Genomic DNA, 45,393 nt, shown 5'->3' on the forward strand with positions numbered 1-45,393 from the left:
ACTCGCGCCACCCTCGATCATCCTGCAGGCTCGCAGCGCAAGCTGCGGGCCCACAGGTGCTGGCTTCCCGGAACACTGCTGGTGATACCCCCTGCCTTGTCCCGGTCGCCTGCTCCTGCTAACTGACGGCCAACTTCATTCACATCTCGATCAAGCAGGGCTATTTCCGTGTCCCGTCAATTCATCTACCACATGCGTGGCCTCACCAAGACCTATTCGGGCGGCAAGAAGGTCTTGGACAACATCCATCTCTCGTTCTACCCGGATGCCAAGATCGGCGTGCTCGGCGTCAACGGCGCCGGTAAGTCGACCCTCCTGCGCATCATGGCCGGCACCGACACGGACTGGACCGGCGAAGGCTGGGTCGCCGAGGGCGCCCGCGTCGGCTACCTGCCCCAGGAGCCCCAGCTCGACCCGTCCAAGACCGTCCGCGAGAACGTCATGGAGGGCGTGGCCGCCAAGAAGGCGATCCTCGACCGCTACAACGAGCTCGCCATGAACTATTCCGAGGAGACGGCGGACGAGATGACCCGCCTCCAGGACGAGATCGAGGCCAAGGGTTTGTGGGATCTCGATTCCCAAGTCGATCAGGCCATGGACGCCCTGCGCTGCCCGCCGGACGACTGGTCCGTGGACAAGCTCTCGGGCGGCGAGCGCCGCCGCGTGGCGCTCTGCAAGCTGCTCCTCGAACAGCCGGAACTGCTTCTTCTCGACGAGCCGACCAACCACCTGGACGCCGAAACGACCGGTTGGCTGGAAGGGCATCTGCGCAATTACCCGGGCGCGATCCTGATCGTCACTCACGACCGTTACTTCCTGGACAACGTGACGGGCTGGATCCTCGAGCTCGACCGTGGCCGCGGCATCCCCTACGAGGGCAACTACTCGTCCTGGTTGACGCAGAAGCAGAAGCGTCTGGAGCAGGAGGGCCGCGAGGACGAGGCGCACAGGCGCACGATCGAGCGCGAGCGCGAGTGGGTGTCGGCTTCGCCCAAGGCCCGCCAGGCCAAGTCGAAGGCCCGTATCCAGCGCTATGAGGAACTCGTGGCCAAGGCCAACGAGAAGGGGCCGACCACCGCTCAGATCATCATTCCGATCGCGGAGCGCCTGGGCAACAACGTCATCGAGTTCGACAATCTCAAGAAAGCCTTCGGCGACAAGCTCCTCATCGACGGCCTGTCCTTCAAGCTGCCGCCGGGTGGCATCGTCGGCATCATCGGGCCGAACGGCGCTGGCAAGACCACGCTGTTCCGCATGATCACCGGCCAGGAGCAGCCGGACGAGGGCTCGATCAAGATCGGCGAGAGCGTGAAGCTCGGCTACGTGGACCAGAGCCGCGACTCGCTCGATGCCAACAAGACCCTCTACGAGGAGATTTCGGGCGGCAACGAGGTGCTCTATCTCGGCAAGCGCGAGATCAACGCCCGCGCCTATTGCGGCGCCTTCAATTTCAAGGGCTCCGACCAGCAGAAGAAGGTCGGCGTGCTCTCGGGCGGCGAGCGCAACCGCGTGCATCTCGCCAAGATCCTGAAGTCCGGTTCGAACGTCCTGCTCCTCGACGAGCCGACAAACGACCTCGACGTGGATACCCTGAGGGCGCTCGAAGAGGCGCTCGAGGATTACGCGGGCTGCGCCGTGATCATCTCGCACGACCGCTGGTTCCTGGACCGCATCGCAACCCATATCCTGGCCTTCGAGGGCGACAGCCACGTGGAATGGTTCGAGGGCAACTTCGCCGACTACGAGGAGGACAAGAAGCGCCGCCTCGGTACGGATTCCACGATCCCGCACCGGATCAAGTACAAGAAGTTCTCGCGGTAAGCCGTTCGCGCGATCTTCCCCTTATGACGGACCAGAACGCGGGATGGGCAGGAGCCCGCCCGCGTTCTTCTTTTCAAGCTTTCCGACCCCGGGCTCGGGACAGCCGAGTAACCGACAGAAACCCGAACGATACCTTCAGCCGAGGTTCATCAGCGTCAGGCTACACTTCTGACGATCAAAGGGGCGGTAGGCGTTCACCGGATGTGATCTCCGGGTCTCTGCCCCATGGAGGTTCCTATGGCCTGCATGAAGCGAGTTCTGACGGTTGGGACCACCGCTCTGGTCCTGAGCGGTTCCCTCATGGCTGCCGCTCCTGCGACGGCCGGCGAGAGCACGGGCCGTTGGCGCGACGGGTCCTATGCCACGCCTTACGGGGTCGTCCGTCCTTACCGCGACTATGGTTACCGCGACTACGGCTATCGGCCTTACCGTCGCCACGGCTCCAATGTCGGCGGCGCGGTCGCGGCAGGCGTGGTCGGCGGCTTGGCGCTCGGCGCATTGGCGGCGCGTCCCGCCTACTCGTACCCGGCCTATCCCACCTACTACGGCTCGCAGGCCTACGATGCGCCGTCCTGTTATACGGTCCGCCGTCGCTTCGTGGATGACTGGGGCCGCGTCGTCATCCGCCGCGAAGAGGTTTGCGAGTAGCACTTGCCACGAGAGGCGACAGGAATGCCGGCGCAGTTCGGCATTCCGCCTGGCGGCGATTGTCTGTCCTATCAGGGATTTGGGTTATTGACCGAAACGGTGTATGACCCTTGAGGCACGAGACACCAGAAGAGAGTCCACGTGCCAGCCGATCACCTTTCCACCTTTCAATCCGTTGCCACGCCTGAAGAAGCCGTCGAGCGGCTCATCGCGCTTCACGACAGCGCCATCGAGGCCCAACGCCAGGCTCTCGAGCATTTCTTTTCCACCGGAACTTCGCCCACGCCGCTTGAGCGCTCGCGCTTCCGGTATCCTGAGTTGCGCCTCGATTATCGGTCGACCTCCCTGCCGCCGGTCAAGCAGCGCGCCTATGCCAAGTTCCAGGGACCGGGCGTCTACGCCACCACGATCACGCAGCCGGCTTTCTTCCGGAACTACCTGCTGGAGCAGCTGAACTATCTCGTGCGTGATTACGGCGCCACCATCGAGGTCGGCCTCAGCGACCAGGAGATTCCCTATCCATACGTTTTCGAGCGCGGAGACGAGTTGGGTCGGGGCGCGCATTCTGCGTCGGAGCTTGCGCAGCATTTCCCGACACCGCTTCTCGCCAAGGTGGGTGACGAGATCGCCGACGGCACCTGGGTCTTCCATGAGAACGGGCCTCGTCCCCTGGCGCTTTTCGACGCCGCGAGGGTGGATTATTCCCTGCGTCGCCTCGTGCACTATACCGGCAGCGACTGGCGCTGTGTGCAGCCCTGGATCCTGCTCACCAACTATCACCGGTATGTCGACCAGTTCATCCGCTGGGCCGTGAAGGAGATGGCCGATCCGGATGGGCCCTATACCAGGCTTCTGCTGCCTGGCGGCATCAGCATTGAGCGGGGCTTGGACGAGGCCGCGGTCGAGGACCTCATAGGCTCCTCGCCCTGGCACCGGTTTCAGATGCCGGCCTATCACCTGATGCGCAAGGACGGCCACGGCGTGACTCTGGTCAATATCGGCGTTGGTCCATCGAACGCGAAGAACATCACCGACCACCTGGCGGTGCTGCGGCCCCATTGCTGGCTCATGGTCGGCCATTGCGGCGGATTGCGCCAGTCCCAGTCCATCGGCGACTACGTGTTGGCCCACGGCTATCTGAGGCGCGACCACATCCTCGACAGCGCCGTGCCGCCGGAGATTCCGATCCCGGCTCTGGCCGAAATCCAGGTCGCCCTGCAGGATGCTGCGGTCCGGGTCACGGGCGAGCGCGGCGAGGAGCTGAAGCGGCGCCTGCGCACCGGCACGGTCGTGACCTACGACGACCGCAACTGGGAGCTGCGCTGGAGCCAGGAGCGGCGCCAGATCAACCTGTCCCGGGCCATTGCGGTCGACATGGAGAGCGGCACCATCGCGGCGCAGGGCTATCGCCTGCGGGTTCCCTACGGCACGCTGCTCTGCGTCTCGGACAAGCCGCTTCATGGGGAAATCAAGCTGCCCGGCGCGGCCAATGCCTTCTACGAGCGCGCCGTCAGCGAGCACCTCATGATCGGCCTCGCTGCGCTCGACATCCTGAAAGGCCAGCGATCCTCTCTCCATTCCCGCAAGCTGCGCAGTTTCGACGAGCCGCCGTTCCGATAGGCGAGTCCAATTGGGAGCCGAGTGGTACAGGCTCCCAGCTGACTTGGCAGATCCATTCTCCAAAAGGGCCCTAGCGAGCATGGCCCCGCCCGGCCTGTGAAACCAGCCTCAAGAACGTCGGCGGAGTCCTAAACCAGAGACAAGGCTCACGCCGTCGCTTGCCCTCCTCTCAAAATACATATAAATATATCTTTATATGTAAGAGCGAGATTTGGCCGTGCCTGACACCCCGTCTCCGTCCCTGGATCTGACCCTGGATGTCCTTCGGGCCGCCGCCGAGGAGACGCGCCTGCGGATCCTGGCCCTGCTGACCGAAGGGGAGTTGTCCGTTTCCGACCTCACGGACATCCTGGGGCAGTCCCAGCCGCGCATCTCCCGTCATCTCAAGCTTCTCGTCGAGGCGGGTCTCGTGGAACGGCACCGAGAAGGGGCTTGGGCGTTCTTCCGGCTCACCGACCGGGGCGTGGCCCTGCGAATCATCCGCCCGACCCTGGAGAGCCTGGACCGGTCCGACCCGCAGCTCCTGGAGGACCGCACCCGCCTCGAAGCCGTGCGGGCCCAGCGGTCCCAGGCCGCCCAGGCGTTCTTCTCCCGCCTGGCGCCTGACTGGGACCGGATCCGCTCCCTCCACGCTCCCGAAGCGGTGGTCGAGGCATCGGTTCTGGACGCCCTGGGACCGGCCAGGATCCGGAACCTCGTTGACCTCGGCACCGGAACCGGCCGCATGCTCCAACTGCTTGCGCCCCGGGCCAGCCGCACCGTGGGGCTCGATGCCAGCCACGCCATGCTGTCCGTGGCCCGGGCCAATCTCGAGAAGGCCGGCCTCAAGGGCATCGAACTGCGCCAGGGCGACATCTATGCGCCTCCATTCCCGCGCGACACCTTCGATCTCGTCATCATCCATCAGGTGCTGCACTACCTCGACGATCCGGCCCGCGCGATCCGCGAGGCCGCCCGCCTGGTGGCGCCGGGCGGTCGCATCCTCGTGGTCGATTTCGCCCCGCACGATCTCGAATTCCTGCGCGAGGCCCAGGCCCATCGCCGCCTCGGCTTCGCTCCCACCCAGGTCGCCGGCTGGCTCGACGAAGCAGGCCTCGATTGCACCCTGACCCGGGAGATCGCTCCGTCCAGGAAGGGCGACGAGCAGTTGACCGTATCCCTTTGGCTTGGCCAGGATCGCCGCGTGGTGACGGATTGGCCCTTGAGTGAACCCGACAGAGAGGTCGCCTGATGTCCCCGCTCACCCTTCGCCCCAGCCGGCAGGTCTCCCGTCCGATCAAGGTGTCATTCGAGTTCTTCCCGCCGAAGACGCCCGAGATGGAGCAGACCCTCTGGGCGTCGATCCAGCGTCTGGCTCCGCTCAATCCGCAATTCGTCTCCGTGACCTACGGGGCCGGCGGCTCCACCCGCGAGCGCACGCACGCCACCGTGTCCCGCCTCGTGCAGGAGACGCACCTCAAGCCGGCCGCGCATCTCACCTGCGTGGCGGCCACCAGGGAGGAGGTCGACGACGTCGTCCACTCCTACTGGGATGCGGGCGTGCGCCATATCGTGGCGCTGCGCGGCGATCCCGCGTCCGGCATCGGCACGGCCTACGAGCCGCATCCCGGCGGCTATGAACGGACCTGCGATCTCGTCGCCGGCATCAAGGCCATCGGCGATTTCGAAGTCTCCGTATCGGCCTATCCGGAGAAGCACCCCGAGGCGGCGTCCCTCGACGCCGACATCGATGTGCTGAAGGCCAAGGTTGATTGCGGCGCGGACCGCGCCATCACCCAGTTCTTCTTCGACAACGACCATTACTTCCGCTATCTCGACCGCGTCCGCGCGCGCGGCATCGACATTCCGATCGTCCCGGGGATCGTACCGGTTCAGAACTTCAAGCAGACGGCGAACTTCGCGTCGAAGACCGGCGCGAGCGTGCCGGACTGGCTCGCCGCCCGCTTCGAGGGTTTGGAAAGCGACGTGGAGACCCGCAGGCTCGTCGCTGCCGCCGTCGCGGCCGAGCAGGTGATCGATCTCGTCGACCGGGGCGTCAACGAGTTCCACTTCTACACCATGAACCGGGCCGATCTGGTCTATGCCATCTGCCATCTGCTCGGACTGCGCGACCAGAGCGTGAAGGCCGCGGCCTGAATTTCCGGTGCCCGGCTCGGCCGGGCATCCACATCGCACACCATGAAACGAGCATCGTCGGCCGGCGGGACATCGGCCACGATCACGAGAGAACAGATCGAATGACCGCGTATATTCCTCGCCCTGCCGACGGCGCCGACGTGACCAAGGCGCTTCGCGACGCCGCCTCCAGGCGGATTCTCGTGCTCGACGGCGCGATGGGAACGGAACTGCAGCGCTCCCGCTTCTCGGAAGAGGATTTCCGGGGCGAGCGTTTCAAGGACTGGAAACAGGATGTCCGGGGCAACAACGACCTGCTCATCCTCACCCAGCCCGACGCGGTGCGCAACGTGCACCTCGATTATTTCCGCGCGGGCGCCGACATCGTCGAGACCAACACCTTCTCCGGCACCTCCATCGCCCAGGCCGATTACGGCATGGAGGAGATCGTCTACGATCTGAACTTCGACGGCGCGCGGCTCGCGCGCGAGGCCGCGCTGATCGCCGAAAAGGAAGACGGCCGCCGCCGTTTCGTCGCCGGAGCCATCGGTCCGACGAACCGTACGCTGTCGATTTCGCCCGACGTGAACAATCCGGGCTACCGCGCCGTGACCTTCGATCAGGTCCGCGACGCTTACGCCGAGCAGGTGAGGGGGCTCGTCGACGGCGGCGCCGAGATCATCCTCATCGAGACGATCTTCGACACGCTCAACGCCAAGGCGGCCATCGTGGCGACCCATCAGGTCTTCGCCGAGAAGGGCGTGAAGCTGCCGATCATGATCTCGGGCACCATCACGGATCTGTCGGGTCGCACGCTGTCGGGCCAGACTCCGACGGCGTTCTGGCATTCGGTTCGTCACGCGGAGCCGTTCTCCATCGGCCTCAACTGCGCGCTCGGCGCCCGCGAGATGCGCGCCCATATCCAGGAGATCGGCAAGGTCGCCGACACGCTCGTCTGCGCCTATCCGAATGCAGGCCTGCCCAACGAGTTCGGTCTCTACGACGAGCGTCCCGAAGCGACGGCCCGGATGCTGGCGGAGTTTGCCGATGCCGGGCTCGTCAACGTGGTCGGCGGCTGCTGCGGCACGACGCCGGACCACATCCGGGCCATCGCCGAGGCCGTCGCCAGCAAGGCGCCGCGCGCGGTTCCCACGGTGCAGCCGCTCATGCGTCTGTCGGGCCTCGAGCCCTTCAATCTCACCTCCGACATCACGTTCGTGAACGTGGGCGAGCGCACGAACGTCACGGGTTCGGCCAAGTTCCGCAAGCTCGTCACGAACGGCGATTACGCCGCCGCTCTCGACGTGGCGCGCGACCAGGTGGCGAACGGCGCCCAGATCATCGACATCAACATGGACGAGGGCCTGCTCGATTCCGAGAAGGCCATGGTGGAGTTCCTCAACCTCGTGGCGGCCGAGCCCGACATCGCCCGTGTTCCGGTGATGGTGGATTCCTCCAAGTTCCACGTGATCGAGGCCGGCCTCAAGTGCATCCAGGGCAAGGCCATCGTGAACTCGATCTCCATGAAGGAGGGCGTGGAGGCCTTCATCGAGCACGCCAAAATCTGCCGCTCCTACGGGGCAGCCGTCGTCGTGATGGCTTTCGACGAGCAGGGCCAAGCCGATACGCTCGAGCGCAAGGTCGAGATCTGCACCCGCGCCTACCGGATCCTCACCGAGCAGGTCGGCTTCCCGCCGGAGGACATCATCTTCGATCCGAACGTGTTCGCGGTCGCCACCGGTATCGAGGAGCACAACGGCTACGGCGTCGCCTTCATCGAGGCGACCAGGATCATCCGCGAGACCCTGCCGCACGCGCATATCTCGGGCGGCGTATCCAACCTGTCCTTCTCGTTCCGCGGCAACGAGCCGGTGCGCGAGGCCATGCACTCCGTGTTCCTGTTCCACGCCATCAAGGTCGGCATGGACATGGGCATCGTGAATGCCGGCCAGCTCGCGGTCTACGACGAGATCGATCCGGAGCTGCGCGAGCTGTGCGAGGACGTGGTGCTCAACCGCCGTCCTGATGCGACGGAGCGCCTGCTGGAGGCCGCGCCCCGCTTCAAAGGCGATGGTTCCGGCGCCGTAAAGGCGGCCGATCTCGAGTGGCGCTCCTGGCCCGTCGCGAAGCGCATCGAACATGCGCTCGTCAACGGCATCACCGAGTTCATCGAGCAGGACACGGAGGAGGCCCGCCAGGCCGCCGCGCGTCCGCTGCACGTGATCGAAGGCCCGCTCATGGCCGGCATGAACGTGGTGGGCGATCTCTTCGGCGCCGGCAAGATGTTCCTGCCCCAGGTGGTGAAGTCCGCCCGCGTGATGAAGCAGGCCGTGGCCTATCTCATGCCGTTCATGGAGGCCGAGAAGGAAGCCTCCGGCGTCACCGAGCGGTCCGCCGCCGGCAAGGTGCTGATGGCGACGGTCAAGGGCGACGTGCACGACATCGGCAAGAACATCGTGGGCGTCGTGCTGGCCTGCAACAACTACGAGGTCCTCGATCTCGGCGTCATGGTGCCGGCGCAGAAGATCCTGGAGACGGCCCGCAAGGAGAACGTGGACGTGATCGGCCTCTCGGGCCTCATCACCCCGTCCCTCGACGAGATGGTGCATGTGGCGAGCGAGATGGAGCGCGAGGGCTTCGACATTCCGCTGCTCATCGGCGGCGCCACCACGAGCCGCGTGCACACGGCCGTGAAGATCCACCCGAACTACAACAAGGGGCAGGCGGTCTACGTGACCGATGCCAGCCGCGCCGTCGGCATCGTGTCGTCCCTTCTATCGTCCGAGATGAAGGACGGCTACGTGGAGACGCTGCGCTCCGAATACCGCAAGGTGGCCGAGGCCCATGCCCGCTCCGAGGCCGACAAGCAGCGCCTCTCCATCGAAAGGGCCCGCGCCAACAGGCTCGCGCTCGACTGGGCCGCGTATCAGCCGCCGAAGCCCACCTTCACGGGCGCCCGCGTGTTCCGCAGCTACGATGTGGGCGAGCTCGTGCCCTATATCGACTGGACGCCGTTCTTCCAGACCTGGGAGCTGAAGGGCCGCTTCCCGGCGATCCTCGAGGACGAGAAGCAGGGCGAGGCCGCGCGACAGCTCTGGGAGGACGCTCAGGCGATGCTCAAGCAGCTCGTGGACGAGCGCTGGTTCAATCCCAAGGCGGTCATCGGCTTCTGGCCGGCCAACGCGGTCGGCGACGACATCCGTCTCTACACGGGCGAGAGCCGCAGCGAGCCGCTGGCGACCTTCTATGGCCTGCGCCAGCAGCTCTCGAAGCGAGACGGCAAGCCGAACATCTGCCTGTCCGACTTCGTCGCGCCGGTCGAGAGCGGCAAGCCCGACTGGGTCGGCGCCTTCGTGGTGACGTCCGGCATCGAGGAGGTGCGCATCGCGGAGCGCTTCGAGCGCGCCAACGACGATTACCGCTCGATCCTGGTCAAGGCGCTCGCCGACCGTCTGGCGGAAGCCTTCGCCGAGCGCATGCACGAGCGCGTGCGCCGGGAGTTCTGGGGCTATGCGACGGACGAGAGCCTCAGCAACGAGGGCTTGATCGGCGAGGAGTACCAGGGCATCCGCCCGGCACCCGGCTATCCGGCGCAGCCCGACCATACGGAGAAGGCGACCCTGTTCAGCCTGCTCGGGGCCGAGCGCAGCATCGGCGTCACGCTCACGGAATCTTATGCCATGTGGCCGGGCTCGTCCGTGTCGGGCCTCTACCTGTCGCATCCGGACGCCTATTACTTCGGCGTCGCCAAGGTCGAGCGCGATCAGGTGGAGGATTACGCGGCGCGCAAGGACATGAGCGTGGCGGAAGTCGAGCGCTGGCTCGCCCCGATCCTCAACTACGATCCGGCGCGCTACCGGGTGATGGCGGCTGAGTAAGGATCCTACGACCCTGCCACGTCATAGCCGGGTTATGGCCGGACTTGTCCCGGCCATCCCGACCAGGAGAGCGCGGCGTTTCACAGTAGCGGGATCACCGGCACGAGGCCGGTGATGACGTGCAGGTTGATCGTCCGGTCCGTGCCACTCCTCTCCACGTCATGGCCGGCCTCGTGCCGGCCATCTCGATCGGAAAAGCGCGGCGCTTCTCGGATCGAGATCACCGGCACAAAACAGGTGTGACGCAGGAACCGGAGTTCTCACTCCCGCCGCAGCGCCTCGATGGGGTCGAGCCTCGCGGCGCGCTGCGCCGGGTAGAACCCGAAGAAGATGCCCACCAGGGCCGAGAAGCCCACCGCCACGACGATGGCGTTGGTGGACACGAGCGACGGCCAGCCGGCGAGTTGCGCCACCAGATAGGCGGCGCCGGCGCCCAGGCCGATCCCGAGCGCCCCGCCGATGGTGGAGAGCGTCGTCGCCTCGATCAGGAACTGGCTCAGGATGTCGCGCGGCCGCGCGCCGACGGCGAGACGCAGGCCGATCTCGCGGGTGCGCTCGGTGACGGACACCAGCATGATGTTCATGATGCCGATGCCGCCGACGAGCAGCGACACGGCCGCCACGGCGGCGAGCAGCATGGAGAGCGTGTTGGCGGAGGCGGACGCCGTGTTGGCGATCTCCGTCAGGTTGCGGATGGAGAAATCGTCCTCCTGCTCGCCCGTGATGCGGTGACGCTGGCGCAGCAGCTCCGTCATGCTCGCGATGCCGGGTTCGATGTCGTTCTCGTCGGCGAACTTCACGAAGATCGAGCCGACGGACCCGTCCTTGGCGTAGTTGCGCCCGATCACCCGGCGGCGGCCTGCGTCGAGCGGCACGAAGACCACGTCGTCCTGGTCCTGCCCGAAGGCCGATTGCCCCTTCGGCGCCATGACGCCGATGACCCGGAAGGGCACGTTGCGCACGCGCACGATCTGGTCGATGGGATCGTCCTCGCCGAAGAGGTTGCGGGCGACCGTCTGGCCGAGAAGGATCACGATGTCGCCGCGACGGGCCTCCTCCGGATCGAAGGTGCGGCCGGTGGCGACGTCCCATTCGCGCGCGGAGAACCAGTCGCGGTCGATGCCGTAGATGCGCGTGGCCCAGTTGCTGCCGCCGGCCACCACCTGGGCGCCGCCCTGCACGAAGGGCGCGGCCGCCACCACGCCGTCGACCTCGCGGCGGATCGCGTGCGCGTCCTCGTCCGTGAGCGACGAGGCGGCACCGGCGCCGAGGCGCGCGCCGCCCTGCGTGACGTTTCCGGGCGTCACGATGGCGAGGTTCGCGCCGAGAGACCGGATCTGCTGGTCGACGAGATTGCGCGCCCCGGAGCCGATCGCCACCATGGCGATGACGGCCGCCACTCCGATGACGATGCCGAGCATGGTGAGAAGACTGCGCAGAGCGTTGGCCGCGATGGCGGAGAACGCGGACCGGATGGCTTCGATCAGCCTCATTCGGCCGCCTCCGTGGCGAGGGCGCGCGCATCGACCGGGATCTGGCGGTGGTCCTCGATCACGCGCCCGTCCCGGAAGCGGATCAGCCGGTGCGCGTGCCGCCCGACCTCGGCATCGTGCGTGACGAGCACGATGGTGACGCCCTCGCGGTTGAGTTCCTGGAACAGGGCCATGATTTCGTTCGCCGTGCGGCTGTCGAGAGCGCCGGTCGGCTCGTCGGCGAGGAGCAGGCTCGGGCCGTTGACGAGCGCGCGTGCGATGGCGACGCGCTGCTGCTGTCCTCCGGAGAGCTGCATCGGGCGGTGATGCGCCCGCTCGGCGAGACCGACGCGGCCGAGCGCATGCAGGGCGCGCTCGCGACGCGTCCTGCGGTCGAACCCCGCATAGACCATCGGCAGCTCCACGTTGCCGAGCGCGTCGACGCGGGGCAGGAGGTTGAACTGCTGGAAGACGAAGCCGATCTCGCGGTTGCGCAGCCGCGCCAGACCGTTCGCGTCGAGGCGCTCGACCGCCGTGTCGGCGAGCCGGTAGTGGCCGGCGGTCGGCTTGTCGAGGCAGCCGACGAGATTCATGAACGTGGACTTGCCCGAGCCGGACGGGCCCATCACGGCCACGAAGTCACCCTTGTCGACGTCGAGCGACACGGAATCGAGGGCCACGACCCGGCCGGCGTCGAGGTCGTAGACCCGTCTCAGGTCGCGTGTTTCGATGAGAGCCACGGGGCACCCCGCTAGAACATGCGCGGGGGGCGCGGGCGGCGGTTCGAGGCCTGACCGTTCGCATCCTCCCCGGCATCTTGGCGCTGGGCCCCGATGATGATCGCCGCGCCCTCCTGCACGTCGCCGCGCATGATCTCGGTATAGGCTCCGTCCGTGGCGCCGAGCCGCACGTGCACGGCCTCGGGCCGGCCGTCCTGGGCGACCCGGTAGATGCGTCCGCCCGTGCCCTCGTCCGGCTGCGTCTGCGCATCGCGGTCGCGTGTGCGCTGCCGACGCGGCTGGCCGTTCGGCTCGCTGGCCGCGACGGCCACCGGCGGCCGGAAGCGCAGGGCCGCGTTGGGGATGCGCAGCACGTCCTCCCGCTCGTCGGTGACGATCTGGAGGTTCGCCGTCATGCCCGGCAGAAGCGCCTGATCCAGGTTCCGCACGCCGATGACGGCCGTGTAGGTGACCACGTTCTGCACCGTCTGGGCGGACAGGCGCACCATCCTGACGCTGCCCTCGAAGGTGCGGTTCGGATAGGCGTTCACCGTGAAGGTCACCTTCTGGCCGTCCTTGATGCGGCCCACATCGGCTTCGTCGATATTGGCGTAGATGTCGATCTCGCGCAGGTCCTGAGCGATGGTGAAGAGCGTCGGGGCGGACAGGGAGGCCGCGACGGTCTGGCCGAGCTCGATGTCCCGCTTGACCACGACGCCGTCGACCGGCGACTTGATGTCGGTGCGGGCGAGGTCGATCTCGATGTCCTTGAGCTTCGCCTGCCGCTGCAGGATGATCGCCTCGGCGGATTTCACCCCCGCCTCGGCCAGGGCGAGATCCGCCCTGAGCCCGTCCGTCTCGGCCCTGTTCGACGCGATCTGCGCGTCGGCCGAGACGAGGTTCGCCTTCTGGATGTCGACCTGCGTTCCGGCCTGCTCCAGGGCCGTCTGGGTTCCCACCGCCCGGGTGGTCAGCTCCTTCTGCCGGTCGAGGGTGCGCTGCGCGTCGGCGAGCTGTGCCTGCGTGCGGTCGCGCTGGGCCGCGAGATCGTTCGCCTGCGCCTGCGACCGCTGCAGCGCCGAGCGCGCCTTGTCGATCTGCGCGCGCTTGGTGTCGAGATCGGCTTTCGCTTGGGCGAGGTCGGCGAGCGCCGCGTCGCGGCGCGACTTGATCTGCTCGGCATAGAGGCGGGCCACCACCTGGCCTTCCTTCACGGGGGTGTTGTAGTCGGCCAGGATCTCGACCACCTGGCCGGAGAGCTGCGATCCGACCAGAACCGTCGTGACGGGATTGAGCGTGCCGGTCGCGCGCACGCTCGCCGTGATCGGGCCGCGATCGACCACGCCGAGCCGGTAGGCCTGATCGGACGCGTTGCCGCCCGTAGGCTTCCACAGCACGAAGCCGGCGGTGCCCGCCACCAGGACGATGCCGATCAACCACAACCAGACGCGACGCACCGAAAAGCCCTCTGCAAGACACCAGCTGTCATGAGGGTCGATTGTGGCCGATTTTCCGGGACGTTACGAGTTAACTCTTTGCAATGTTCGCCATGCCTATTTGGCATGTAAAGTCAATAGCTTGGCAGTTTTCCCCAATTTTTCGGGCGCACATAGGGCGCAAAACTAAGTAACTGAAATCATTGGAATTTTGTTATCAATCGTAATGACGCCGCATGAAAACTTGACGTTGTTTTTTCACGACAAGTCATGCGATTGCCCGCGAAAGCATTTATCAAATATAATACTGTTATGCCAGTTCCTGGCGCTAAACATCTAGGGAGGTGTATGGAAATCGACTTGAAGAAACTGCAGCAGCTGGCCCAGTCGGCGACGCCCGATAATGCATGGCCATTCGACGAGAAGGCATTCCGCGCCATGGCGACGCCCGCCGCGGTGCTGGAGCTGATTGAGCGGCTGGAGACCGCCGAGGCGCTGGCCGAAGCGCTGGAGGAAACGCTGGGCGAGAAAGTGGCCCGCCTTACAGAACAACGTGACGAGTTCCAAGAGCGCGCCGAGACCGCCGAGTACATCGTCAACGACGACCTGCCCCACATCACGCAATGCCCTGGTTGCTACATGGTGCACGACCCGCGCCTCGGTCAGCCTGAGCACAGTGACCTGCGCGACGAGCGCGAACTGCTTGATTTGGCGGTGACTCCAAGCCGGTTCGTTATCGGCGTGTCCAGTACGCGGGAGGGCGCGCGCATCGTCATTAACCGCGAGGATGGCGACATCACGCACGTGCTGTATTCAGAGTTTCACCCACCAGGGGAAACATGCGGCACCTTCGCTGCGCCAGTAGTTGCAGTAGCGCCGGTGCGCGCCGCCGCCGAGATCGGCCGGAGAATTGATGCTGCTGCGCAGGGAGGCGACCTTGGATGATCTGCAAACCCCGCGCCCAGCACCTGCAGCCGATCCGGCGCAGCAGCAATGCACATGGGTTGATCGAGCACGTATCCACGAAGGGAAGGTCATAAGACCGATGTCGCTGGCCTTGATCGAGAGCGACATCAAAGCGATCGAGGCTGAGATCGAAGCGACGGGCGAGCAAACGCAGGATCAGAAAGAGGCTCTTGTCTTGTTGCAAGGTTACCTACGTCAGATTCGTGGCGAACAGGAGCGGGCTTGGGCAAGGAGCGTGCGATCAGGCTGAGCGCTGCACAGAACGTGCCGTACCGTGTCGAGTCGTCGTGACTTTACAATCGCCGTATGCTGATCCTCTTCCTCAAGTCCAAGCCCTCCGACGACGAGCAGCTCCCGCTGGCGGAGAAGCTGCGGCTCATTTTCGAGGAGCGGGTGAAGGAGGCGAAGACGGAGGAGGATCGGAGGCGGGCGGAGAGAGATCTCAGGAACTTTGAGACCCCGTCTGCTCGGACTTAGCGGCTTTCGTCTTACTGGCTATGTACTCCGCCAACTCAACACCACTCTTTGGACTGGTATTTCCACTTATAAAAATCTGGAACTGGTCACTTGCGGCATAGATTTGGCGCTCCGCGAATGGTGCGACCATTCCGTTGAGTAAGGCTACCTGGATTTTTGTGGCGTGAACGACATCAGTCTTTCCTCCAAAAGTGCCGATCGCGAGGAGGTTCTGACTGATTGGGATTATCAAAGCTGACCCTGCGGTGCCATGCCCGACCGGGTTCTGAAAGCTTGATGGAAGGCCGTCTTGGTTTGTAAGGCAAACAGGATGATCGATGGTGATGAAGCCCCCTGTTTCCGAGCCGGCGATTAAGAGCGTCCAATTGCGCTTTTCCATTGTCTCAAGGACGGGCTTTATCGCCTCCATTTCGAGAGCGATCCGGTAGCCCCTGGAAACCTTAATGTCGTATTTTCCACTCTCATGAAACCGCTTGAGGTCCTCGTAAGCCACCTCCTTACGATCTTCGCCAAATACCCCAGCAGCTTTCATTGCGGCGACCTGTGATGCCCAGCGCTCCGGGGTTGCCAGGGCCAAGCTCATCATCTTTTGAGATAAATCTGCAATGAAGTCACCAACAGTGTTACGAAACCGTGGGTTGCGGACTGAGAACATAGCAATCAGGTTCAGGACTGCCCACCAGTCGTCGTAATTTTCAATCGATTTGGCAGACACTACTCGATCAAGAGACGCACCGAGGAAGCTCTCAAGCTTCGCAAGCTTCCCTTCAAGCTCTCCAGCCGGACGGCCCTCAACTGCATTGAAGTCGCGCTCGACGGCGACGTTGATTGGCCTTGTGCTGAATGTGGAGCCATCAGCCACGTTCACTACGAAGAGCTGCCCATCCTTGGTCCCGTCGGATGTAAACCCTTTCAGATAGCACTGCGAGACGAAGTGGTGACGGCGCGCTTCGGGCATATCCTCGTACCATGTTCTGATAGTTCGTCAGAACATGGTGGCAAGCATGGCCGCAGGCAACTCGCGGACCGTACTTGTGCTCAAATTCCCGGGCGCAGGTTGGGCGCAATAGCGCGGGATGTTCTAGGTTCTGGCGGGTAAGCGCGGGATGTCTGAGCCAAGCTAAGCTGTTGAAATCGTTATCTCACGTGAAGTGCCGTGAAGGCCCGTGATACGGTATTGCAGCACTCTTTGTCATGCGGCGGCCTGCGGCCGCGTGGCGATCAGGTTGCGCAGGGTCATGATCGTGGAGGCGTCCGCCACCCCGTCGACGCGCTCGGGGCGGAAATGGCGCTGGAAGGCCGCGACCACCTTTTCCGTGTCCTCGTCGAACACGCCGTTGATCCTCACCCCGTAGCCGTACATGGCGAGCATCGCCTGCAGGGCCTCGATGGGCATGCCCTGGTCGCCCCGGGAGAAGAAGCGGCCGTCGCTCGTGGCCGACGGCGCGACCCAATGGCCGACGCCGGCCTCGTGCAGGCGCTGCCAGGGAAACCGCTCGCCCGGGTCGACCTTGCGGCCGGGGGCGACGTCGGAATGGCCGAGCACCCGCGTGGCCGGAATGCGCCAGCGGGTGACGATGTCCCGGGTCAGGGCCGCGACGCTGTCGATCTGCGCGTCCGGGTAGGGCGGAAGGCCGCCCGGATGGCCCGGATTGGCGATCTCGATGCCGATGGAGCAGGAATTGATGTCGTTGTCGCCGTCCCAGGAGGAGAGGCCCGCATGCCAGGCCCGGCGCATCTCGGGGACGAGCTGCAGCACGCGCCCGTCGCCGAACACGAAGTAATGGGCGGAGACCTGCGAGACCGGATTGCACAGCCACTGCAGGGCCTCGCCCTCGTCGGGCATGCCCGTGTAGTGGAGGATGAGCATGGTGGGGCGCTGGCCGTCCTTGCGCTCCCCGTGATTGGGCGACGGAAACACCTTGCCGGCGACCGGGCTTTCCGGGGCGAGAGCGCTCATGCCGTCACCTGATGTTCCGCTCGGCGGCGATGCGTTCCCAGGCGGCGTTGATGGCGGCCACGCGCTCCGTCGCGATCTTGACGGCTTCCGGCGGCAGGCCGCGGGCGATCTCCCGGTCGGGATGGTTCTCGGCCACGAGCCGGCGGTAGTGGCGCTTCAGCTCATCGTCGCTCATGCCCCGCTCGGCCTTGAGGACGAGATAGGGATCATCCGGGCGCAGGACGTGGCGGGCGGCGATGCGTTCGAAATCGTGGTCCGGGATGGCGAAGATCGTCGCCACATCCTTGAGGTAGACGTATTCCGCCTCATGGATCGCCTCGTCCGCCTTGGCGATATGGAACAGGCCGTCGAGCACGTCCTCAAGCAGGGCGGGCTCGTCCTTGAACGCGTCCCCGATCTGACGGGCGTAGGACTCGAACCCGTCCGAGGTCTGCATCGCGAGGTTGAACAGGCGCTCCACGTTGTCGTGCTCGCTTTCGGGCACGTCCACGATCTGCTCGAAGGCCCTGACCTCGACGTCGACCACGACGCCGTCGGCCTTCGCCATCTTGGCGGCGAGCGCCACGAGCCCCATGGTGAAGAGCACGTCGCGCGGCGGCTTCCCGAAAGGAGCGCCCTCGCGGTCAATGAGAACGTGGCCGGCCACGCCACCCAGGAGGGCCCCGATCGGTCCGCCCAAGGCGAGCCCGATGCCGGCGCCACCCAGCTTACCCCAAATCGACTGAATCATCGTGCGACTAGTCGTACGCTCATGTGCTGGCAAAAGGGAAGGGGCCGGGAATGTCCCGGCCCCTCAAATTCATGCTTCGACGCGCGATCAGCGGCAGTAGACGTTGCCGTAGACGTCCTGATAGGTGCCGTAGGGGCAGGCCGGGCGAGACGGAGTCGTTGCCGCTCCAACGATCGCACCACCGGCAGCACCGATGGCCGCGCCCGCCAGAGCGCCGCTGCCACGACCCGTGGCTGCACCGCCAATGGCCGCACCAGCAAGGCCGCCGACCGCAGCGCCACCCACTGCGCGCTCGCCGGGGGTGTTGCAGGCTGCCATCGAGAGGGTGAGGGCACCGGCGGCAATGGCTGTCATGATCTTCTTCATGGAGGCTTCCCTGTTGTTGAGCGGGCGGTAGGCTGCCCGGTCCTGTTTAGCTTGACCTTACGCTGTCGCCAACTCCTGGGCGGAGAAAGAGTTCCTCCCCATTCCGGATAAGCTGAGGAAAATTCTTCCGGTCCGTGTGAGGCTAGAATCGACCCGCAAAGCCAGGCGTCATCAAGGTTACATGGTCAAGCTTGAACGTATTCTGAACATATATGCGGCTTGATGTGCCACATCTTCGCCCCAATTGGCCTCCACCGACCGCACCTTCCGATTTGTGCCGGCTGGAGTTTCGGTTTGACTTGGCAACATCTGCTCAGAACCCTTGCAATTGCCTCTGTTGGAGCTGTCGCCTTGATGCTGGCCGCCGAAGCTCGGGCCGAAGGAGATCATGATGGCGCTGTCATTTCTCCCGACACGGCCGCGGAATTCCTGAGCGCGGCCGCCGCCGAGGCGGCAGCCACCGCGGACGAGGAGACAACCGACGCGGCTGAGGCGCAGAAAAGCACCAGGACCGCCAAGGGATCGGACAAGAGGAAGGCGAAGGAAGCCGGCGCTGCCGCAAAGGCCCAGGACGGCAATGGGCCGGACATCATCAAGGCGCTGCCCCGGATGGCCGCGGCCGCTCAGCCGGAGGACGAGACCGCATCCCTCCCCGCAGCGCCCATGGACGCCACGCTCAAGCTGCGCTCGTCGGATACCGCCCGGAGCGCGGCTCTCCGGCCGCTGATCGTCCGCCACGCGTCCGAAAACGGCCTTCCGTATGAACTGGCTGACGCCGTCGTCCGGCTCGAGAGCCGCTACAATGCCGGCGCGCGCAACGGCCCCAATATGGGGCTGACCCAGATCAACGTCCGCACGGCGCAGTCGCTCGGTTATCAGGGGGCGGCTGCGGGCCTGCTCGATGCGGAGACCAACCTCCGGTATGGTTTGAAATATCTCGCCCGAGCCTACAAGCTTGCCGGCGGGGATACCTGCGGCACCATCCTGCGCTATCAGTTCGGACACCGTGCGCAGACCATGACGGGCGCCTCGCGCGCCTATTGCGCCAAGGTGAAGGTGATCACGGCCGCGGCCGACTAGCGCACCGGATGGTTCCGCCGGCGCGCATCCTTCGACCAACGAACCGGCGCTTCTGCCGCGCACCATGCGCAATGCCCTTGACGGGCAGGGGCGTTTGGCACCACATCCCCACCGTCAGCTGGCCGGGCGGCCGCTTCGAGTTCGCTCGGGGAGGAAAGTCCGGGCTCCATGGAAAGCAAGGTGCCGGATAACGTCCGGCGAGGGTAACCTCAGGGAAAGTGCCACAGAGAGCAGACCGCCCCGCGAAGGTTTTCGGACCTCGGGGTAAGGGTGAAAGGGTGCGGTAAGAGCGCACCGCGGACGCAGCAATGCGGACGGCATGGTAAACCCCACCAGGAGCAAAACCGAATAGGGACGACAGGCGTTCGCGCCAGGCCCGCTTCCAGGCCCGTCGTCCGGGTTGGTTGCTTGAGGCGGTCAGCAATGACCGTCCCAGAGGAATGGCCGCCACGTCCAAGGTCTTAGACTTTGGGCCCTACAGAACCCGGCTTACAGGCCGGCTGACCCCATCTTTCCACAGGCGGAATTTTGCAGGAAAGCGGAGCAAACCTTTGCTCCGCTTACGATTCATTAACCGTAAATGCGTCTCATGGGGCATGCATGCGACGACGCATGTCTCCCACCCCCGTTCCGTTGACGCCCATATTATCCCATGTTATCCCAAACCATCCCGTCGACGGTGTCTTCCGAAGGGGGCGTCAAGCACTCAAGAAATGCTGGCGTTCTGCTTCGGAAAGTAGCGTCACCACTGGCTGCGGGAGGCGGATTCTCAAGATCCGCCGGGGGGCTGACAATCAGGAGCGTGCGAGCTGCGGCCAATGAACCGCTTCGTGTCCAATTTCACCAACAAGTTGGATTCGAAGGGTCGCGTCTCGATCCCAGCATCCTTCCGGGCCGTGTTGGCCAAGGATGGATTCGAGGGGCTCTACGTTCATCCGGCGCTGGACGCGCAGGCCTTGGACGCAGGCGGCAACGTGCTTCTGAACGAGATCGATGCGTTCTTGTCGACGCTGTCGCCCTATTCGGACGAGCGGGATCAGCTGTCGACGGCGTTGTTCGGGACCAGCGAGATTCTGAAGGTCGATCCGGAGGGGCGTGTCATCCTGACGGATACGGTAAAAGTTCATGCCGGGATCGGCGACACGGTGACGTTCGTCGGACTCGGTCACAAGTTCCAGATTTGGGAGCCCGAGCGCTTCCGTGCGCACTTGGAGGAGGCGCGCACGAAGGTCCGAGACCTGAAGAAAGCGTTGGGAAGCCGAATTACGGAGCCAAGGTCAGTGCAGAATACCTCACCAGGAGTACGGGAACGATGATGGGACGCGGCGACGGCCCAGGAGCCGGAGCCGCTGGCGGACCGTCCCGTCACGTTCCTGTGCTCTTGGAGGAGGTTGGCGCAGCGCTCGACGCGAAGCGCGGCGGTGCTTTCATCGACGGCACGTTCGGCGCCGGCGGCTATACCCGGGCCATTCTCGATGCCCATCCCCAGAACAAGGTCATCGCCATCGACCGCGATCCGGATGCGATCGCCGGCGGGGCCTCTCTCACGGCAAAATTCAAGAAGCGCCTGATTCTCGTCCCCGGACGGTTCGGCGACCTCGACGAGATCGCGCACGCGCAGGGTTTCGAGAGCGTCGACGGTGTCGTGCTCGACATCGGCGTGTCGTCCATGCAGCTCGATCAGGCCGAGCGCGGCTTCTCGTTCCGCAACGAGGGTCCGCTCGACATGCGCATGGAGCGGAACGGTCCGAGCGCAGCCGATCTCGTCAACGAATCCAGCGAGGCGGAACTCGCGGACATCTTCTATCATTACGGCGAGGAGCGGCGCGCGCGCGCCGTTGCGCGCGCGGTCATCGAGATGCGGCGACGCCAGCCTTTCGAGACCACGCGTCAGCTGGCGGATCTCGTCGCCTCGCTGATCCGGCAGGAGCCCGGCGGCATTCATCCGGCCACGCGCGTGTTCCAGGGCCTGCGCATCGCGGTCAACGACGAGCTCGGCGAGCTGGTGCGCGCTCTGCACGCGGCCGAGCGTGTTCTCAAGCCCGGCGGACGCCTCGTCGTCGTCACGTTCCATTCGCTCGAAGACCGCATCGTGAAGCAGTTCTTCGCGGCCCGCACCGGGCGCGCAGCCACCGGCTCGCGCCATCTGCCGACGGCCGCCACGCCCGAGCCGACCTTCGAGGCGATCACCAGAGGTCCCGTCGGGCCGGGTGACGAGGAGCTGGCGCGCAATCCGCGGGCACGCTCGGCCAAGCTGCGGGCCGGCGCGCGCACGGACACGCCGCCGCAGGAGCCTTTGAGCGCCATCACCATGTTGGCCGAGTTGCCGCAGACGGCTGAAAAACGGGGAGGGCGCCGATGATCCGGCTGCTCCACATCATTGCGATCTCTGCTCTCATCGCATCGGCGGGCTATGCCTATTCGATCAAGTACGACACGCTCTTCTATGCCGAGCAGGTGGCGAAGCTGAAATCGAAGGCGCAGCGCGAACGCGAGGCCATCGCGGTTCTGCAGGCCGAGTGGCAGTATCTCGATCGCCCCGACCGCCTTCAGGAGGCGGCCGACAAGCATCTCGATCTCCAGCCGCTGAAGATCCAGCAGCTCGCGCGTCTGTCCGACCTGCCGAACCGGCCTTCCCGCGAGGACGAGATCGGCCGCAAGCTCGAAGCGCTCGGGCTTCTCGAGCCGACATCGACTCCGAAGGACAAGAATTCGGACGCCCGCACTCCGACGACCCAAACCCCGAAACGGTGAGCCGCGTGTTGCAAGAGCCCCAAACCGAATGGCAGGGTAAGACCGTTCCTGATCACGCCCAGGACCCGATGGCCGACTCCGCCGCCAGGACCGATCCGAGAAGCTATCCCTCGGACGGCGCGCCGGAGCGCGTCGGCCGCGCACCCTTCTCGGCACAAAGCATCGGGCGTGGCGTACTCGGCCACGCGCGCGAGTTGTTTCGCCTGCGCCACGACAAGAGCACGTCGCGGGTCGGCCTTGCGGCGGCCTGCTTCGTCGGCCTGTTCAGCCTCATCGGCGGCCGCCTGATCTATCTTGCGGTCACGAGCGAGAACACGAGCGAGGTGCGCCGCGCCGCGTCGTCCGAGATTTCCGCGGCCCGCCCCGACATCGTCGATCGCAACGGCGAGATCCTCGCCACCGACGTGAAGATGGTCTCCGTCTTCGCCGAGCCGCGCAACATCGTCGACAAGGACGAGGCGGTCGAACTGCTCACCGCCGTGCTGCCCGACCTCGACGCCACGGACCTGCGCAACAAGCTCAGCACCCGGAAGGGATTCGTCTGGGTCAAGCGCGAGATCACGCCGCGCCAGCAGGCGGAGGTGCATCGTCTCGGCATTCCGGGCATCGGCTTCCTGCCGGAGAACAAGCGCGTCTACCCGAACGCGGAGGCCGCCGCGCACGTGCTCGGCTTCGCCAACGTGGACAACGTGGGCATCGCCGGGATTGAGAAATACATCGACAGCATGGGCCTGCAGGACCTCAACGGCGCCGGATTCAATATTTCGGCCGCCGACCTCAAGCCCATCCAGCTCTCCCTGGACCTGCGCGTGCAGCATGCGCTTCGCGACGAGCTCGCCAAAGGCATGGCGAAGTTCAAGGCCAAGGCGACCGCCGGCGCGATCCTGGACGTCAACACGGGCGAGATCATCGCCCTCGTGTCCCTGCCGGACTATGATCCCAACAACCCGGTCGATGCGCTCGACAAGGACCGGATCAACCGCATCAATGTCGGCGTGTTCGAGATGGGCTCGACCTTCAAGGCCCTGACCGTCGCGATGGCGCTCGATTCCGGCAAGTACAACATCAACTCGAGCTTCGATGCGCGCTCGGGTCTGCGCTACGGCAAGTTCACCATCGGTGATTACCACGCGACGCACCGGGTGCTGACCACACCGGAGGTGTTCGTCCACTCCTCCAACATTGGCACCGCCCGCATGGCGCTCGGCATCGGCGTGGAGGGTCACAAGGCGTTCCTGCGCAAGATGGGGCAGCTCACCCGTCTCGAGACGGAGCTGCCGGAAAGCGCCCTGCCGATCGTTCCGCCCCGCTGGGGCGAGCTCAACACCATGACCATCGCTTTCGGCCACGGCCTCGCGGTCGCGCCGCTCCAGGCGCTCGCGGCGGTGGGCGCGCTGGTCAATGGCGGCGTGATGATCAAGCCCACCTTCCTGAAGCGCGATCAGGAGGAGGCGCGCAAGACCGCCCTTCAGGTGCTCAAGCCCGAGACGAGCGAGGCCATGCGCTATGTGATGCGCCTGAACGCCTCCGTGCCGGAAGGCTCGGCGAGCGCGGCCGCCATCGCGGGCTTCTTCGTGGGGGGCAAGACCGGCACGGCCGAGAAGGTGATCAACGGCCGCTATTCCAAGAACAAGAACCTCACCACCTTCACGGCGGTGGTTCCGGCCGACAAGCCGAAATACGTGTTCCTCACCATCATGGACGAGCCGCAGGCCGTGGAAGGCACCTACGGGTTCTCGACCGCTGGCTGGAACGCCGGCCCCGTGACCGGAAACGTAGTCGAGCGCGTGGCCCCGCTGCTCGGCGTGCCGCCGCGCTTCGAGCCGCCGCAGCAGCCGTTCCCGCTCATGTCGCGCCTTGGCGCCTGGGGCAGCAACCGATGAGCGCACGCACCATGCATCTCGGCGACCTTCTCGATCTCGCACAGGGGCATGACCATGCCCCTCTCGCCGTCTCGAAGATCGCCTCGGATAGCCGCAAGGTCGAGCCCGGCACCCTGTTCTTCGCCGTGCCTGGCACGAAGGTCGACGGCATGAGCTTCGTGCCGCAGGCCCTGGCAGCCGGCGCCGTCGCCATTGTGGGCGAGGCCGCGCGTCCGTCCGATCTGCCGGCCCCGGTGGCCTATGTCCGGGTCGGCGACGTGCGGCGCGCCCTGGCGCTCGCGGCGGCGCGGTTCCATCCGCGGCAGCCCGAGAAGGTCGTAGCCGTCACGGGCACGAGCGGCAAGAGCTCGGTGGCCGACTTCACGCGCCAGCTCTTCGCGCATCTGGGATACAAGTCCGCGAGCGTCGGAACGCTCGGCATCATCACGTCGGACGGCGCCGCCTATGGGTCGCTCACGACGCCGGATCCGATCTCCCTGCACGAGAGCTTCGACCGCCTGGCGAAGGACGGCGTCACGCGGCTTGCCATGGAAGCGTCCTCGCACGGCATCGATCAGCGGCGCCTCGACGGCGTGCGCCTGCACGCGGCGGGCTTCACCAATCTCGGGCGCGATCATCTCGACTATCACGCCACCACCGAAGCCTATGCCGCGGCGAAGATGCGCCTGTTCGACACGCTTCTGCCGGACGACGCACCGGCGATCGTCAATGCGGACGGTCCCTATGCGGACGTGTTCCTGAACGGGATCCGCGAGCGCGGCCTCGAGATCCTCACCACGGGCCGTGCGGGCGAGACCCTTCGCCTCGTCGAAGCGCGCGCTGACGGCTTCACGCAGGCGCTGACCGTCGAGGCATACGGGAAGACGATACGGACGGTCCTGCCGCTCCTCGGCGCCTTCCAGGTCGAGAACGCGCTCGTCGCGGCGGGCCTCGTGCTCGCGGTCGAAGGCGAGGGCCGGGTGGAAGACGTGTTCGAGGGATTCGGATCCCTCAAGGGCGTGTCCGGCCGCCTCGAGCAGGTGGGCGAGGTGGATGGCGCCATCTGCATCGTCGATTACGCGCACAAGCCGGATGCGCTCGCCCATGTGCTCGATGCCCTGCGCCCCTTCGTGAAGGGACGCCTCGTGTGCATCGTCGGCTGCGGCGGCGACAGGGACAAGGGAAAACGTCCGCTCATGGGACGCATCGCCTCCGACAAGGCGGACGTGGTCATCGTGACGGACGATAATCCTCGCTCGGAGGATCCGGCGGCGATCCGCGCCGAGGTGCTGCAGGGCGCGCCCGGCGCCCGCGAGATCGGCGACCGCGCCGTGGCGATCCGCACGGCCGTGACCGAGCTCCGGGAAGGCGATATTCTGGTCGTGGCGGGCAAAGGTCATGAAACGGGCCAAATCATCGGCGACCGGACCCTGCCGTTCTCGGACCACGACGAGGTCCGGGCGGCCATTGCGGAGAGGCAGGGATGAATTCGCCCCTATGGACATCGGACGAGATCGCGGCTGCCACCGGGGCCCGCATCGGCGCGGGCTTTGCGCAAGGTACGGGTGCGTCCATCGACACGCGCACCCTCGAGCCTGGCGATCTCTACTTCGCCATCAAGGGCGACGTGCATGATGGGCATGATTTCGTTGCGGCGGCGCTCGAGAAGGGCGCATCGGCGGCCGTCGTGTCCGAGGAAAAGGCTCCTGGCTTTGCAGGCTCGGACAGGCTCGTCGTCGTGCCGGACGTGCTCGAGGCCATGCGCCGGATAGGCCGCGCGGCCCGGGCGCGCACGGACGCGAAGATCGTCGCCATCACCGGATCCGTCGGCAAGACCGGCACCAAGGAGGCGATGCGCCTCGCGCTCTCCCGCCAGGGCGCGACCCATGCGTCGGTCGCCTCCTACAACAACCATTGGGGCGTGCCGCTGACCCTCGCGCGCATGCCGCGCGAGACCGATTTCGGCGTGTTCGAGATCGGCATGAACCATGCCCACGAGATCCTGCCGCTCACCGGCATGGTCCGTCCGCACGTCGCGGTGATCACCACGGTCGAACCCGTGCATATCGAGTTCTTCGCGTCGCTCTGGGGCATCGCGGACGCGAAGGGCGAGATTTTCTCAGGGATAGAGCCCGGCGGAACCGCGGTGATCAACCGCGACAACGCCTATTTCGAGCGTATGCGCGCCCATGCGAACGCGTCCGCGGCCGGCCGCGTCGTCACCTTCGGCGAGCACGAGGCGGCCGACATCCGCGCCCAGCGTATCATCGTCAAGCCCGACCACTCCATCGTGGACGCCACGGTGTTCGGCCAGCCTCTGACCTACAGGATCGGCACGGCGGGCCGGCATATCGCGCTCAATTCCCTGAGCGTTCTCGCCGCCACCCATGCGCTCGGCGCGGATCTGGCCCTGACGGCGCTCTCCTTCGCCGAGATGAAGCCGCCCGTGGGCCGCGGAGAGCGGACGATGCTCGCCATCGGCGACAGCGAGGCCCTGCTGATCGACGAGAGCTACAACGCCAACCCGGCCTCCATGCGCGCGGCGCTCGCCAATCTCGGCGCCGTCGAGCTCGGGCGCGGGGCGCGGCGCATCGCCGTTCTGGGCGACATGAAGGAGCTGGGCGAGACGGGTCCGCGCCTGCATGCGGAGCTGGCGGAGGCCGTCGAGGCGAACAGGATCGACCTGCTGTTCGCGGCCGGGCCCCTGATGCAGAACCTCGTGGACGCCCTGCCGAAGGCCAGGGTCGCGGCCCACGTGCAGACCTCCGTCGAGCTGGTCGACGCGGTCGTGGCGGCCGTGCGTCCCGGCGATGCCGTGACGGTCAAGGGTTCGCTCAGCATGAAGATGGCCCTCATCGTCAAGGCCCTGAAAGAACGCTACGGCGCGAGCCCGACGGGCCACGCGCTGAAAGGATGACCGATGTTAACCTGGTTGGCTGAGCTCAGCCCCTATTTCAGCCCCCTCAATATCTTCCGCTACATCACGTTCCGCACCGGCGGCGCGACGGCGACCGCCTTGCTGATCGTCTTCCTGTTCGGACCGTGGATGATCTCGCTTCTGCGCCTGCGCCAGGGCAAGGGACAGCCGATCCGCGAGGACGGACCGCAATCGCACCTTCTGACCAAGCGCGGCACGCCCACCATGGGCGGCCTGATGATCCTGGCCGGCGTGCTGATCTCGACCCTGCTCTGGGCCAACCTCGAGAACCACTATGTATGGGTCGTGCTGTTCGTCACGGTGGGCTTCGGCGCCATCGGGTTCTACGACGATTACCTGAAGGTCACGAAGCAGTCGCACAAGGGCTTTTCCGGCCGGTCGCGCCTCGCCATCGAGGCTCTGATCGCGGCCGTCGCGTGCATCGCGATCTCCTACATGGCGACGCCCGGCCTCGCCAACAAGCTGGCGCTGCCGTTCTCGAAGGATCTGATCTTCAATCTCGGCTGGTTTTACATCGTGTTCGCCGGCTTCGTGATCGTCGGCGCCGGCAATGCGGTCAACATCACCGACGGGCTCGACGGCCTCGCCATCGTGCCGGTGATGATCGCGGCCGGCACCTTCGGCTTCATCGCCTATCTTGCCGGTAACGCCGTCTTCTCCAATTATCTGCAGATCCATTTCGTGCCCGGCACCGGTGAGCTCGCGGTGATTTGCGGAGCCTTGATCGGCGCCGGCATCGGCTTCCTCTGGTTCAACGCGCCTCCGGCCCAGATCTTCATGGGCGACACGGGTTCGCTGGCGCTCGGCGGCCTTCTCGGCACGGTTGCCGTGGCAGCCAAGCACGAAATCGTGCTTGCCATCGTGGGCGGCCTCTTCGTTCTGGAGATCATGTCCGTGATCATCCAGGTTGCCTCGTTCAAGCTCACCGGCAAGCGCGTGTTCAAGATGGCGCCGATCCACCACCATTTCGAGCAGATGGGCTGGACCGAGCCGCAGGTGGTGATCCGGTTCTGGATCATCGCCGTCGTGCTGGCCCTGGTCGGCCTCGCCACCCTCAAGCTGCGGTAAGGCGCATGATCCCCGTCACCACCTTCGCAGGCAAAACGGTCGCGCTCTTCGGCCTCGGCGGCTCGGGGCTGGCGACGGCGCTGGCCCTGAAGGAGGGCGGCGCGCACGTGATCGCCTGCGACGACAATCCGGCCAGGATGGCGGAAGCCGGCGCGAGGGGCATCGAGACGGATGACCTGCGCAAGGTCGACTGGTCGCGCATCTCGTCCTTCATCCTCTCGCCGGGCGTGCCGCTGACGCATCCCGAACCGCACTGGTCGGCGCGGCTCGCGCGCGACGCGGGCGTCGAGATCATCGGCGACATCGAGCTGTTCTGCCGCGAGCGGGCAGCCACCGCGCCGAACGCGCTGTTTGTCGCCATCACGGGCACCAACGGCAAATCGACCACGACGGCGCTCATCGCCCACATCCTGCGCGAGGCGGGCCGCGACGTGCAGATGGGCGGCAATATCGGCACGGCCATCCTCTCCCTCGATCCGCCGTCCGACGAGCGGATCCACGTGATCGAGTGCTCGTCGTTCCAGATCGATCTCGCGCCCTCGCTCGCGCCTACCATCGGGGTTCATCTCAACCTCTCGCCCGATCACATCGACCGACACGGGACGATTGAGCTCTATGCGGCGATCAAGGAGCGGCTGGTGACGAAAGCCGGCCTCGCCGTCGTCGGCGTCGACGATGCGATGAGCCGGGCGATCGCCGAGGCCTGCGAGGCGAAGGGCATCAACGTCGCTCGCGTCTCGATCGAGCCGCTGGACGGCAAGGGCGTCTTCGCCGATGGAGAGACGCTCGTCGGAGTGACGGCGACGGACGCTGCGCCGATCGCGAGCCTCTCCGGAATTGGCTCCCTGCGCGGCGCCCACAATGCGCAGAACGCCGCGGCGGCCGTCGCCGTCGCCCTGGCGTTGAACGTTTCGCCGGAGACGATCCGCGCGGGCCTCCACACCTTCCCGGGCCTGTCGCACCGCATGGAAGAGGTGGGCCGCCTCGACGAGGTGCTGTTCATCAACGATTCGAAGGCCACCAACGCGGATTCCACCGAGAAGGCGCTCAAGTCCTTCGGGGATATTTTCTGGATCCTCGGCGGCAAGGCGAAGGAAGGCGGCATCGAGCCGCTCACGTCCTATTTCCCGAAGATCCGCAAGGCCTATCTCATCGGGGCCGCGGCGGATGAATTTGCCAGGACACTCGGTTCAGACGTGCCGCATGTCCACAGCGGCACGCTCGAGACCGCCGTGATGCAGGCGGCGGCAGATGCGCAGGCCCTGGGGGCTCCCGCGGTGGTCCTGCTGTCGCCGGCCTGCGCGTCCTACGATCAGTTTCCGAATTACGAAGTGCGCGGAAACCATTTCCGCGATCTGGTCCGGGCCTTGCCCGGCCTTGAAGCCAAGGGGGCTTGAAGATGGTGTCACGCGCGGAACGCTCGGCCTTCGGCGATTGGTGGTGGACTGTCGACCGCCTGCTCCTCGCCGGCCTCGCCATCCTCATGCTGGCGGGCCTCGTCTTCCTCATGGCGGGCGGTCCACCCGTGGCGGAGCGCCTCGGGCTTTCCACGTTCCACTTCGTGAACCGGCAGGTGATGTTCCTCGTCCCGGCGCTGTTCATCATGATCCCCGTATCGTTCCTGTCCCTGCGCCACATCCGGCGCTTGGCTCTGCTGGTCTATGCGGTCGGCATGGCGCTGATCCTGCTGGCCTTCCAGTACGGGCCCGAGATCAAGGGCGCCCATCGCTGGATCATGATCGGCCCCCTCGGCCTGCAGCCGTCGGAATTCGTGAAGCCCGCCTTCGTGGTGCTGTCCGCCTGGGCGTTCTCGGAGGGCGCGCGCCGTAAGGACGTGCCTGGCACGCTCCTGGCCTTTCTCCTCCTGCCCGCCACCATCGTGCCGCTGATCCTCCAGCCGGATTTCGGCCAGACCATGCTGGTCACCATCGTTTGGTGCGGGTTGTTCTTCATCGCCGGCCTGCACTGGTTCTGGGTGATGGGGCTCGGCGGCGCCGGTCTCGTGGGCATCGTGGCGGCCTATGAATTCCTGCCGCACGTGCGGGCCCGCATCGAGCGCTTCCTCGACAAGGATTCGGGCGACACGTTTCAGGTCGACACCGCCATGGAATCCTTCTCCCGCGGCGGCTGGCTCGGACGCGGCCCGGGCGAGGGAACCGTCAAGCGCATCCTGCCCGACGCGCATACGGACTTCATCTTCGCCGTCACGGCCGAGGAGTTCGGCATCATCGTGTGCATCGCCCTGCTGGTGGTCTTCGCCTTCATCGTGCTGCGCGGCCTGACGCTCGCCCGCCGCAACGAGGACACGTTCTGCCGCTTGGCGGCCACGGGGCTCATCTTCATGTTCGGCCTGCAAGCCTGCATCAACATGATGGTGAACGTGCATCTCATGCCGGCCAAGGGCATGACGCTGCCCTTCATCTCCTATGGCGGCTCGTCGCTGCTGTCGCTCGCGCTCGGCATGGGCTTCCTCATCGCGCTCACGCGCCGTCGGCCGCGCGCCGAGATGTTGGACAATTTCAATCAGGATTGGCCGCGCGGATGACCGCTCCCCTCATCCTCCTGACCGCCGGCGGAACCGGCGGTCATCTTTTCCCGGCCGAAGCGCTCGCCAATGCCCTGAAGGCCTCAGGGGCCAAAGTGGCGCTCGCCACCGACAAGCGCGCCAACGCCTATGCGGGCTCGTTCCCGGCCGACGAGATCGTCGAGATCCCGTCCGCCACGCCCTCCGGCCGTTCGGTGCCGCAGATGGCCAAGGCGGCGCTGCTCCTCGGACGGGGGACGATCAAGGCCGCCTCCCTCATCCGTCACATGAAACCGGCCGTCGTGGTCGGCTTCGGCGGCTATCCCACGGTGCCGCCGGTTCTCGCCGCGTCGTTCCTCAGGGTCCCGACGGTGATCCACGAGGCGAACGGCGTCATGGGACGCGCCAACCGGCTGCTTGCCCGCCGCGCCGGCGTGATCGCCACGGGCTTCGCCGCCATCAAGGGCATTCCGGCGAACGTGCCGGGCAAGGTCATCCATACGGGGAACCCGATCCGTCCCGCGGTGCTGGAGGCGGCGAAACACCCCTATGCGAGCCTGGAGCCCGACGGGAAGCTCCGTCTCCTCGTGGTGGGCGGCAGCCAGGGCGCACGGGTGATGAGCGACGTGGTGCCCCCGGCCATCGAGCGCCTGCCGCCGGATCTGCGGGCGCGCCTCGTGGTCACCCAGCAGGCGCGGGGCGAGGACCTGGAGCGGGTCCGGGCACATTACCGCAATCTGGGTGTGGAATTCGACGCGGAGCCCTTCTTCAAGGACCTGCCCCATCGTCTGGCGCAGGCCGGTCTGGTCGTCTCGCGCTCGGGCGCCTCGACCGTGGCGGAACTCGCCGTGATCGGCCGGCCCTCCATCCTCGTGCCCTTGCCGGGCTCCCTCGATCAGGACCAGGCGGCCAACGCCAAAACCCTCGGAGATCTGGGCGCTGCCATCGTTTGTCCGCAATCCGACTTCACCCCTGAGCGGCTGGCGAACGAAATTCAGCTCATTTTTCAAGAGCCTGACCGCTTGACCAAAGCCGCCGCCGCTGCACATAGCGCCAGAATCACCGATGCGGCGGAGCGTCTTGCTCAGGCCGTTCTCACTCTCATTGCATCGAACAATAACGGAAAAACCTCATGAAACTGCCGCCGAAGCTGGGTCCCATTCATTTCATCGGTATCGGCGGCATCGGCATGTCGGGCATCGCCGAGGTCATGCACAATCTGGGCTACACGGTGCAGGGCTCGGACGCCGCCGACAACTACAACGTGAAGCGCCTGAGCGATAAGGGCATTAAGACCTTCATCGGCCACAAGGCGGAGAACGTGGAGGAGGCGGAGATCGTCGTGGTGTCGACCGCGATCAAGCGGGACAACCCGGAGCTGATCGTCGCCCGCGAGAAGCGCCTGCCGGTCGTCCGCCGCGCCGAAATGCTCGCCGAGCTCATGCGCTTCAAGTCCTGCGTGGCGGTGGCCGGCACCCACGGCAAGACCACCACCACGTCGCTTGTCGCCACGCTCCTCGATGCGGGCGGGCTCGATCCGACGGTGATCAACGGCGGCATCATCAACGCCTACGGGACCAATGCCCGCATGGGCGACGGCCAGTGGATGGTGGTGGAGGCCGACGAGTCCGACGGCACGTTCCTGAAGCTGCCGGCCGACGTGGCCATCGTGACCAACATCGACGCCGAGCATCTCGACCATTTCGGCACCTTCGACGCGATCAAGGAGTCCTTCCATTCCTTCATCAACTCGATCCCGTTCTACGGCTTCGCCGTGATGTGCATCGATCATCCCACCGTGCAGGACCTCGTGGGGCGCATCGAGGACCGCCGCATCATCACCTATGGCGAGAACCCGCAGGCCGACGTGCGCCTGATGGACGTGGATTCGCGTGGCGGGCAGAACCGCTTCCGCGTCATGATCCGCGACCGGCGTCCGGGCTTCCGTCTCGAGCTCGAGGACCTCGTCCTGCCGATGCCCGGCGCGCACAACGCGCTCAACGCCACGGCGGCGATCGCCGTCGCGCACGAGCTCGGCGTCACGCCGGATGCGATTCGCAAGGCGCTCGGCGGGTTCGGCGGCGTGAAGCGCCGCTTCACCCGCACGGGCGACTGGAACGGCGTCACCGTGTTCGACGATTACGGTCACCATCCCATCGAGATCGCCGCGGTGCTGAAGGCCGCGCGCGCCTCCACGGACGGCCAGGTGATCGCCGTGGTGCAGCCGCACCGCTACACGCGGCTGTCGGCCCTCTTCGATCAGTTCTGCACCTGCTTCAACGATGCGGACGCGGTCATCGTCGCGCCGGTCTATGCGGCGGGCGAGCAGCCGATCCCGGGCGCCGACCGCGACAGCCTCGTGTCGGGCCTCAAGGCCCGCGGCCACCGCAACGTGATGGCGCTGGAGCGAACGGAAGATCTCGCGAGTCTCGTGAAGGGCATCGCGAAGCCGGGCGATTACGTGATCTGCCTCGGGGCCGGCAACATCACCCAATGGGCCTATGCGCTGCCGGGCGAGCTCGAGCACCTGGGCGAGAAGGCGGCGTGATGTTTGCGGACATCGTTCCCGACCTGAAGGCCCGCATGCCGGAGCTGCGCGGCAAGCTGGAGACGAACGCGCCAGCCGCGCCGCTGTCCTGGTTCCGCACGGGCGGCCCGGCTCAGGTGCTGTTCACCCCGGTCGACACGGACGATCTCGCGTATTTCCTGCGCCGGCTCGACCGCAGCGTGCCGGTTCTCGTGGTCGGCCTCGGCTCGAACCTCCTCGTCCGCGACGGCGGCTGGGAGGGCGTCATGATCCGCCTGGGCAAGGGCTTCGCCGAAGTGTCGGTGGAGGCCGGACATCGGGTCCGCGCCGGCGCCGGCGCCCCCGACGTGAAGGTGGCGCGCGCGGCGGCGGAAGCCGGCATCGCGGGCCTGTCCTTCCTGCGCGGCATCCCGGGCGCCATCGGCGGTGCGCTGCGCATGAACGGCGGCGCCTACGGGGGGGAGACGAAGGACGTGCTCGTCGAGGCGAAGGGCGTCACGCGGACCGGCGAGGCGATGAGCTTCACCAACGCGCAGATGGGCTTCACCTATCGCCATTCGAGCGTGCCGGACGACGTGATCTTCACCGAGGCGCTGTTCGAGGGCCGCCCGGGCAATCCGGACGAGATCCTGGCCGAGATGAACGCCATCACCGAGGCGCGCTCCTCGACCCAGCCGGTCAACACCCGCACGGGCGGCTCGACCTTCAAGAACCCTCCCGGCCGCAAGGCGTGGGAGCTGGTGGACGCGGCGGGCTGCCGCGGGCTCCGCATCGGCGACGCCCAGGTGTCGGAGATGCACTGCAACTTCCTGATCAATCACGGCTCCGCCACGGCGGCCGAGATCGAGGGGCTGGGCGAAGAGGTGCGCCGTCGCGTCCGCGAAACGTCGGGCGTCGAGCTCGAATGGGAAATCAAGCGGGTCGGCCTCGCGAAGGCCTGATTCGAATCACTTTTCAATTCCCGGTGTCGCCGGGGCGCATGACGGGAGAGATCCATGGCGAAGCACGTTGCCGTCCTCTATGGCGGCTGGTCGGCGGAGCGCGAGGTGAGCCTGAACTCCGGCCGGGCCTGCTGCAGGGCCCTCGAGGGGCAGGGCTACAAGGTCACCCCCATCGACGTGCAGCCCGACATCGCCACCGTTCTCCAGGCCGTTGCGCCTGACGTGGTGTTCAACGCTCTCCATGGGCGCGTGGGCGAGGACGGAACCATCCAAGGTCTGCTCGAAATCTTAAGGATTCCCTATACCCATTCCGGTGTTCTCGCCTCGGCGCTCGCCATGCAGAAGGACAAGGCCAAAATGGTCATGGCGGCCGCCGGCGTGTCGGTGCCCAAGGGGAAAGTCGTTAACCGCCTCGAGGCGGCGAAAAGCCACGTCCTGCCGGCGCCCTACGTGGTCAAACCGATCAGCGAGGGCTCGTCGGTGGGCGTCATCATCGTCCGCGAGGACCGCTCCCATCCGCCCCAGGAGCTGACCCGGGACGATTGGGCCTTCGGCGAGCAAGTCCTTGTGGAATCATATGTTGCGGGCCGGGAACTGACCTGCGCGGTCATGGGCGACAGGGCGCTTGGGGTCATCGACATCCAGCCCGCCACTGGGGTCTTCTACGATTACGATGCGAAATATGTGAAGGGGGGCTCCATTCACGTCCTCCCGGCAGAAATTAAACCGAATATTTACCAAAAGGTCCAAGAGTTGGCGTTAACGGCGCATCAAGCGCTCGGCTGTCGGGGAATCAGCCGCGCCGACTTGCGGTACGACGACACTCCTGGGGGAACCGGGGAACTCGTCGTTCTTGAAGTCAACACGCAACCCGGCATGACCGAGACGAGCTTGGTGCCAGAACTGGCAGCCCACGCGGGCTATTCGTTTGGCGAGCTTGTGCAATGGATGGTGGAGGACGCTACCTGCAACCGATGACGGCCTACCCGGCCGGATTCGCCGTTGCGCGCCCTGCCTCCGCGGGGCGGGGGGCAGGGGCCTCCCCGGTTGGGAAGCCCCTGCGGATCACAAAGCTTTTCGGTTCTTCGCGCAGCGTCCGCCGGCGCTCGGCGGGTCGTCCCCTCGAACAGCGCCTTCCGCGCTTTCTCGGAAGCGGCCTGGCGCTCGGATTCTTCGCCACCGTGGTCGGATTCGGGCTCTGGCAGGGCGGTCACATCGACGGCTTCATCCGCGCCTACGGCGAGCCGCATCACGCCCTCGCGCGCGCTGTCGGTCTCGGCCTCGATCAGGTGACGATCTCCGGCATCTCGCAGATGAGTGAGACCGAGGTCCTGGCCGCGGCGGGCATCAATGCCAAGCAGTCGCTGGCCTTCCTCGACGTGAATGGTCTGCGCGAGCGCCTGGAGCGCGTTCCGATGGTCAAGTCCGCCACTGTCCGCAAGCTCTATCCGAACGAACTGGTCATCACGCTCACCGAGCGCGAGGCGCACGGGATCTGGCAGAACAACGGCGAGTTGTTCGTGATCGCGGCGGACGGCACCGTGATCGACCTGATGCAGGACGAGCGCTACCTCGACCTTCCGTTCGTGGTCGGCGAGGGCGCCAACTCCCGCAGCAAGGAATATCTCGCGCTCCTCGAGGCCGCGGGTCCGCTCAAGGGCCGCATCCGTGCGGGCACTCTCGTGGCCGGGCGGCGCTGGACGCTCAAGATGGACAACGGCATGGACGTGCGCCTGCCGGAGCTGAAGGCCGCCGACGCGCTGGCCCGGCTCGTGAAGCTCGAGAACGAGCAGAAGATTCTGGAGAAGGACGTTCTGGCGATCGATCTGCGCATGGCGGATCGCGTCGTCGTCCGGTTGACGGAAGAGGCAGCCCTGGCCCGCGCCGAGGCGCTCAAGAAAAAACCAATGCGCGGCAAGGGGGTCGATACATGAGTCTCTCGGGTCACGGTTTGACGCCACGCTTGAAGCCGCTGTCGGCGCGCAAGAGCGCCATCCTGTCGGTCCTGGACGTGGGCACGAGCAAGGTCGTCTGCGTGGTGGCGGAACTGAAGCCGGCCGACGAGGTCGAATCCCTGCGCAGCCGCACCCACGTGGCGCGCATCCTCGGCATCGGCCATCAACGGTCCACGGGCCTCAAGGGCGGCGTGGTCGTCGATCTCGAAGCGGCCGAATCCGCGATCCGTCAGGCGGTCCATGCCGCCGAGCGGATGGCGAAGGTCGAGATTCAGTCGGTGATCGTCAACCTCACCGGCGGGCGTCTGGCGTCGGAGCATTTCGAGGCGCACATTCCCGTGCGCGGCGCCGTCGGCTCCGGGGACGTTCACCGCGTTCTCGATGCGGCTTCGAGCTACGATCTGCGCCGCGGCCGGACTGTTCTGCACGCTCTGCCCACCGGCTTCTCGCTCGACCAGCAGCACCACATCGTCGATCCCGCCGGCATGATCGGCGAGCGCCTCGGTGCGGACCTGCACGTGGTCACGTCGGAGGCTGCGGCGGCGCGCAACCTGATGCTTGCCGTCGAACGCTGCCATCTCGGCGTCGAAGCCGTGATCGCGACGCCCTACGCGGCCGGGCTCTCGGCGCTCGTCGACGACGAAGCCGACATGGGCTGCGCCGTGGTCGACATGGGCGGCGGCACCACGAGCGTCGGCATCTTCTCCAACGGGCATCTGGTCCATACCGATGCCATCGCGGTCGGCGGTCATCACGTGACCATGGACATCGCGCGCGGTCTCACGACCCGCGTGTCCGCCGCCGAACGGCTCAAGACTCTCTACGGCTCCGCCATCACGTCGAGCGCGGATGACCGGGACATGATCGCGGTGCCGCAGGTCGATGAGGACGAACGGGACGTTCCGAATCATCTGCCGAAATCGCACCTCGTTCGCATCATCAAGCCGCGGGTCGAGGAAGTTCTCGAACTCGTGCGCGACCGGTTGAAAGGTGCGGGCTTCGCGGCCCAGGCCGGACGGCGGGTCGTGCTGACGGGCGGCGCAAGCCAGCTCGTCGGGCTGCCGGAAACGGCGCGCCGCATCTTGCAGGGCCAGGTTCGTGTCGGGCGTCCGCTCGGCATTAAGGGTCTGCCTGAAGCGGCAAAGGGCCCCGCCTTTTCGGCGGTGGTCGGCCTCCTGGTTTATCCGCAGGTGGCACACATCGAGTATTTCGAGCCGCGGTCCAGCGGCTTGTTTCAGAGTACGGGAACCGACGGCTACTTCTCGCGAGTGGGCCGGTGGATTCGCGAGAGTTTTTAAGTCGAGTAACGCGTTGGCGCGGCGGGCCATCGTGATGAGTTCAAGTTAACAAGGGTCAGCGTCCGCCAAACGCTCATCAGTACAAGGCCAGAAGAGGCACAGGTCATGGCTATCAATCAGCAAGCTCCGGACATCCGGGAACTCAGGCCGCACATCACGGTTTTCGGCGTCGGTGGCGCCGGTGGAAACGCCGTGAACAACATGATTGAATCGGGTCTCGAAGGCGTCGAGTTCGTGGTGTCGAACACCGACGCTCAGGCTCTGGCCTCCTCCAAGGCGCAGCGCGTGATCCAGATGGGCGTCCAGGTCACCGAGGGCCTCGGGGCCGGCTCTCAGCCGGAAGTCGGCCGCGCGGCGGCCGAAGAGGTGATCGACGAGATCCGCGATCAGCTCGCCGGCTCGCACATGGTGTTCATCACCGCCGGCATGGGCGGCGGCACCGGCACGGGCGCGGCTCCCGTCGTGGCGCGGGCGGCCCGCGAGCTCGGTATACTGACAGTCGGCGTCGTCACGAAGCCGTTCCAGTTTGAAGGCGTGCGCCGCATGCGTCTGGCGGAAGCCGGAATCAACGAGCTGCAGCAGGCGGTGGACACGCTCATCGTGATCCCGAACCAGAACCTGTTCCGCGTCGCCACCGAGAAGACGACCTTCGCGGACGCCTTCGCCATGGCCGACCAGGTGCTCTATTCCGGCGTCGCCTGCATCACCGACCTGATGGTGAAGGAAGGCCTCATCAACCTCGACTTCGCCGACGTGCGCTCCGTCATGCGCGGCATGGGCAAGGCCATGATGGGCACCGGCGAGGCTTCCGGGGAGAAGCGCGCCATCCGGGCGGCCGAGGCGGCCATCGCGAACCCGCTCCTCGACGACGTGTCGATGAAGGGCGCGCGCGGCCTGCTCATCTCGATCACGGGCGGCAACGATCTCACCCTCTACGAGCTCGACGAGGCCGCGACCCGCATCCGCGAGGAAGTGGACCAGGATGCCAACATCATCCTCGGCGCAACCTTCGACGAGAGCCTGGAGGGCATCATCCGCGTGTCCGTCGTGGCGACCGGCATCGACCATGCCATGCTGGAGAACGGCGGTGATCTGACGGCCACCGAGCAGCGGATCTCCGAGGTGGCCGAGCGCCTGCGCGCCGAGGCCCGGGCCCGCGCGACGTCCCCTCAAGTCACGCCGACCTTTCGCTCCGCCGCCCAAGCCGAACCGGTGAAGGCGGCTCCGTCCCTGTCCCATAGCGTGGCCGCCATGGCCCCGGTCGCCGCGGTCGCTCCCGTGGCCGTCGCCCAGCCGGTCGAACCGGCCCCGCAGCCGGTGATTCGCGACGACGTGGTCCTCACGCCGGCTCAGCCCCGCCAGGCAGTGGCCTACGAGGCTCCGGCTCCGCAGCAGCCGGTCTATGAGGAGCCGGTAGAGCAGGGAGCGTTCATCCCGCCCCAGGCAGAGCGCGCCATGCGTCCGGCCCGGATGCCGAGGATCGACGAACTCCCGATGCCGGCCCAGAACCAGATCCGGGCCAGCCGTGGGGAGGAGCCCTCCCACGAGCACAAGCCGTCCCTGATCCAGCGCCTCGCGACCATCGGCTTCGGCCGCCGCGAGGAGCCCCAGCACGCTCCCGCCGAGCCGCGCCAGGAGGCCCCACGCCAGCCCATGTCGTCGGTCCATGCCGAGTATGCCCGCCGGCCCGTTCCGCCCCAGGCTCAGCGTCCCGCGCAGGCCCCGATGGCCCAGGCTCCCCGGGCTCACTCCGAGGACGATCAGCTGGAGATTCCCGCCTTCCTGCGCCGTCAGGCCAACTAACTTGACCTAACGTAACGTTAGGAATTGTTGCAAAAGGCCCCCAGCCCTGTCCGGCTGGGGGCCTTCTTTGTTAAAAAATCATTAACATCAATCACTTGGGAGTTATCCCAATTGTAACACAAAGTAAGAAAGCGTGATTTGGCCTAGCCTGGCAGGGGGACTAAGGTGCCCTCACATCAAAGGGGCAGCGCTAATGAGAAGCCTGCCGGTCGGAAGTCACAACGCAGCAAATGCAGCTTCCCCGGCGAAACAGGCTCAGTTTGGCGACAAGGGTAGTTGAGGTTCAGGAATAATGAAGCAAAGCCAGCAAACCACGCTTCGCGCCGCCGTGACCCTCGTTGGAACCGGAGTCCATTCCGGGGATGAAGTGAAGATGATCCTTCATCCGGCTGAAGTGAACCATGGCATTGCTTTCCTGCGCACCGGCCTGTCCGGTGGCCTGGACCGACTGATCGACGCTCGGCATCTGGCGGTGACCGCCACCGAGCTTTGCACGGTGATCGGCGACCGCGACACGGGCGCGGTCGCCACCATCGAGCATCTGATGGCGGCTCTGTCCGGCCTCGGCATCGACAACGTGCTCGTCGAGATCGACGGGCCGGAGGTTCCGATCCTGGATGGCAGCTCGGCCCCGTTCATCGATGCGATCGACCAGGTCGGCATCGCGGTTCAGGGCGCGACGCGCCGCTACCTCAAGGTGCTCAAGCCCGTGCGCGTGACGCAGGGCAAAGCCTTTGCCGAGCTTCTTCCCAACGACCGCGCCTTCCGCCTGGACGTGGAGATCGATTTCCCCACCCCGGTGATCGGCCGCCAGCGCAAGGCCGTCGACCTTTCACCCTCGGTCTTCCGCCGCGAGATCTCCCGCGCCCGCACCTTCGGCTTCATGCGGGACGTGGAGAAGCTCTGGAGCGCCGGCTTCGCGCTCGGCGCCTCCCTGGAGAACACGGTCGCCATCGGCGACGACGGCATCATGAACCCCGAGGGCCTGCGCTACGCGGACGAGTTCGTCCGTCACAAGCTGCTCGACGCGGTCGGCGACCTGTCCCTGGCCGGACTGCCCCTGCTCGGCACCTACCGGTCCTATTGCGGCGGTCACCGCATGAACTTCTCGGTGCTCGAGGCTCTGTTCTCGAGCCGCTCCAACTACGCCATCGTGGACGCCGTTCCGCGCCGCGAGACGGGCTATGCCGAGATCGGCAGCATGGCGGCCTCGGTTCTCGCTCCCGAGATGCACTGAGTCGCCGTCCGGCGGCTCCGTCTCCCTGCTCCAGGCAGCAAGCGCCCATTGGCCGCATGATTTCGTGCAGGCTTTCTTAATTCCTGTTGGGTAAACCATCACGTATGGGCTTGGCTCTGGCCCCATGCTTGGGCTAAAGAACGCTCGGTGCATCGTTAAAACATCGGGCACGGTTTTTGGAGGACCGCGAGGCATGTCGTTCGCGAAGGCTTATGCAGGTATGAAAGGCGCGTCCGCCCGCGCTCTGATCCTTGGCGTCTGCGCCTTGGGGCTCGCGGGCTGCGAATCCCTTTCGTCGCTCAATCCGTTCGACAAGAGCGAGACCTACAAGCCCGAGATCGTCACGGGTGCCCCGGCGGAAGAGATCTACAACGATGGTCTGGCCCGGGTGCAGAAGGGCGACTTCAACGGCGCGGTGAAGAAGTTCAGCAGCCTCGACAAGCAGTTTCCCTATTCCGAATGGTCCCGCAAGGGCCTGATCATGGAGGCCTACGCCAATTACGAGGGCGGCTTCTATGAGGAATCCATCACGGCGTCCAAGCGCTACCTCCAGAGCTATCCCAACACGTCGGATGCGGCCTACGCCCAGTACCTGATGGCGTCGTCCTATTACGATCAGATCCCGGACATCACCCGCGATCAGGAGAAGTCGGAGCGCGCCATTCTGGCCCTGCAGGAGCTGATCCAGCGCTATCCGAATTCCGAATACACGGCCGATGCCCGGAAGAAGCTCCAGGTCGCCAGCGACCAGCTCGCCGGCAAGGAGCTGGAGGTCGGGCGCTTCTACCTGCAGAAGCGCAACTATGCGGGTGCCATCAACCGCTTCCGCACCGTCGTTTCGCGCTACCAGACGACCCGCCACGTGGAAGAGGCGCTCGAGCGCCTCACCGAGGCCTACATGGCCATGGGCATCGTCAACGAGGCGCAGACCGCAGCCGCCGTTCTCGGCCACAACTTCCCTGACAGTCCTTGGTACAAGGACGCCCATGCTCTGCTGACCAAGGGCGGCGTCGAGCCGCGCGAGGATTCCCAGTCCTGGATCAGCAAGGCGTTCCGCGGCGTTCCCCAGGTCAGTCAGCGCACGGGCTAAGCCTCACCCTCCATGCTCATCCAGCTGGCGATCCGCGATATCGTCCTCATCGACAGGCTTGAGCTTCACTTTCATGAGGGCCTGAGCGTCCTCACGGGTGAGACGGGCGCTGGCAAGTCGATCCTGCTCGATGCCTTCGCCCTAGCCCTCGGCGGCCGCGGCGACGGCAGCCTCGTGCGCCATGGCGAGAGCCAGGGTCAGGTCACGGCGGTGTTCGACTGCCCGCTCGACCACCCGGCCCGCCGCATCGCGGCCGATGCCGACATCGATGTCGACGGCGATCTGATCCTGCGCCGCGTGCAGGTGGCCGATGGGCGCACCCGCGCCTTCGTCAACGACCAGCCTGTGAGCGTGCAGGTGCTCAAGGCCATCGGCGCGACCCTGGTCGAGATCCATGGCCAGCATGACGACCGCGCCCTCGTCGATCCCGCCACGCACCGGGCGATCCTCGACGCCTTCGGCGGCCTTGCGGGCGAGGTCCAGTCCGTGGCCGAGGCCTCGCGCCGCGCCCGCGAGGCGCGCCACGCCCTGCACGAGCATCGTGGCCGCATCGAGAAGGCCCGCAAGGAGGCCGATTTCCTGCGCCATGCGGTCGAGGAGCTGACCACCCTCAATCCGCAGGCCGGCGAGGAGGAGGCCCTGGCCGAGCGGCGGGTCGTGATGATGCAGTCGGAGAAGGTCGCCCAGGATCTCAACGAGGCCTATGAGGTCGTCGCCGGTAACACGTCGCCGGTCAACGAGCTTTCGGCCGCCGTGCGCAAGCTTGAGCGCCGGGGCACCCAGGCGCCGGCCCTGGTGGAACCCAGCGTCAAGGCGCTCGACTCCGCGCTCGTCGCCATCGACGAGGCGAGGGCTGCCCTGGAGGACGCGATCCGAGCCACCGAATACGACCCGCGCGAGCTGGAGCAGGCGGAGGAGCGTCTCTTCGCCCTTCGGGCTGCCGCGCGCAAATACGACGTTCCGGCCGACGAGCTCGCCGCCCTGCGCACGCGCTTCGAGGACGACGTGGCCGCCATCGACGCGGGCGAGGAGCAGCTGGCGGGCCTGGAGAAGGCCCTGAAGGAGGCCGACGACGCTTACGTGAAGAGCGCCAAGGCGCTCTCTGCGGGCCGGAAGAAGGCCGCTCAGGCGCTCGATGCCGCCGTTCAGGCCGAGCTGCCGCCCCTCAAGCTGGAGCGTGCCCGGTTCATCACCGACATCCAGATCGACGAGACCAGCCGGGATCCGAGCGGCTTCGAGCGCATCGAATTCTGGGCCCAGACCAATCCCGGCACCCGCCCCGGTCCCCTGATGAAGGTGGCGTCGGGGGGCGAATTGTCCCGATTCATGCTGGCCCTGAAGGTGGTGCTGGCGGATAAGGGCTCGGCTCCGACCCTGGTCTTCGACGAGATCGACACCGGCGTCGGCGGCGCGGTGGCGGACGCCATCGGCCAGCGGCTCGCGCGGCTCGCGCGCAAGGTGCAGGTCATGGCCGTCACCCACGCGCCCCAGGTCGCCGCCAAGGCCGGCAGCCACTTCCTCATCGCCAAGGAGGGAGTGCGGGGGGCCGAGGATCGGGTCGCCACCCGGGTGATCCCGCTCGAGGCGACGCCGCGGCGGGAGGAGATCGCCCGCATGCTCGCCGGCGCGACGATCACCGAGGAGGCCCGCGCGGCCGCGGCGCGGCTGCTCGAGGCGGCCGCCCATTGAGGGCGGACACAGGGTTTCAAGCCCCGTAGGTCAGCTTCGGATACCAGTCCGTGCCGCGTCCCTCGGGGGTCATGTCGAGCACGTTCCACAGGAGCGCGAGATCCGGGGCGCCGCGGGGATCCTGGCCGGGATCGGCAGAATCGCCGGTCATCTCGCCGCTCCAGAAATGCCGGATCGTCCCGTCGCGGCGGGTAAAGACGTTGAAGCCCGGGATTTCCGAACCGTCCTCCAGAACGCCGAAATAATCGCGGGAATAGTGGCCGTTGAGGTCGGTATAAAGCTTCAGGTTCTTCCAGCCGCGCTCCTCCTTCCAGGCGACGAGCCGCCCGATCGGCGAGCGCGCCACGACCGCGAACGCCATGCGCTGCTGAATGTCGGCGCCATTGCCTTCGACGGCTCCGAGCAGGTTGGTGCACATGGGGCAGGGGCGTTCACGCTGCGGCCCGAACATGTAGCTGTAGACGGCAAGCGTCGGCTTGTCACCGAAGAGGTCGGCGAAGCCCGCCGGGCCGTCCTCCCCGTCGAAGCGGTAATCGCCGGTCACCTCGCCGCCGGGCGGCAGGGCGCGGCGCTGGGCGGCGACACGCTCCAGGTGGCGGCGCAGTTCGATCTCCTCCGCCAGCAGGGCCGTGCGTGCGGCGCGGTACTCGGGGCTTTCGTTCGGAAAGCGGACCGGCGAGCGGCGCGCGAGCTCGGCCGCGGGTATGAGCGTATGGGGCATGGAAGGCTCCGTCTCGAGGTCCATTCAGGGTTGTCGGGATGACCCGGTCAGGCGGTCGCGGGCGCGTTCTCCCGGAACGGCTGCAGTTGCGCCTCGAGGGCCTTCCTGAAGGCCGGCCGGTCGGTGCACCGGCGGACATAGGCGCCGAGATTGGCATAGCGCTCCAAAAGCCCGGTCTCGACCAGCTCGCGCAGGACCATGGCCATCATCAGGTCGCCCGCCGTGAAGCGGTCTTCGAGATAATCCCGCTCGCCGAGCCAGGTGCTGAGAGAGGCCAATCGCTTGGAGAGCATGGCCTCCGCCTGCGGCCGGCGCTCCTTGGTCCAGGCCTCGCCCGCATGGAAGACGTCGAGCTGAACCAGGTTCTGCACGAACGGCTCCACCGAGTTCAGGGCGGCGATCACCCAGGTCATGACCCGGGCGCGACCCGCTTCGTCCGCCGGTGCGAGCGCCTCGGACCGCATCGCGAGATGCAGCACGATCGCGCCGGATTCGAAGATCTCGACCGCATCGTCCCGGTAGGCCGGAACCTGGCCGAAAGGCTGCCATTCCCGATAGGCCGTGGTGGCCTGGACGGCCGGGTCGATCAGGGTCGCCTCGTAGGGGAGCCCGGCCTCCTCGAGGGCCCAGCGCACACGAAGATCGCGGACATAGCCCTGCGCGAAGGGCGGCACCCATTTGAAAGCCGATACATGGATGGTCATGGCGTTGCCTCCTGGAATCACGCCCTGCGCGGGCCGACGAGGCCGAACAGCCCCCCCTGCGGGTCGGTGGCCACGACGATGAACATGCCGCCCGGAACCTCGGCGGGTCCGTAATGGATCGTGCCGCCGTTACCCGAGACGGCTTTCGCCGCGCCGTCGATGTCCTCGACGCCGAAATAGAAGGTCCAGGCCGGCGGCGGCCCATCCGGCGTACGCCTCATGACGGCCCCGATCGTCCGGCCGCCATGGTCGATGAACTGGTAGTCGCCCATCTCGCCCATCGGCATGGCGCCGCCCTTCGTCCAGCCGAACCGGGCCGTGTAGAAGGCGAGAGCCGCCGCGGGATCGCTCGTGGAGAGCTCGTTCCAGTGGCAATGGCCGGGCCGGCTCTGGTCGAAAGCGGTGCTCGTTCCGTCCATGGCGCCGCGCATCACGTAGAGCATGACGCCCTGCGGGTCCGCGAGCATGGCGAACCGGCCCACGCCGGGAATGTCGGTCGGCGGCATGTGCTGGGTGCCTCCGGCCCGCACGATCTCGGCCGCCGTCTCATCGACGTCGTCGACGGCCACGTAGCCGAGCCAGGTGGGGCGCATCCCCGCGCTCTCGGCGCCTGCCGGAAAGGGCATCAAACCGCCCACATCCACGCCCCGGATCCCGAAAACCCGGTAGCCGCGGTCGGAGCCCTCCGCGGGCCGCTCCTGCCACCCGACCACCGCGCCATAGAAGCGCGCGGCCGCGTCGGCATCGCGGGTGAGAAGTTCATACCAGATGAAGTCGCCGTGCTGATTGGCCATGTGACACCTTACACATCCAGAATCGGCATGAAGCCGCCGAAGATCATGCGCTTGCCGTCGAACGGCATCTGCTCGCCCATGGCCTGCATGCGCGGATCGGTCATGATCTTGTGGTTGGCGGCGTCCCGGACCTCCTTCGACGGATACTCGATCCAGCTGAACACCACGGTCTCGTCGTCCTTGGCCTGCACCGAGCGGCG

At 66.2% G+C, this 45,393-nt stretch carries 39 protein-coding genes and 1 other RNA gene; 29 read left to right on the forward strand and 11 right to left on the reverse strand.

All coding sequences use genetic code 11. The annotated features are described in order from the left end of the window. Positions 1 to 168 precede the first annotated feature (168 nt). The 6 genes from ettA to metH all read left to right on the forward strand — a co-directional run bounded on the left by ettA (position 169) and on the right by metH (position 10,082). Entirely contained in the window at positions 169 to 1,821 is a 1,653-nt protein-coding gene (gene ettA, locus KBI52_RS15675) for an energy-dependent translational throttle protein EttA (protein ID WP_210808590.1), read from the forward strand. 246 nt (positions 1,822 to 2,067) lie between these two features. Continuing rightward, positions 2,068 to 2,469 (forward strand): hypothetical protein, encoded by a 402-nt coding sequence (locus KBI52_RS15680; RefSeq protein WP_247654421.1) that lies wholly within the window; start codon positions 2,068 to 2,070, stop codon positions 2,467 to 2,469. Positions 2,470 to 2,610: 141 nt separating this feature from the next. Next, complete coding sequence (locus KBI52_RS15685) at positions 2,611 to 4,089, forward strand: AMP nucleosidase (RefSeq protein WP_173947358.1); 1,479 nt, start codon at positions 2,611 to 2,613, stop codon at positions 4,087 to 4,089. 217 nt (positions 4,090 to 4,306) lie between these two features. Continuing rightward, complete coding sequence (locus tag KBI52_RS15690; protein ID WP_173947359.1) at positions 4,307 to 5,320, forward strand: metalloregulator ArsR/SmtB family transcription factor; 1,014 nt, start codon at positions 4,307 to 4,309, stop codon at positions 5,318 to 5,320. Further along, positions 5,320 to 6,225 (forward strand): methylenetetrahydrofolate reductase [NAD(P)H], encoded by a 906-nt coding sequence (gene metF, locus KBI52_RS15695; protein WP_210808592.1) that lies wholly within the window; start codon positions 5,320 to 5,322, stop codon positions 6,223 to 6,225. Before KBI52_RS15690 ends, metF begins: the two co-directional genes overlap by 1 nt. Positions 6,226 to 6,326: 101 nt before the next feature. After that, positions 6,327 to 10,082, forward strand: coding sequence for a methionine synthase (gene metH / locus KBI52_RS15700; protein ID WP_210808594.1), 3,756 nt, complete (start codon positions 6,327 to 6,329; stop codon positions 10,080 to 10,082). 260 nt (positions 10,083 to 10,342) lie between these two features. Here metH and KBI52_RS15705 read toward each other — a convergent pair whose 3' ends face one another. Genes KBI52_RS15705 through KBI52_RS15715 form a run of 3 tightly spaced genes read right to left on the reverse strand, consistent with a single transcriptional unit; the run spans position 10,343 to position 13,730 of the window. After that, on the reverse strand, positions 10,343 to 11,575 hold the full coding sequence (locus KBI52_RS15705; protein WP_210808596.1) for an ABC transporter permease: 1,233 nt from the start codon (positions 11,573 to 11,575) through the stop codon (positions 10,343 to 10,345). Beyond that, positions 11,572 to 12,294 carry an ABC transporter ATP-binding protein gene (locus tag KBI52_RS15710; RefSeq protein WP_315974846.1) on the reverse strand — a complete coding sequence of 241 codons (723 nt, stop codon included), beginning with the start codon at positions 12,292 to 12,294 and terminating at the stop codon, positions 11,572 to 11,574. The genes KBI52_RS15705 and KBI52_RS15710 overlap by 4 nt, the downstream gene beginning before the upstream one ends. Before the next feature lie 11 nt (positions 12,295 to 12,305). Then, entirely contained in the window at positions 12,306 to 13,730 is a 1,425-nt protein-coding gene (locus KBI52_RS15715; protein ID WP_210808598.1) for an efflux RND transporter periplasmic adaptor subunit, read from the reverse strand. Between the two features lie 327 nt (positions 13,731 to 14,057). Here KBI52_RS15715 and KBI52_RS15720 point away from each other — a divergent pair, with 327 nt between their 5' ends. Both KBI52_RS15720 and KBI52_RS15725 read left to right on the forward strand, forming a co-directional pair. Further along, entirely contained in the window at positions 14,058 to 14,654 is a 597-nt protein-coding gene (locus KBI52_RS15720; protein ID WP_210808600.1) for a hypothetical protein, read from the forward strand. Further along, a complete protein-coding gene (locus KBI52_RS15725; protein WP_210808602.1) occupies positions 14,647 to 14,925 on the forward strand; it encodes a hypothetical protein in 279 nt (92 codons plus the stop codon). The genes KBI52_RS15720 and KBI52_RS15725 overlap by 8 nt, the downstream gene beginning before the upstream one ends. A 192-nt stretch (positions 14,926 to 15,117) precedes the next feature. Here KBI52_RS15725 and KBI52_RS15730 read toward each other — a convergent pair whose 3' ends face one another. From KBI52_RS15730 to KBI52_RS15745, 4 genes are all read right to left on the reverse strand, one after another. Then, on the reverse strand, positions 15,118 to 16,110 hold the full coding sequence (locus KBI52_RS15730) for a DUF4238 domain-containing protein (RefSeq protein ID WP_210808604.1): 993 nt from the start codon (positions 16,108 to 16,110) through the stop codon (positions 15,118 to 15,120). A gap of 234 nt (positions 16,111 to 16,344) precedes the next feature. After that, complete coding sequence (locus KBI52_RS15735) at positions 16,345 to 17,112, reverse strand: N-acetylmuramoyl-L-alanine amidase (protein ID WP_210808606.1); 768 nt, start codon at positions 17,110 to 17,112, stop codon at positions 16,345 to 16,347. 4 nt (positions 17,113 to 17,116) lie between these two features. Beyond that, positions 17,117 to 17,842, reverse strand: a complete 726-nt coding sequence (locus KBI52_RS15740) for a TerB family tellurite resistance protein (RefSeq protein ID WP_173947365.1) — start codon at positions 17,840 to 17,842, stop codon at positions 17,117 to 17,119. An 87-nt stretch (positions 17,843 to 17,929) separates the two neighbouring features. Continuing rightward, positions 17,930 to 18,208: a glycine zipper domain-containing protein gene (locus KBI52_RS15745; RefSeq protein ID WP_173947366.1), complete on the reverse strand. Its 279-nt coding sequence runs from the start codon at positions 18,206 to 18,208 to the stop codon at positions 17,930 to 17,932. 354 nt (positions 18,209 to 18,562) lie between these two features. Here KBI52_RS15745 and KBI52_RS15750 point away from each other — a divergent pair, with 354 nt between their 5' ends. The 21 genes from KBI52_RS15750 (at position 18,563) to recN (ending at position 42,974) form a co-directional block, all read left to right on the forward strand. Beyond that, positions 18,563 to 19,288, forward strand: a complete 726-nt coding sequence (locus KBI52_RS15750; RefSeq protein WP_210808608.1) for a lytic transglycosylase domain-containing protein — start codon at positions 18,563 to 18,565, stop codon at positions 19,286 to 19,288. 114 nt (positions 19,289 to 19,402) lie between these two features. Then, positions 19,403 to 19,796, forward strand: an RNA gene (gene rnpB / locus KBI52_RS15755) — RNase P RNA component class A. A gap of 310 nt (positions 19,797 to 20,106) precedes the next feature. Then, entirely contained in the window at positions 20,107 to 20,604 is a 498-nt protein-coding gene (mraZ, locus tag KBI52_RS15760) for a division/cell wall cluster transcriptional repressor MraZ (RefSeq protein WP_173947368.1), read from the forward strand. Continuing rightward, positions 20,601 to 21,650: a 16S rRNA (cytosine(1402)-N(4))-methyltransferase RsmH gene (rsmH, locus tag KBI52_RS15765; RefSeq protein ID WP_210808610.1), complete on the forward strand. Its 1,050-nt coding sequence runs from the start codon at positions 20,601 to 20,603 to the stop codon at positions 21,648 to 21,650. The genes mraZ and rsmH overlap by 4 nt, the downstream gene beginning before the upstream one ends. Further along, positions 21,647 to 22,042, forward strand: a complete 396-nt coding sequence (locus KBI52_RS15770; RefSeq protein WP_173947370.1) for a hypothetical protein — start codon at positions 21,647 to 21,649, stop codon at positions 22,040 to 22,042. Before rsmH ends, KBI52_RS15770 begins: the two co-directional genes overlap by 4 nt. Positions 22,043 to 22,110: 68 nt before the next feature. Beyond that, positions 22,111 to 23,925: a penicillin-binding protein 2 gene (locus KBI52_RS15775; protein ID WP_247654426.1), complete on the forward strand. Its 1,815-nt coding sequence runs from the start codon at positions 22,111 to 22,113 to the stop codon at positions 23,923 to 23,925. Then, positions 23,922 to 25,391: a UDP-N-acetylmuramoyl-L-alanyl-D-glutamate--2,6-diaminopimelate ligase gene (locus KBI52_RS15780; protein WP_210808613.1), complete on the forward strand. Its 1,470-nt coding sequence runs from the start codon at positions 23,922 to 23,924 to the stop codon at positions 25,389 to 25,391. The genes KBI52_RS15775 and KBI52_RS15780 overlap by 4 nt, the downstream gene beginning before the upstream one ends. Then, entirely contained in the window at positions 25,388 to 26,821 is a 1,434-nt protein-coding gene (locus tag KBI52_RS15785) for a UDP-N-acetylmuramoylalanyl-D-glutamyl-2,6-diaminopimelate--D-alanyl-D-alanine ligase (RefSeq protein ID WP_210808615.1), read from the forward strand. Before KBI52_RS15780 ends, KBI52_RS15785 begins: the two co-directional genes overlap by 4 nt. Positions 26,822 to 26,824: 3 nt before the next feature. Then, positions 26,825 to 27,910, forward strand: a complete 1,086-nt coding sequence (mraY, locus tag KBI52_RS15790; protein ID WP_173947374.1) for a phospho-N-acetylmuramoyl-pentapeptide-transferase — start codon at positions 26,825 to 26,827, stop codon at positions 27,908 to 27,910. Between the two features lie 5 nt (positions 27,911 to 27,915). Beyond that, positions 27,916 to 29,307: a UDP-N-acetylmuramoyl-L-alanine--D-glutamate ligase gene (gene murD, locus KBI52_RS15795; protein ID WP_173947375.1), complete on the forward strand. Its 1,392-nt coding sequence runs from the start codon at positions 27,916 to 27,918 to the stop codon at positions 29,305 to 29,307. 2 nt (positions 29,308 to 29,309) lie between these two features. Beyond that, complete coding sequence (locus KBI52_RS15800; RefSeq protein WP_173947376.1) at positions 29,310 to 30,455, forward strand: FtsW/RodA/SpoVE family cell cycle protein; 1,146 nt, start codon at positions 29,310 to 29,312, stop codon at positions 30,453 to 30,455. Beyond that, positions 30,452 to 31,570, forward strand: a complete 1,119-nt coding sequence (gene murG, locus KBI52_RS15805; RefSeq protein ID WP_173947377.1) for an undecaprenyldiphospho-muramoylpentapeptide beta-N-acetylglucosaminyltransferase — start codon at positions 30,452 to 30,454, stop codon at positions 31,568 to 31,570. The genes KBI52_RS15800 and murG overlap by 4 nt, the downstream gene beginning before the upstream one ends. Further along, on the forward strand, positions 31,567 to 32,982 hold the full coding sequence (gene murC / locus KBI52_RS15810) for a UDP-N-acetylmuramate--L-alanine ligase (RefSeq protein ID WP_173947378.1): 1,416 nt from the start codon (positions 31,567 to 31,569) through the stop codon (positions 32,980 to 32,982). The genes murG and murC overlap by 4 nt, the downstream gene beginning before the upstream one ends. Further along, a complete protein-coding gene (gene murB, locus KBI52_RS15815; RefSeq protein ID WP_247654422.1) occupies positions 32,982 to 33,902 on the forward strand; it encodes a UDP-N-acetylmuramate dehydrogenase in 921 nt (306 codons plus the stop codon). Before murC ends, murB begins: the two co-directional genes overlap by 1 nt. 54 nt (positions 33,903 to 33,956) lie before the next feature. Then, positions 33,957 to 34,880 (forward strand): D-alanine--D-alanine ligase, encoded by a 924-nt coding sequence (locus KBI52_RS15820; protein WP_173947380.1) that lies wholly within the window; start codon positions 33,957 to 33,959, stop codon positions 34,878 to 34,880. Next, positions 34,847 to 35,836: a cell division protein FtsQ/DivIB gene (locus KBI52_RS15825; protein WP_210808619.1), complete on the forward strand. Its 990-nt coding sequence runs from the start codon at positions 34,847 to 34,849 to the stop codon at positions 35,834 to 35,836. Before KBI52_RS15820 ends, KBI52_RS15825 begins: the two co-directional genes overlap by 34 nt. Next, positions 35,833 to 37,155 (forward strand): cell division protein FtsA, encoded by a 1,323-nt coding sequence (gene ftsA, locus KBI52_RS15830; RefSeq protein ID WP_173947382.1) that lies wholly within the window; start codon positions 35,833 to 35,835, stop codon positions 37,153 to 37,155. The genes KBI52_RS15825 and ftsA overlap by 4 nt, the downstream gene beginning before the upstream one ends. 105 nt (positions 37,156 to 37,260) lie before the next feature. Continuing rightward, the gene (gene ftsZ, locus KBI52_RS15835) at positions 37,261 to 38,958 is read left to right on the forward strand and encodes a cell division protein FtsZ (protein WP_173947383.1); all 1,698 of its coding nucleotides are present in this window, start codon (positions 37,261 to 37,263) and stop codon (positions 38,956 to 38,958) included. 292 nt (positions 38,959 to 39,250) lie between these two features. Then, complete coding sequence (lpxC, locus tag KBI52_RS15840; protein WP_173947384.1) at positions 39,251 to 40,195, forward strand: UDP-3-O-acyl-N-acetylglucosamine deacetylase; 945 nt, start codon at positions 39,251 to 39,253, stop codon at positions 40,193 to 40,195. A 193-nt stretch (positions 40,196 to 40,388) separates the two neighbouring features. After that, positions 40,389 to 41,285: an outer membrane protein assembly factor BamD gene (locus tag KBI52_RS15845; RefSeq protein WP_210808621.1), complete on the forward strand. Its 897-nt coding sequence runs from the start codon at positions 40,389 to 40,391 to the stop codon at positions 41,283 to 41,285. A gap of 12 nt (positions 41,286 to 41,297) precedes the next feature. Further along, on the forward strand, positions 41,298 to 42,974 hold the full coding sequence (recN, locus tag KBI52_RS15850; protein ID WP_210808623.1) for a DNA repair protein RecN: 1,677 nt from the start codon (positions 41,298 to 41,300) through the stop codon (positions 42,972 to 42,974). A 16-nt stretch (positions 42,975 to 42,990) separates the two neighbouring features. Here the strand turns inward: recN and KBI52_RS15855 are convergent, their stop codons facing one another. From KBI52_RS15855 to KBI52_RS15870, 4 genes are all read right to left on the reverse strand, one after another. Further along, positions 42,991 to 43,695 (reverse strand): DUF899 family protein, encoded by a 705-nt coding sequence (locus KBI52_RS15855; RefSeq protein WP_210808625.1) that lies wholly within the window; start codon positions 43,693 to 43,695, stop codon positions 42,991 to 42,993. A gap of 47 nt (positions 43,696 to 43,742) precedes the next feature. Further along, positions 43,743 to 44,399: a glutathione S-transferase family protein gene (locus tag KBI52_RS15860; protein WP_210808627.1), complete on the reverse strand. Its 657-nt coding sequence runs from the start codon at positions 44,397 to 44,399 to the stop codon at positions 43,743 to 43,745. 17 nt (positions 44,400 to 44,416) lie between these two features. Then, positions 44,417 to 45,193: a VOC family protein gene (locus tag KBI52_RS15865; RefSeq protein WP_210808629.1), complete on the reverse strand. Its 777-nt coding sequence runs from the start codon at positions 45,191 to 45,193 to the stop codon at positions 44,417 to 44,419. Positions 45,194 to 45,201: 8 nt separating this feature from the next. Then, the coding region (locus KBI52_RS15870) for a DUF1428 domain-containing protein (RefSeq protein ID WP_210808631.1) at positions 45,202 to 45,393 on the reverse strand (192 nt) is incomplete at its 5' end.

Origin of the sequence: Microvirga sp. HBU67558 (genome assembly GCF_018069605.1) — a bacterium.
GTDB lineage: Bacteria > Pseudomonadota > Alphaproteobacteria > Rhizobiales > Beijerinckiaceae > Microvirga > Microvirga terrae.

What these genes read in the sequence shown, in the direction of transcription:
- KBI52_RS15680 (WP_247654421.1), top strand. Translation starts at nt 2,068, where the DNA reads ATGAAGCGAGTTCTGACGGTTGGGACCACCGCTCTGGTCCTGAGCGGT.
- metF (WP_210808592.1), top strand. Translation starts at nt 5,320, where the DNA reads ATGTCCCCGCTCACCCTTCGCCCCAGCCGGCAGGTCTCCCGTCCGATC.
- metH (WP_210808594.1), top strand. Translation starts at nt 6,327, where the DNA reads ATGACCGCGTATATTCCTCGCCCTGCCGACGGCGCCGACGTGACCAAG.
- KBI52_RS15705 (WP_210808596.1), bottom strand. Translation starts at nt 11,575, where the DNA reads ATGAGGCTGATCGAAGCCATCCGGTCCGCGTTCTCCGCCATCGCGGCC.
- KBI52_RS15720 (WP_210808600.1), top strand. Translation starts at nt 14,058, where the DNA reads ATGGAAATCGACTTGAAGAAACTGCAGCAGCTGGCCCAGTCGGCGACG.
- KBI52_RS15730 (WP_210808604.1), bottom strand. Translation starts at nt 16,110, where the DNA reads ATGCCCGAAGCGCGCCGTCACCACTTCGTCTCGCAGTGCTATCTGAAA.
- KBI52_RS15735 (WP_210808606.1), bottom strand. Translation starts at nt 17,112, where the DNA reads ATGAGCGCTCTCGCCCCGGAAAGCCCGGTCGCCGGCAAGGTGTTTCCG.
- KBI52_RS15740 (WP_173947365.1), bottom strand. Translation starts at nt 17,842, where the DNA reads ATGATTCAGTCGATTTGGGGTAAGCTGGGTGGCGCCGGCATCGGGCTC.
- KBI52_RS15745 (WP_173947366.1), bottom strand. Translation starts at nt 18,208, where the DNA reads ATGAAGAAGATCATGACAGCCATTGCCGCCGGTGCCCTCACCCTCTCG.
- KBI52_RS15750 (WP_210808608.1), top strand. Translation starts at nt 18,563, where the DNA reads ATGCTGGCCGCCGAAGCTCGGGCCGAAGGAGATCATGATGGCGCTGTC.
- mraZ (WP_173947368.1), top strand. Translation starts at nt 20,107, where the DNA reads ATGAACCGCTTCGTGTCCAATTTCACCAACAAGTTGGATTCGAAGGGT.
- rsmH (WP_210808610.1), top strand. Translation starts at nt 20,601, where the DNA reads ATGATGGGACGCGGCGACGGCCCAGGAGCCGGAGCCGCTGGCGGACCG.
- KBI52_RS15770 (WP_173947370.1), top strand. Translation starts at nt 21,647, where the DNA reads ATGATCCGGCTGCTCCACATCATTGCGATCTCTGCTCTCATCGCATCG.
- KBI52_RS15775 (WP_247654426.1), top strand. Translation starts at nt 22,111, where the DNA reads ATGGCCGACTCCGCCGCCAGGACCGATCCGAGAAGCTATCCCTCGGAC.
- KBI52_RS15780 (WP_210808613.1), top strand. Translation starts at nt 23,922, where the DNA reads ATGAGCGCACGCACCATGCATCTCGGCGACCTTCTCGATCTCGCACAG.
- KBI52_RS15785 (WP_210808615.1), top strand. Translation starts at nt 25,388, where the DNA reads ATGAATTCGCCCCTATGGACATCGGACGAGATCGCGGCTGCCACCGGG.
- mraY (WP_173947374.1), top strand. Translation starts at nt 26,825, where the DNA reads ATGTTAACCTGGTTGGCTGAGCTCAGCCCCTATTTCAGCCCCCTCAAT.
- murD (WP_173947375.1), top strand. Translation starts at nt 27,916, where the DNA reads ATGATCCCCGTCACCACCTTCGCAGGCAAAACGGTCGCGCTCTTCGGC.
- KBI52_RS15800 (WP_173947376.1), top strand. Translation starts at nt 29,310, where the DNA reads ATGGTGTCACGCGCGGAACGCTCGGCCTTCGGCGATTGGTGGTGGACT.
- murG (WP_173947377.1), top strand. Translation starts at nt 30,452, where the DNA reads ATGACCGCTCCCCTCATCCTCCTGACCGCCGGCGGAACCGGCGGTCAT.
- murC (WP_173947378.1), top strand. Translation starts at nt 31,567, where the DNA reads ATGAAACTGCCGCCGAAGCTGGGTCCCATTCATTTCATCGGTATCGGC.
- murB (WP_247654422.1), top strand. Translation starts at nt 32,982, where the DNA reads ATGTTTGCGGACATCGTTCCCGACCTGAAGGCCCGCATGCCGGAGCTG.
- KBI52_RS15820 (WP_173947380.1), top strand. Translation starts at nt 33,957, where the DNA reads ATGGCGAAGCACGTTGCCGTCCTCTATGGCGGCTGGTCGGCGGAGCGC.
- KBI52_RS15825 (WP_210808619.1), top strand. Translation starts at nt 34,847, where the DNA reads ATGGATGGTGGAGGACGCTACCTGCAACCGATGACGGCCTACCCGGCC.
- ftsA (WP_173947382.1), top strand. Translation starts at nt 35,833, where the DNA reads ATGAGTCTCTCGGGTCACGGTTTGACGCCACGCTTGAAGCCGCTGTCG.
- ftsZ (WP_173947383.1), top strand. Translation starts at nt 37,261, where the DNA reads ATGGCTATCAATCAGCAAGCTCCGGACATCCGGGAACTCAGGCCGCAC.
- lpxC (WP_173947384.1), top strand. Translation starts at nt 39,251, where the DNA reads ATGAAGCAAAGCCAGCAAACCACGCTTCGCGCCGCCGTGACCCTCGTT.
- KBI52_RS15845 (WP_210808621.1), top strand. Translation starts at nt 40,389, where the DNA reads ATGTCGTTCGCGAAGGCTTATGCAGGTATGAAAGGCGCGTCCGCCCGC.
- recN (WP_210808623.1), top strand. Translation starts at nt 41,298, where the DNA reads ATGCTCATCCAGCTGGCGATCCGCGATATCGTCCTCATCGACAGGCTT.
- KBI52_RS15855 (WP_210808625.1), bottom strand. Translation starts at nt 43,695, where the DNA reads ATGCCCCATACGCTCATACCCGCGGCCGAGCTCGCGCGCCGCTCGCCG.
- KBI52_RS15860 (WP_210808627.1), bottom strand. Translation starts at nt 44,399, where the DNA reads ATGACCATCCATGTATCGGCTTTCAAATGGGTGCCGCCCTTCGCGCAG.
- KBI52_RS15865 (WP_210808629.1), bottom strand. Translation starts at nt 45,193, where the DNA reads ATGGCCAATCAGCACGGCGACTTCATCTGGTATGAACTTCTCACCCGC.